Here is a 57,671-nt window from a genome sequence, read left to right on the forward strand (position 1 = left end):
ATTTATGGATCTGGTAATGGGTGAAGTGATGAAGGCGGCAGGTAATGATATGGCAGTCATCGTCAAAATGAATATGCGGGATGGATTTAAGGGAGGAATGGAATTGGAGGAAACGATTCCGGTAGCTAAGCGTTTATTAGAATTGGGTGCTCATGCTTTGGTTCTGAGTGGAGGTTTTGTTAGTAAGGCACCGATGTATGTTATGCGAGGAGCAATGCCGATTCGTTCTATGTCTTATTATATGGATTGTTGGTGGTTAAAATATGGCGTTCGAATGTTTGGTAAATGGATGATACCTACTGTTCCTTTTAAAGAAGCTTATTTTCTTGAAGATGCTTTGAAGTTTCGTGAAGCATTGCCGGATGCTTCATTAATTTATGTGGGTGGTCTGGTTTCCAGGGAAAAGATAGAAGAAGTACTGGATTTAGGATTTGATGCAGTACAAATGGCACGTGCATTATTGAATGAACCGGGATTTGTAAATAGGATGAGGCAAGAAGGGTTAGCACGTTGTACTTGTGGACACAGTAACTATTGTATCGGACGGATGTACACTATCGAAATGGCTTGTCATCAACATTTGAAAGAAAAACTGCCCCTTTGTTTACAAAAGGAGATCGAAAAATTAGAGAAACAATGAATGAAGTAAGATGGGCAATTATTACCGGTGCCGATGGAGGAATGGGGACGGAAATTACGCGTGCTGTTGCTGAAGCTGGTTATCATGTATTGATGGCTTGTTATCAGCCTAAGAAGGCTGAAGGTGTCCGGCAACAACTAATTAAGGAAACGGGAAATCCATATTTAGAAGTATTAGCTATTGATTTGTCTTCTATGGACTCGGTCGTTTCTTTTGCTAATGAAGTGATAAAACGCAATTTGTCTGTTTCATTGTTGATGAATAATGCAGGTACAATGGAAACGGGGCTTCATATTACTACTGATGGTTTCGAACGTACAGTTAGCGTTAATTATTTAGGTCCCTTCCTGCTCACGCATAAACTGTTACCTATATTGGTTCCTGGTGCGCGTATTGTCAATATGGTTTCTTGTACATATGCTATCGGACATCTTGATTTTCCGGATTTCTATTTGAGGGGTAAGAAAGGACGTTTTTTCAGAATTCCTGTTTACAGTAACACAAAGCTGGCTTTGATGTTATTTACTCTTGAGCTTTCCGAACGTCTGAAAGATAAAGAGATTACCGTGAATGCAGCTGATCCTGGAATTGTCTCTACGGATATTATAACCATGCATCAATGGTTTGACCCTTTAACGGATATTTTATTCCGACCGTTTATTCGTACACCTCGACAAGGAGCAGATACAGCTATTGGATTGTTGCTGAATGCGAAGGAAGCAGGGGTGACTGGACAACTCTATGCTAGCAGTCATCAAAAAGTGCTGTCTGAGAAATATATCCGGCATAAACAGAAAAAACAGCTTTGGGAGGAAACGGAACATCTATTGCAACGTTGGCTGAACAAGTATTAATCTATTCCTTATTATATATAGATTTATACTGATTGTTCATTCTGCCTACTAAAAGAAAAATAGCAAGGGGGGAAATGATAATAACGAACGGCAAACAATCTGTTTTGACAGATGCTTGCCGTTCGTTATATATTTTTGTTTCTCGTTTAGATAGAGAGTTCTTTTAATACATTGACAAGATCTCTTTTAATTGGCTTGTCGTTTTTGATAGCTTTGCTGAAGGGTACGTAGACGATTTCATCATGTTCGATACCAATCATAACATTACGTTGATCTTCCATGATAGCATCAATGGCAGCCGCACCTAAGCGACTTGCTAAAATACGGTCGTGTGCTGTTGGGCTACCCCCCCGTTGCAAGTGACCTAAAATAGTTACACGTACGTCGTATTGAGGATATTCGTTCTTCACGCGTTCTGCGAAATGCATGGCACCTCCGGTGAGTTCACTTTCTGCCACCAACACGATACTACTATTCTTTGATTTACGGAATCCGTTTTTAATGAATTCTTCCAATTGGTCTACTTCTGTACTGAATTCCGGGATAATAGCAGCTTCTGCTCCTGATGCGATTGCACCATTTAATGCAAGAAAACCGGCATCACGTCCCATAACTTCAACGAAAAACAGACGTTCATGTGAAGTAGCAGTATCACGAATTTTGTCTACGGCATCTAATATTGTATTCAGGGCCGTATCATATCCGATCGTAGTATCAGTACCATAAAGGTCATTGTCAATTGTTCCGGGTAATCCGATACAAGGCACATCAAATTCCTGTGCAAAAATACGTGCACCTGTCAAAGAACCATCGCCGCCGATAACAACCAATGCGTCGATTCCTTCTCTTTTCATGTTGTCATAAGCAAGTTGTCGCCCTTCAGGTGTAGTGAACTCTTGACAACGTGCAGTTTTCAGGATAGTTCCGCCAAGTTGGATGATGTTACTGACATTCTGACTTTTAAACTCTTTGATCTCACCTGTAACTAGCCCTTTGTAGCCTCTGTATATACCTTTAACTTGTAAACCATTATAAATAGCTGCGCGTGTTACCGCACGAATAGCAGCATTCATTCCGGGAGCATCCCCCCCAGAGGTCAATATACCTATACACTTAATTGTTCCCATAACAATCTTTTTATTTAATTTGGTGCGACAAAAGTACAATAAAAAGTTGAAAACGTTATTTCAGAACTTCGTTTTCATGTGAAGAAAATATTAAAATTGTTCAAATCACACTCTTATTCAATCAATTTTTTCTTTGTTGTTGAGTTACCTATTCTTTAATTTGCGTTTGAATATAGCGTGATATCTTTTCCATTAGCCATTTCGGGGTGGAAGTCGCTCCGCACACACCGATAGATGTTACATCTTGAAACAAAGAAGCATCAATTTCTTCCTGACTATCTATTAAATGGGAGTTTGGATTCACTTTTAAGCATTCTTCGAACAGCATTTTTCCATTCGAACTTTTTTTCCCACTTACAAAGAATATTAAGTCATGTGAAGCTGCGAACTCCCGAAGTTTGGGCATCCGGTTTGCCACTTGGCGGCAAATGGTATCATAATATTCGAAAGTGGCTTTTGGAGATATATGTTGTTTGATGTATTCTACAATTTCCTGGAATTCATCCAGTGACTTTGTTGTCTGTGAAAAGAGGCGGATGCTCTTACTAAAATCCAGCTTTTTGACTTCTTCTGCTTTCTCAATAACAATAGCCTGCCCATCGGTTTGTCCCACTAATCCCAATACTTCAGCGTGTCCGTTTTTTCCATAAATGACGATTTGCTTCTCTTTCTGGTTGTCTTCCAGAAAACCTTGTTTGATACGTTTTTGCAGGCGTAAAACTACCGGGCAGGTGGCGTCAATAATTTCTATATTATTTTCGCGGGCGATCATATATGTTTCAGGTGGCTCTCCATGTGCACGAAGTAATACTTTTGCATTTTGTAATTGCTTGAATTCATCATGATTGATGGTGATTAGTCCCATTTCTTTGAGACGTTCCACCTCCTTACTATTATGTACAATATCTCCCAGGCAATAGAGAGTTTCGCCTTTGGCTAGCTCTTCCTCTGCTTTATTAATGGCTGTAACCACACCAAAGCAGAAGCCGGAACCTTCATCGATTTCTACTTTTATCATATATTTAATGTATAAGCTATCCGGTGACTTTGTTGAACTGTTCAAACAACCATTTTTTCTGTTGCTCTATGGTCAGATTTGTGTTGTCCAATAATAACGCATCCTCTGCTTTACGTAACGGACTCACTTCACGATGTTGGTCAATGTAATCCCGTTGCTTGACGTTTTCCAGAATTTCATCGAAACCGGTTTCTTGTCCTTTGGCTTTCAACTCATCGTAACGTCGTTGTGCACGGACTTCTGCTGAAGCTGTAACAAAGATTTTCAGTTCAGCGTCAGGAAATACAGTAGTACCAATATCACGTCCATCCATTACAATACCTTTTTCTTTCCCCATAGCTTGTTGTTGAGCCACCATTGCTTCTCGTACAAAGTCGAGAGCACTGATTAGGCTAACTTTAGATGAAACTTCCATTGAACGGATTTTGCTTTCTACATTTACTCCGTTGAGATGAGTATCCGGACGTCCTGTTTCGGAATTCAGCTTAAAAGAAATCCGGATATTTTTGATCTCTTGTTTCAGTCTCTTTGTATCAATGGTATTTTCATTAAAGATTCCATTTTCGATGCTATATAGAGTGACTGCACGATACATCGCACCGCTGTCAATGTAAATATAGCCCACTTCTTTGGCAAGGTCTTTGGCCATCGTACTTTTTCCGCAAGAGGAAAATCCGTCAATTGCGATAGTTATCTTTTTCATCTTGATAAATTCTTCTAATTTAGTTCGCCAAAGATACAGGTAATTTTGAATAATAACCTAACAATTGCTTATAAAAGCATTGAAGTAGGAGGCTGGAAAAATTAAAAAAGTTAAAAAGCTGGATAAAAAGATATGAAGAGAGGGATGGTTATTTGAAAATGTGCTATATTTGCCCAGAGACACTTTAAAAGACACTTTTTTTTAATCAATTATATTAATTAAACTTATGGAAGTTAAAAAATCACCCAAAGCAGACCTGGAAGGCAAGAAGTCTACCTGGTTGCTCATCGGTTACGTGATTGTATTGGCTTTCATGTTCGTGGCGTTCGAATGGACTAAACGTGACGTGAAAATCGATGTCTCTCAAACTGTAACTGAGGTCGTATTTGAGGAGGAAATTATTCCTATTACTGAAACCCCTCCAGAACCGAACACTCCACCACCCGCTGAAGCTCCGAAGGTTGCTGAGACGTTGGAAATTGTTGATGACAATTCAGATGTTGAAGAATCAACAGATATTCTTACCGAAGATAATTTGCCTACTCAACAAACAAAGGCAAATGTGACTTATGTGCCAGTACAAGTTGTTGAAACCGAACCGGAAGAACAGACTATTTTTGAAGTTGTAGAACAAATGCCGGAGTTTCCGGGTGGAAATGCTGCTTTGATGCAATATCTGAATAAAAACATCAAGTATCCGGTTATTGCACAAGAACAAGGTGTACAAGGACGTGTTATTGTACAGTTCGTGGTAAATAAGGATGGTAGTATTGTAGATGCACAAGTTGTACGTAGTGTAGATCCATATTTGGATAAGGAAGCTATTCGTGTGATCAATACTATGCCAAAATGGACACCAGGTAAGCAGCGTGGTAAACCAGTTCGCGTAAAGTTTACTGTTCCTGTAGCGTTTAGATTGACATAATTTGTATCCTATCATAAAATGAAGAGGCTGCTTTCGGCAGCCTCTTTTTATTCATTAATCTTTGTTACTATCATGTTTACAGCTTCTCAATTACTTGATAAAATAAATAATTGTATTTCTGAGATTCAATTCGTTCGGAGTCCGAAAGGGCTTTACGAACCGGTAGAGTATGTACTATCTCTGGGAGGGAAAAGGATACGTCCCGTATTGATGTTGATGGCATATAATTTATATCGTGAGGATGTTTCTTCAATTTATGATCCGGCTATGGGGATTGAGGTGTATCATAATTATACGCTGTTGCATGATGACGTAATGGATCGTGCAGATGTACGTAGAGGTAAACCCACTGTACATAAAGTTTGGAATGATAATACAGCAATTTTATCGGGAGATGCTATGTTGGTATTGGCTTATCAATATATGGCTGCTTCTGCACCTTCGTATTTAAAAGAAGTAATGGATTTGTTTAGTCAGACTGCACTTGAGATTTGTGAAGGACAACAGTTGGATATGGAATTCGAATCGAGAAGTGATGTTGCAGAAAGTGAGTATATAGAAATGATCCGGTTGAAAACGGCCGTATTGCTTGCTGCTAGTCTTAAGATTGGTGCTGTTTTGGCTGGAGCATCTGCAGAAGATGCTACAAATTTATATAATTTTGGAATGCATATAGGAGTAGCGTTTCAATTACAGGATGATTTATTGGACGTATATGGAGATCCGGAAGTGTTCGGGAAAAAAATAGGTGGGGATATTCTTTGTAACAAGAAAACTTATATGCTAATAAAAGCGTTGGAACGTGCTGGTGAAAGACAGCGTAAAGAGTTGAAGCAATGGTTGGATGCTGAAGCTTATAAGCCTGATGAGAAAATTAATGCGGTAACTACGCTCTACAATGAACTTAATATCCGTGGGGTATGTGAAAACAAAATGCGCGAATATTATACGCTTGCAATGGAAAGTTTGAAAGCTGTTACAGTTGCTGAGGAAAAGAAGAAAGAATTAAAAAATTTAGTGAAATTACTGATGTATCGTGAAATGTAACTAAGTTTTGAGATATGCCTTATAGACGATTACCAAATACCGATCAAGCTAGAGTTCGGGCGCTGAAGGCAGCGGTCGTAAAGGGTGATATATATAATGTACATGAGTTGGCTATTTCTTTGAAAACTTTATTTGATGCTCGTAATTTTCTGCAGAAATTTGAAGCCGCTCAAAATTATTATATGCAATGTTATGAGAATCAGTCTAGGTCTAGTCGTAAACATCTGGGAAATGTGAAAATGGCACGAATCTATATTTCTCATTTTATTCAAGTACTAAACTTAGCTGTGCTTCGTGATGAAATAAAACTGGGACATAAAAAATTATACGAGTTGCCTGAAGCTAATGTTGTACCGGACTTGTTGAGTGAGGTCGCATTGGTGGAGTGGGGACGAAAAGTTATAGATGGTGAACAACGAAGGGTATCTCAGGGGGGAATACCTATTTATAATCCGACGATTGCTCGTGTTAAAGTACATTATGATATCTTTTTAGAGAGTTATGAACGTCAAAAAGCTTATCAGGCATTAACAAGCCGTAGCTTAGAAGAACTTGCTTCTATGAGGGGGCGTGCCGATGAACTGATTCTTGATATATGGAATCAGGTAGAAAATAAGTTTCAGGAAGTAATACCTAATGAAGATCGTTTAGAGAAATGCCGTGATTATGGATTAGTGTATTATTACCGTTCTAGTGAAAAAGTAAAGTTAGGAAAAAACGATTGAATATGTTGATAGATACTCATTCTCATCTTTTTTTAGAAGAATTCTCCGAAGATTTGCCACAAGTGATGGAACGTGCTCGACAGGCTGGTGTTTCGTCTATATTTATGCCTAATATTGATAGCACAACTATTAAGCCTATGTTGTCGGTTTGTGCTGATTATCCGGATTTTTGTTTCCCTATGATCGGATTACATCCAACTTCAGTGAATGAGTCGTATGAAGAAGAATTGGCGGTTATTCATAAATATCTGTCAGCTCCTAATAACTTTATAGCGATAGGAGAGATAGGACTCGATTTATATTGGGATAAAACGTTTCTGAAGGAACAGTTGTTGGTATTTGAAAAGCAGATCAAATGGGCACTTGAATTTGACTTGCCTATCGTGATTCATGCTCGGGAAGCTCACGAATATATATATAAGGTAATGAAGCCATATAAAGATACTGCTTTACGAGGAGTCTTTCATAGTTTTACCGGAACATTGGAGGAAGCTATGAAATGTTTGGAATTTGAGAAATTTATGTTAGGTATTAATGGAGTAGTCACTTTTAAGAAGTCATTGTTGGCAGAGACTTTGATGTCTTCGGTTCCGTTACAACGCTTGGTACTTGAGACTGATTCTCCTTATCTGACGCCAGTTCCGAATCGTGGGAAACGAAATGAAAGTGCGAATATAAAGGATACTCTTCTGAAAGTAGCGGAATTATATCAGGTAAGTCCGGAACGTGTATCACAAGTCACTTCGGAAAACGCATTAAAAGTGTTTGGATTTTCCAAATAAGGTCGGAAAGGTTTTAAATTTTATTAATTTGCAGTATTTATTCGAGATAAAAAAGGGATAATGCTTCATGAAAAGAAAAAAAAGGATACATTTGTAGCTGAAAATTCGAAAAAACCGTAGGGAGAGATGCTCGAGTGGTTGAAGAGGCACGCCTGGAAAGCGTGTATACGCCAAAAGTGTATCGGGGGTTCGAATCCCCCTCTCTCCGCAAGATGAAAAAGAACGTAAAGTAAATACAATAAATAATAATTAATTAATTAATCTTAAAAATTAGACACACAATGAAAAAGTTATTTGCAATTGTTGCTGTGATTGGGGCCTTAGCATTCGGCTCAACTCAACTTGCTCAGGCTCAAGATGCTCCTGCGGCAGAACAAACTGAACAACAGGCTGCTCCAGCTGTTGCACCGGCTGCTGCTCAAGCTCCTGCTCCTGCTGCAGAAGAAACAGGTCTTCACAAAGAACTCAAAATCAAGTTTATTGAAGGTACTGCATCCTTCATGAGTTTGGTAGCTATCGCTTTGGTAATTGGTTTGGCTTTCTGTATCGAACGTATCATTTATCTGAGCTTGGCTGAAATTAACACAAAGAAATTTATGGCATCTATTGAAGCTGCTTTGGAAAAAGGTGACGTTGAAGCTGCTAAAGACATCGCACGTAACACTAGAGGTCCAGTCGCTTCTATTTATTATCAAGGTTTGATGAGAATCGACCAAGGTATTGATGTGGTTGAGAAGTCTGTTGTATCTTATGGAGGTGTACAAGCTGGTTACCTTGAAAAAGGATGCTCATGGATCACTCTGTTTATCGCAATGGCTCCGTCACTCGGATTCTTGGGTACTGTAATCGGTATGGTGCAGGCATTTGATAAAATTCAGATTGTAGGTGATATCTCTCCGACAGTTGTAGCTGGTGGTATGAAAGTGGCTTTGATTACAACTATCTTCGGTTTGATCGTTGCTTTGATTCTTCAGGTATTCTATAATTACGTACTTTCTAAAATTGAGGCTCTTACAAGTGAAATGGAAGATTCTTCTATCACTTTGCTTGATATGGTTATCAAATATAATTTGAAATACAAAAAATAATTCGAAATGAGTAAACTTACATATAAAGCATCGTATTATGCATTGTATGCGATGTTTGCCGTTATCCTAATCGTTATGGTGCTGTTCTTCTTAGGAGGAAGTGCTACAGGCGATGCGGCGATTCCGGGAATAGATCCCGAAATGTGGCAACCGGCTCAAACAGATGCTTTACTTTATTTAATATACGCATTGTTTGGTATGGCTATTGCAGCTACTGTAGTTGCTGCAGTATTACAATTTGGTGCAGCTTTGAAAGATAATCCGGCTAATGCTGTTAAGTCTTTGCTTGGATTAGTACTTATGGTTGTTGTTCTTTTTGTAACTTGGGCTATAGGTGATGGAACTCCGATGAATATCCGTGGTTATGAAGGTGCAGACAATGTTACTTTCTGGCTGAAGATAACTGATATGTTCCTTTATACTATTTACATTCTGTTGTTTGTAACAATTGTTGCAATCATCACGAGTGGCATAAAGAAAAAAATATCATAATCAATTGATAAGCTCAATTTAATAAAGTAATTAAAATGGCTAGAGGAAAAAGAAAAGTTCCTGATATTAACTCCAGTTCTACGGCAGATATAGCTTTCTTATTGCTTATCTTCTTCTTGATTACTACATCAATGGACACGGACCAAGGTTTAGCAAGACTTTTGCCGCCTCCCCCTGATGAAGAAAATAAGGAAACTGATAAAATTAAAGAACGCAATATTCTCATGGTGCATCTAAATATGAATGATGAATTGATGTGCGGTGGTGATTATATTGCTGTTGGAGAACTAAGAGCTAAAGCCAAAGAATTTATAGCTAATTATAATAATGAAGCAAATAAACCGGAGAAGACACAAAAGAATGTGGAATTCTTAGGTACGACTCTTGTTAATGATAAGCATGTAATTTCTTTGCAGAATGACCGTGGGTCTTCATATCAGGCGTATATAAGTGTGCAGAACGAATTAGTTGCTGCATACAACGAATTGAGAGATGAATTAGCTAAAGAAAAATGGCAGAGACCATATGCGGAACTGAATGATAAACAACAAAAAGCTATTCGTGAAGTTTATCCGCAGAGAATTTCTGAGGCAGAACCTAAAAAATATGGAGATAAGAAGTAAGTATGGGAAAATTTAATAAGACTGGTAAACGTGAAATGCCGGCATTGAATACTTCTTCGTTGCCTGACCTTATCTTTACCTTGTTGTTCTTCTTTATGATTGTAACAACTATGCGTGAGGTTACATTGAAGGTTCAGATTAACCTTCCCGTAGGTACTGAACTGGAGAAATTAGAGAAGAAGTCGCTGGTAACATTCATTTATATAGGTGAACCTAATAAGGAATATCGTGGAAAAATGGGTACTGAAAGTCGTATTCAGTTAAATGATAGCTATGCTGAGGTAGATCAAATAGGAGATTTTGTCTTCCAGGAACGTTCGAATATGAATGAGAGTGATCGGGGTAAAATGACAGTATCTCTGAAAGTAGATGAAAAAACTAAGATGGGTATTGTTACCGATGTGAAAAATGCTCTTAGAAAAGCTTCTGCTTTGAAAATTAACTATTCTTCAAGGAAACAAGGTAATAAATAGTTGATTTTGACATATAAGGAAAAAGGGTATTCAAATTTTTGGATACCTTTTTCTTTTGGGGTTTCTTTGAAATGAGTTTGTTCTTCTCTTATTATATATAATTGCTTTATATGATTTTATAGCAAAAATGTATTATATAAAAATAGAAAGCTATCGTCTTTTTACTTTAGTTACTTTATTCTTTAACTTTATAGACTTCAGTATAGAGCCTATGTTTTACTTCTTCAAAGTCTTTTTGGGCGTTTAATTCACCATGTACCATGAGGTACATTGGAAGATAATCATCTCCAGGTTTATACGGCGGTTGGTAATAATCATTTTCCCATAATGTAAATCCATGTCGTTGATAGAAGTTTATACGCCGTTTAGCCATTTCTTCTAGAGGTCGTTCAACTTCCAAAACGATGGGAAGTTTTAGATAGTCACATAAATACTCTAAAGTACGTTTTCCATAACCACCGTTACGTAGAGCTGGGTTAGTTGCAAAATGCTCTACATAATAGAAATGCTCAAAATCCCAGTATGTAATGAATCCAATAGGCAGTTCATTATCAAAAATGATGTTATTATGAAAGTTCCCTTTTCGGTCAGTGAATTCACGTAACTCTTCCAATTGCCGGTATTCTTCTGTAGGAAAAGAGTCTATTAGGAGTTCCTCCATAAATTTGTAATGTTGAATGTCCGATGTATTAATCGGTTGAAGTCTGATCATAAAACCTGTTTTTTGAGTTTAACAATATATTGTTCTTTTAGTTTATCTGTATGATAAATTAAGGGATATAAAAGTCGATAACTCGGCGAATAGCTCGTTGGCAGACAGGACAAAATTCCGGATGTTCATTGGTCTTCATCCGGCAATTGAAGGCTGGGCGGTAGATACCTTTGGCAGAATATCCGCCACCTTCATATACTCCTACCGAATATTTTTCTTTTTGAGAAACAGGAGTTGGGATTGGAGTATCAGAAGGGAGCATATCCTTCCATTTCGATGAGAAGTCAACACGGGTAGTAATATTTTGTTCCCATGGCTCTACATTTAAGGGATAGGTATCAGTCATAACATCGTCCTCGTAGAAATATTCGTCAGCCAATCCTCCAAAGCTATGTCCGAATTCATGTACTACAACAGGTTTGAACATTGGATGGTGTGCAGTAGTCAGTGTGTATGAGTTATAAATACCTCCTCCACCATATACATCGGTATTGGCAAGTATGATGATATGTTCATATGGAATGCCTGCCAAAGCATTATGAATTGACTTCACTCGACTAGTTGTTAAGTAACGATCCGAATAGAAAGTATCGAAATGAGACTGCAAAGCTGTGTGTTTCCATGTATTTTCACGAGGGACGCTGACACCGCTATCTATTGAAGGACTGGCTACTGCTACAATATTAAACTTGTTTTTTGTTGAACGGAACGGCTCATGTGAAAATAGACTTTCACAAGCTTTTTCAGCATCCTGATAGAAGATATCCATTTCTTTATCCGTATACCCTTCGGCGAGAATAGCAACGTCTATACAATCTTTTTCATTTCCACTCTGAAGTAAGTATCGATGTGGAGTAATGTGTGATGTTCCTCTTTTATGAATTAGAATATCGTCTGGACGAACAATGTGTTTGAAACTGGTCATTACCTCTTTACGTGGGTTTAATAAAATGATTTCAACTTCTACAGGTTGTTTAGGATAGGGAAGGAGGAAACTATTCTCGAATCCTTTGGTTGTTTCTTTAGCTTCATAGGTTGATAACCATTCTTGAAATAAAGAAGAAAAAGAGGTTTTATAGATACATTGTTTAGTAGATAGATCTTTTATGGTAATTTGTCCGTTACCTTCTAAGGGCAGTTCAGACAAATGATGACGGCGACCTGCCCAAGTAGGGAGTTCAGATAGTTCATCCAAAACAATGGATTGTTGTTTAACATCTCCGGTAAAGATATAATCTACCCGGAGTGTTTTATCCAGGAAATGATCGGAAAAATTCTGTCCATAGCTTCCTGTTGTAATGAGTAAGAAAAGGAGTACGCAGTAAAAAGGTTTCATATATATTGTATATTTATGTTTTAGACAAAGGTACAAACAATTGATGACTTATCCGATATTTGGAAATAAAAGTAATAATTCATAGTATTTGTTGTCGGAAAATCGCTAACTTTGCATAAAAGATTCACTGATTAAAACAATTTGATTTAATATGGGACATCATCAATTAGATGCTTTAGATGAGCAGATTCTGAAACTGATAGCTGCAAATGCACGTATTCCTTTTTTGGAAGTGGCGAGAGCATGTGATGTTTCTGGTGCGGCGATTCACCAGCGCATCCAGAAATTGACTAACTTAGGAATATTGAAAGGATCTGAATATATCATTGATCCTGAGAAAATCGGATACGAGACTTGTGCTTATATTGGTATTTATCTGAAAGACCCTGAATCATTTGATTCAGTAACGAAAGCTTTGGAGGCTATTCCGGAAGTAGTCGAGTGTCATTTTACTACTGGTAAATATGATATGTTTATCAAAATTTATGCGAAGAATAATCACCATTTGCTGAGTATTATTCATGATAAGTTGCAGCCATTAGGTTTGGCACGTACAGAGACTCTGATTTCCTTCCACGAAGCTATTAAACGGCAAATGCCGATTATGGTAGATGTAGACGAAGAATAAATTGGGAACTTCAAATTACTTTCTCACATATGTGACAAAAGCATACGGGCAGAGATGTTTTTCATCCGCAGGATGAACCTCTCTGCTTTTTTCATGCCATATTGTTGGCGATACTTCCGGAAAGAATGCATCTGCTTGTGGAGCGACACTGTCTATTTCTGTCAAGCAGAGTTCATCAGCCAAAGGAAGTGCCTGATGATAAATACTTGCTCCTCCTATAATAAATACGTGTTCATTCTCTTGACAACTTTTCAAAGCAGAGTCGAGAGATGTAAATATTTCTGCACCCGACCAATGCAAATCCGGATTAGAAGATAATACGACGTTTCTTCGATTGGGAAGTGCACCTTTGGGAAGTGATTCAAAAGTTTTTCGTCCCATGATAATCGTATTGCCTGTGGTTAATGCCTTGAAACGTTTCAGGTCGTTCGGCAACCAAAATAATAACTTGTTTTCGAAACCGATTGCCATATGGCTGTCTACAGCAGCAATAATAGATATTTTACTCATAATTTATACAGCTACTGCTCCGGCAATATGTGGATGTGGATCATAATTAACTAATTCGAAATCTTCAAACTTAAAATCGAAGATACTCTTCACGTCTGGATTTATTTTTATTTGTGGTAACGGACGTGGATCACGACTTAATTGCAATTTAACCTGTTCCAGATGATTCAGGTAAATGTGAGAATCTCCGAGAGTATGGACAAAATCTCCTGCTTTAAGTCCGGTAACTTGCGCCATCATTTGTAATAATAAAGCATACGATGCAATATTAAAAGGTACTCCGAGGAATATATCAGCACTGCGTTGATAAAGTTGCAAACTTAAACGTCCGTTGGCTACATAAAACTGGAAGAAAGCATGACAAGGAGGTAGATTCATGTTATTCAGGTCAGCTACGTTCCAGGCACTTACTATGATTCGGCGTGAATCCGGATTGTGTTTGATTGTTTCGACTGCTTCGCTAATTTGGTCGATGAATCCGCCGTTGTAGTCAGGCCATGAACGCCATTGATATCCGTAAATATGTCCTAAGTCGCCATTTTCGTCTGCCCATTCATTCCAGATACGTACACCATGTTCTTGCAAATATTTCACATTAGTATCACCCTGTAGAAACCAAAGCAATTCATAGATGATTGATTTCAGGTGTAATTTTTTGGTGGTCAGACATGGAAAACCTTCATCGAGGTTAAAACGCATTTGATGACCAAATATGCTGATTGTTCCTGTGCCAGTACGGTCACTTTTTTCAGTGCCTTCAGTCAATACACGGTTGAGTAGATCTAAATATTGTTTCATTGTCCTATGGTTATCACTATTTGATAGATGTTGCAAAGGTAGTGAAATGAATGAATAATGAATAATGAAGAATGAAGAATTTACTCTGCATCGTGTGCTGCATAGAATTCTCCATTCCTGAAATTTAATTTTTCATTTCTCCTAAAGGAATGGGGTGAATAGGTTTGCAAACCACCCTACGAATTTCTTCCATGGAGAACGTTTCTTCCAGAACTTAGGTGTTAGTTTGGTACAATGTTCAATGTCATTGTGGAACATATCATTCAATTCTCCTGTAATTTTTTGATCAAATATGAACGCATTTGTTTCATAATCATATCTTAGGCTACGGCTGTTTAAGTTAGCTGTACCGACTGTACAAAACAGATCGTCTACCATCATGATTTTAGAATGATGAAATCCGCCATTGTACATATATACCGTAGCTCCCCTTTTCACTAATCTATGCAGTTTATATAGTGCAGCATCAGGGGTAAAAGGGATATCAGAGGCAGAGGATACCATAATAGTGACATCCACTCCCCGGTCAATCGTTCTTTGCAATGCTTTTTTGATAGAAGAAGTTGGAACGAAATAAGGATTGACAATATGCACATTTTTTTGGGCTGAATAAATAGACATAGCATAGGCGTGGCTTAGCATACGGCTATTTTTCTTCGGAGTGCGGTCTACAATGGCAATAACAATATCACTACTGTCAGTAACTTCCTTATGTTGTGGAAAGTACGCATCTCCACCGATATTTTGTTTTGTTTCCTTATTCCAGATAGTTAGAAAGATTTCTTGAAGATCGTTTACTGCATCTCCTTCAATACGCATGTGCATATCACGCCAAGTACCGATTTTAGGGAGTCCATTGATATAATAATCTGCAATGTTCATTCCACCTGTGTATGCAACCTTTCCATCGATGACAGCAATTTTCCTATGATCTCGATGCGCAGCATGATTAATATATGGGAAAGTGAACGGATCAAATTTAACGATTTCTATTCCTTGCTCACGAATCTTTTTAAGATGTTTCTTTTTTAGTGGTTTATTGTTTGACCAATTTCCAAAAGCATCAAACATAGCTCTTACTTCCACTCCCTCTTTTACTTTATCGGCTAACAAATTGAACAATGCATTAGCAATGGAATCATTACGGAAGTTGAAGTATTCTAAATGAATATGATGTTTCGCTTCTCGGATGGCTTCAAATAAATCAATAAACTTTTCGTGTCCACTTTTCAGTAGTTTCACTTTATTATTGTTAGAAATAGGAAGACCTTCTTCTGAAAAAAAACGAAGTACAAGGGAATCACTTGTCAATTTGACTGAATCCCTATGTTGTATCTTTAGGCTATCGACAATGTCTGCCTGTGCATGGAGCAAAGATAAGAACAGAAATAAAATAAATATACGTAGCTTCAAAACTCTCTTTTCTCTTTTAGTTTACAAAGGAACAAAGATAGTATATCTATGTTTTGAGCTACTTGAAGTGAAGGGGATATTTATCATGTTTTAACATATTCCTTGCTTTTAAACATTGTTTGGAAACTTCCTTATGCCAATGAGCAGATTTTCTTCACACCTAAGCATAGCAATACTATAGTTATGATTATAAGAGATTTTTGGTCTATGTTAGCAGTTGCTTCCTGCATATTTCTCAAAGTTGCTTCCACTCCACCTAACCATACAAAAAGTATAGTTCCGATGATTACAATGAGAGCTGTCCGAATACATGTAAGCCAATTGCTTTGGCTAGGCAAATGATGCATAACACGTTGGCTGAATCCGTTATCAGCTATTTCCTGCTTGTTTTCAGCAAAGAAATCATGCAAGAGTTTATCATTATCTATTTCTTCCATAACCATTTTGTTTTAAAAATACAGCTAATTTTTCTTTTCCACGTGACAGATGGCTTTTGACGGTCCCCGTCGGAATTTCCATAATACCTGCTATCTTATCGATACTTACATCCTCCATATAAAATAGGATGATACAAGTGCGTTCCATTTCTTTAAGTGTTTTGAGTGCCTGATAAATATCCATTTTCTGCCCAATGTTTTCTTGTATGGTGCAATGAATAGTGTCTACTTCTCTAGTATCCAGATCAGCCGTCTCTTTATGGCTGCGAATATAATCGTAAAATACATTATTAGCAATGCGATATAACCACGTAGAGAAACTAGACAGATTTTGGAAAGAAGCAAGATTAGTATATGCTTTGATAAATGTATCTTGTGCCAAATCATCGCTCAAATTACTATCTCCGCAAGTTAAGTGCAGAAAAAAACGCCGGATGGACGACTGGTATTTTTGCACTAACTGGTCAAAGGCTTTGGTGTTTTTTAATACCACAACCTGTGCGACTAGTGAGATTTCATTGAGTTGGCTCATTTGTTTTCAGAGTTCTTTTTTTGCTGTTTATATCCGGTAATCCATTGACCAATACCCATAAACATAACGAGTAGTCCGATAGCTCCGATACTAAATTTACCAGTGAGTATCCAGAGGAAGATGAATAAGCCGATTCCGGTAAAAGTGTTTCTAATACCTTGTGCCTGCTGGTCAGTTGTCTTTTTTTCTTTGATAAGATTATCTGGTAGAGGTTGTCCTGCTGCTAATGCTTGTTCGGCAAGATGATAACGTGCTTTCCTGTTTTTATAGCGAAAGAAAAAGATAATAAACAATATAAAAACCGGACATGCAAATACGACAATCGTATTAATGATAGCGACTATAATACCTTTTTCAATGACATCATTAAGCTCGAAAGGGAGTGAAATGTTTCCATTCGAATTTTGAATTAGTAAAGTCTGTGTACTGATATTATTCTTCGCAGCATTTAGAGCTGTGGTAGTGCTGTTTATCAAAAAATCTTGTGCATATATTGAAGTGCATAAAGATAATACAGCGAAGAGGGCTATGATAAATTGTTTCATATGGTTATTTATTATTTGTTTCTTTATTGGTTAGACGTAGTTAATATCTGAGAAAGTTGCAAAGAGAAGAAATATTTTTGATATTTGCAGGAATTAATAAATGAAAAATGAATTTACCTGTCTCTTTTATCGATTATACACGTGCCTTACTTGGCAACGAAGAATATGAAAAGTTAGCTGTTGCTTTACAACAGGAGCCTCCCGTCAGTATCCGTATAAATAATAGAAAATGGATGATGAATCATGATGATTATTCATTGGAAAAAGTGCTTTGGGCTTCTGAAGGATATTATCTTGATGAACGTTTGACTTTTACATTTGATCCGTTGTTTCATGCAGGGTGCTATTATGTGCAAGAGGCATCTTCTATGTTTGTGGAACAGATACTTCGGCAATATGCCGAAGAACCTGTAATCATGTTAGACCTTTGTGCAGCTCCCGGTGGAAAATCCACACATCTTCGGAGTATACTTCCCGAAGGTAGTCTGTTGGTGGCAAATGAAGTGATTCGGAACCGTTCGCAAATTCTGGCAGAGAATCTGACGAAATGGGGACATCCGGATGTGGTAGTAACTAATAATGATCCATCCGATTACTTACAGTTACCTTCATTTTTCGATATCATTCTGACTGATGTTCCTTGTTCCGGTGAAGGAATGTTCCGAAAAGATCCGGTAGCAATTGAAGAATGGAGTCCTGAGAATGTCGAAATCTGTTGGCAGCGTCAGCGACGAATTATTTCGGATATTTGGGCTTGTCTGAAACCTGGTGGGATTCTTATATATAGCACATGTACCTATAACACAAAAGAGGACGAAGAAAATGTTCGTTGGATACAGGAAGAGTTCGGGGCAGAGATGTTATCATTAGATATTCCGGTCGAATGGAAAATTACCGGAGATCTTCTGGGAGAAAAAAAATTACCTGTTTATCATTTTTTGCCTCATAAGACGAAAGGAGAAGGATTCTTTTTGGCTGCTTTGCGTAAACCGATGTCAGATGATGAGTCTATTCTTAATCATGATATTGTTAAGAGTAAAAATCAGAAAAAGAAAGATAAAAGAGGAGGAACTACTTCTGCCCCACCTGTGTCTAGGGAATATCTGAAAATGGCTGAAAACTGGCTGAAAAAAGATGCCTTGGATAAGTATGTCCTAACTACGGAAGATACTGCAATTTGTGCATTTTCTCGACAATATCAGAACGAACTTGCCATTTTGAAGCAGAATCTTCGTGTCATTCAGGCGGGAACTGCTGTGGGAGAAGTAAAAGGTAAAGATTTGATTCCGGCTCATGCGTTGGCAATGAGTACTTCTGTCCTTCGTCAAGGAGCTTTTGTTACCGAAGAGGTTACTTATGAGCAAGCTATTGCTTATTTAAGAAAAGAGGCTGTTACTTTACCAGTAACAGCCCCTCGTGGTTATATTTTACTTACTTACCGGAATATACCTTTGGGATTTGTGAAGAATATTGGTAATCGTGCCAATAATCTATATCCTCAGGAGTGGCGTATCCGGAGCGGATACTTGCCGGAAGAAGTGAAAACACTGTAGTTTCTTGGCAGAATTCTTCTCTAGTAAATAGAATTCGTTTATCTATTAGGAGGTCTTATCAATCGCATAGAAGAAGCAATTTGTGCCACCCTATTGGCAAAGCTGTGCCAATGTGATGGCACTGTTGTGCCAATAGGGTGGCACTGTTGTGCCAATAGGGTGGCACAGTTGTGCCAATACTATGGCACAAACAAAGATATAAAGTAAATGAAAGAATCTGTATACTCTATGTAATCCGTACCTTTTATAAAGTTATTTTGCAGAGGTACTTATTATAATTTGCTTTTATAAATTCGTGCCATGGCCTTCTGATATTGATTTTCTAACTGGAGATAATTCAGGTGGCTTTGGTACAGTACTGAGACTTCGACAAAATACTCAATCATACTGATCTGACCTCCGGTTAATGCCTGTTTCAATAGCTCAAGATCTTGTTGTGACTGGAATGTTTTCTGATATTCTTCCATTGAGGCATGTAAAGATTTAGCTTCTCTATAAAGCTGTGTTAATTCAGATTCCACCTGAAGAGTAGCATTTTGTTTTTGCAAATCAATATTCAATGCTTGGGCTTTGGCCACTTTCACTTTGTTCCGGTTTTCAAAGAGTGGAAAGGAAAAGCCTACTACTACCCCATTGAAGGGAGTTCCCGTTTCAGTATTCCGACGATATCCTAATTCCAATTTGGGTAACCATTGCGATTTATTGACCGAGATTTGTTTACGGGCAACCAAGCTTTCATTGCCTAGAACCATTAGGGTACGATCAGAAGCCAAAACTTCCGATTTGAGAATTTGGTAATCAGCGGGGAGAGGTGTTGCTGGGTATTTTGTCTCTTCGAAAACCACTGGAATATTACCATTGAGGGCGTTTAGTTCCTGTAATCTGTTACGTAGCGTTGTCTCATTTAAAGACGCTTCTGTACGGACATTCAGTAATTCCAGATTAATCTTGTTCGTTTCAAGTGCATTCGCATCCCCTGTTTGCAGACGTTTGGCGTACATCTTGGATAACTCTTCCGCATTGCGAAGCCGTTCTTCCAGAATTTGTTTTTGTTGGCGTAACATGATGATATCCAAACATATCTCTTTAGCTTGTAACAGCATATCTTGTCGAAAAATATCAGCTTGACTATCGAATGCTCCTGATTTCAGGCGATTCAGTTTATTACGTGTTACGTATAGACTTGGAAAGTCAAAACTTTGTGAGATTACGAGTTCACCAATTGTTTCGTTCTTGTCTTTCGCTCCCCATAGATGAGCATATGACAGTGTTGGATCAGCTAGATTATTCTCCGTTTTAGCTTCCAGTTTTTGAGAAGCGATAAGTTGTGCGTTTGCCTGTAACCCTTTATTGTTAGTTTCAATATTACGCAATACCTGATCGATTCCGTTTTGAGCTTGTACTCCGCCTGTTAAGGCAAGGAGTACAGAGCTTATGATAATGATTCGTTTCATATTTTTCTTTTATTAATTCGTTCTATTGATTTATTAATTTATTAATTTGTTCAATAGGATGATAATAAGTTTTTCTTGTTAAGGACCAATTTCCATCCTTTCATTTAACCGATGGAGTGTGAGGATTATCTTTCCGGTGCATCATCAAGTAAACAATCGGAACGATGAAACCGTTCAAGAAAGTCGAAGTTAATAATCCACCCAAAATTACTTTAGCCATCGGACTTTGAATCTCATTACCCGGAAGATCGCCTCCCAAGGCCAGTGGAATCAAAGCTAAAGCTGAAGATAATGCTGTCATCAAAATAGGATTCAAACGATCGAGTGAGCCTCGAATCACACTTTCGTATACTCCTAGACCTTCTTCTTTTTGTAGATGGTTGTAATGACTGATGAGCAACATTCCATTACGTGTAGCAATACCGAATAGCGAAATGAACCCGATAATGGCAGGAATACTAACTTCACCTGTAGTGATAATCAGTGCAAATACACCACCGATCAATGCAAGGGGCAAGTTTAGTAAGATGACTCCGGATTCTTTGACACTGCGGAACTCATGATAAAGTAACAGGAAAATTACGACAATACTAATGAAAGAAGTCAATGCCAGCGTCCGGCTTGCAGCTTGTTCACTTTCAAACTGGCCACCATATTCGATGTGGTATCCTTCAGGTAGTTGAATGGAAGTATCAATCTGTTTCTGGATATCATTAACTACGCTGCGAAGATCACGATCGGCAACATTGGCAGAAATCACTATTTTACGTTTCACATTTTCACGGTTGATAGTATTCGGACCCATAGCAGATACGACATCAGCTACATAGTTTAAAGGCACTTTTTTCCCATCACTTGTATCTACCATCAGATTACGTATTTTTTCCATCTCGTCACGAGCATTATCTTTCACTTTTACGATAAGGTCGAAACTCTTTCCCTGTTCGTATACTTGAGAGATCACTTTTCCGGCAAGTGCTACATTTACGTATTCTGAAAATTCTGGTAATGTGATACCGTATTTGGCTAATACCTCCCGTTTGGGCTGAATCTTCAACTGTGGACGTTCTATTTGTTGTTCTACATTGAGGTCGGCAATACCGGGAATATCGCTGATTGCATTTTTTATCTGATTGCCGAGTGAGAACATTTTATTCAGATCGTCGCCAAATAACTTAATGGCAATATTTGCCTTAGTTCCTGATAACATTGCATCAATACGGTGACTAATCGGTTGTCCGATTTCGATATTCGCACCATTCAAAGTATTTAATTTCTCACGTACTTCGGCTACCATTTCACTTCGAGAGCGATCTTTCAATTCAAATGGTGCTTCGATTTCTGATACGTTCACGCCAAGTGCATGTTCGTCCAATTCAGCACGTCCCGTTTTACGGGCAACCGTTTGAATTTCCGGTATGCTTAACAATAATTCTTCAGCACGATGCCCCATTTTATCACTTTCCTCCAGTGAAATACCAGGTAAAGAACTGATATTGATTGTAAATGAACCTTCGTTGAAAGAAGGGAGGAAACTGCGTCCCAGTGTGAAGAACATTCCTAGGGCGACCAGGAAGAGAGCAATTGTACTTCCTAATGTGATCCGCTTGTGCTTTAGCACCCATGTTAATGCTTTTTCATAAACACCTTTCATCCAGCGGGCTACAAAAGATTCTTTCAGTTCCTTATTTGTCTTTTTGCTGCCTAAGAGATACGAACAAAGTACCGGAGTCAGTGTCAAGGCAACCACAGTAGAAGCAAATAATGCCACAATGAAAGCGATTCCCAGTGGAACCAACATGCGGCCTTCCATTCCACTAAGGAAGAATAACGGAACGAAACTTACTACAATAATAAGAGTTGAGTTCAGAATAGGCATACGTACTTCTTTGGAAGCATTAAATACCACTTCAAGAGTACTAAGCCGTTCCGCTTCTGGTTTCTGCCGGTTTTCTCGCAGGCGTTTGTAAACGTTTTCCACATCGACGATAGCATCGTCTACCAGTGAACCGATTGCAATAGCCATACCTCCCAAACTCATAGTATTGATCGTCATTCCCATATAGTGTAATGTCAGGATAGAAACGAGTAGAGAGAGTGGTAGTGTTACCAATGAAATAATAGTTGTACGTACATTTGCCAGGAATAGGAACAATACAATGACAACAAAAATACCTCCTTCAAAAAGTGATTTCTTCACGTTTCCGATTGAGCTTTCGATGAACCGGCTTTGACGGAAAATATCTGTCGATACTTTCACATCAGGAGGTAGGTTCTTTTGTAAATCCTTCAGCGAAGTTTCCAATTTGTCTGTTAACTCCAATGTACTGGTGGCAGGCTGTTTAGTTACAGTCATTAGTACAGCTGGTTTGCCACGTTCCGAAGCTGTTCCTAATTTCGGAGCTTTCGGACCAATAACTACATCAGCAATACTCTCTAAAGTAACAGGGAAGCCGTTTACAGTTTTTACTACTGCTTTTCCCAACTGTTCTGTTTGGGTTGTTGAAAGTACTCCACGTACGATATATTCATTACCGAATTCATAAAGTACTCCACCATTGGCGTTCAAGTTCATATCCTGGGTTACGGTCATTATTTCACCCATGGAGATTCCATAGTGCCGCATCCGTTCAGGATCAAGTTGTATTTGATACTCTTTGATGTCTCCACCCAATACGGCTACCTGTGCCACACCTCCTGTAGACAAAAGTCTTGGACGAATCGTCCAATCGGCAATTGTACGTAGATCGAGCATGGAAGTTGAATCGGCAGTCAGACCGACAATCAGCATTTCTCCTAAGATAGAAGATTGCGGACCAAGAGTTGGTTTACCAACATTGACCGGAAGAGATTCGCTGACTATTGCCAATTTTTCACTTACAATCTGACGTGCCAGATAGATGTCTGTTCCCCAGTCAAATTCTACCCAGACTACAGAGAAACCATTAGTAGAAGATGAGCGCACGCGGCGTACACCGGTAGCTCCATTTACAGCTGTTTCAACAGGGAAAGTAACGAGTTGTTCCACTTCCTCGGCTGCCATACCATTGGCTTCGGTCATGATGACCACCGTTGGTGCATTAAGGTCGGGGAATACGTCTACTTCCGTATTCATGGCGGTATATGTTCCTGCAATGAGCAGAAGGATAGCCGCACAGAGCACAACCAGACGATTATGCAGGGAGTAATGTATTATTTTATTTAGCATATTATATAAGCTTCACCTTACTATAGAAGGGAAAGGATGATTTTATTAATGAATGATTATGATTTAATTTCTCATTGATTGGTAGAATCAAATACAATTACTCTTAATGCTCGTGGCTATGAGCTGGTATTGCATTGCTTGCACTTGCCAGGCGTACTTGATAAGCTCCTTCAGTGACTACACGGTCACCTGCTTTCACTCCGGTCAGGATTTGTACACTTTTGCCATTATCGGCTCCTAGGGTGACTTCCTGTTTCTTATAGCCTTCTTCGTCCAACTGCAGATAAACAAAGAATATTCCTTGTTCTTCGGTGAGTGCCGTACGAGGGACAGAAATAACATTTTCCATTGGAGAGGAAAGCAAGAACACTTCAATAAATGCTCCGGGAATGATATCCCCTTTGTTGTCAAATTCGAAAGTAACAGGCACATAATATGAATTGTCTCCTGAAGCTTTGCCAAAGGAAAGGAGTTTTCCGTCCAACTCTTGTAACTCATATACTTGGTTATTGTAAGGAGTCTGGAAATTGGCAGAAGTGATAGTACGTAAATATGGATAATATTTCTCTGAGACTTCTGCACGAAGGAAGAGGCGACGGTTTTGCGTTACACTTACCAAAGGCTGTCCAATCGTTACATAATCCCCTTCTTTCACTAAAACACTCTTCACATATCCGGAAATAGGTGAAGGTATATTCTGGCCACCAGCTGAATGGTTTTTAGCTAATGCTTCATAACTGATACGGGCATTTTCATAGTTCTGCTCTGCTTGTGCAAATTCTTTGTCTGATACAATCTTGTTTTTGATCAGTTCTTTCATACGCTTGTATTCCTTTTTGGATACTTCGTATGCGATACGTGCCCGTTGAACCGGATCACCATCTGCTATATTGCTGGAAGAGATGGTAATCAATGGTTTTCCCTGACCAACAGCCATGCCTTCCGTTACTTTTCCACGGAATGAAACCACGCCGGCAACAGTAGCTACAGCAACAGATTCGTCTCCTTGGGCAGCTAATACTTGTCCGCTGGTTTTGATAACTTGTTGGAAGGGAGCCGGTTGGATAATAGTTGATTTGACCCCGGCAGCGTCTGCTTTTGCTTTTGGAAGAATGATTTCGTCACCATGTCCTTCGGCAGCTTTACCGTGTTCGTGCTCGTCAGTGGCTTTGTTGTGATTATGGTCTTCACTACATTCACCTTCATGATCATGTGCTTCCGCTTCGTGATCATGTCCTTCTGTTTCATGGTTATGTGTAGTAGTTTCGTGGTCATGTCCTTCATGACCTTTACTGTTGCATGAACCCAAGGCGAACAACCCTAGGATTCCTATAAAAATAAGTTTCTTCATAAATGTTATTTTCCTACTAAAATTCTGTTTTAAATCTTCGCAAAGATAATTCGATGGGGTATGCAACTTGATTGCATACTTTTAGATTATGCAAAAACAGAGTAGGGAGGGGCACGAAGAGAGAAGGTACGAGGTATATTCGTACCGTGCAGAGATTCCCGAAAGTCATAATTATTTCTGGCTCGTTTTTCCAACGGCCGAAGTAAGTGTTCGATAATATCATCCGTGAATAAGGTAACGATCAGAATATAATCCGGTCCACTATGAGATTGCAAAGATGGAGTGGGGGACTGGAAATGTGTCATGCATTCGCTATGGCAACAAGAATCGTTTCCCGGGTGATGATGGTGATGCATGGGGCATTGTTGCTCGGTTGGCAAGTCTTGCTTCATGCAAATCATCCCGTCGGGATGATGATGATGGGGAAAAACGGCTGCTATCAACATGACAATGTTGATAAAAAGCAGCAGCGTTACTATGAACTTCTTCTTCCCTTTCATCCTTTTATTGAAGACTTTATCGGTTTTTATCTATCTGAATTGGATTTCGCAAATATACAAATATATTTCTTTTTTGGAACAGGTAGACGTTAACTTTTTATTATTTATTATTTCTTTTCCAATTCTTGCAATGAAGCCATTTTCTTCTTTTCAAGGAATTCGTAGATACCACACAAGTGCTCTGTCACCTTCTTATTTCCGAATTCATAAACCTTTGTTACCAATCCGTCCAAGAAGTCACGATCGTGCGAAACGACAATCAGAGTACCGTCAAAATCGGCTAATGCTTGCTTTAGAATATCTTTCGTCTTCATGTCCAAATGATTCGTCGGTTCATCCAGAATCAACAGATTGACAGGTTCCAGCAACAACTTGATCATGGCAAGACGAGTACGTTCTCCTCCCGAAAGTACCTTTACTTTCTTCATCGATTCTTCCGGTCCGCCGAACATGAAAGCTCCCAATAGATCACGTATCTTATTCCGGATATCACCTTTTGCCACATCGTCAATCGTTTGGAATACAGTGAGGTTTTCATCCATTAGTGAAGCTTGATTTTGAGCAAAATATCCAATTTGGACATTGTGCCCAAGTGTTAGGGTACCATCATGATCAATTTCTTTCATGATACATTTCACAAGTGTGGATTTACCTTCACCATTTTTTCCGACAAAAGCCACTTTATCACCGCGCTCAATAGTCAGAGATGCATTCTTGAATACCACATGGTCACCGTATGTTTTCCCAACTCCTTCCATAATAACCGGATAATTCCCGGAACGGGGAGAAGGAGGGAATTTCAGACGCAAAGCGGATGTATCTTCTTCGTCTACTTCCAGCAATTCCAATTTCTCTAGCATTTTGACACGGCTTTGTACTTGCAGAGTTTTGGAATATGTTCCTTTGAAGCGTTCGATGAACTCTTTTGTTTCAGCAATAAACTTCTGCTGTTCATCGTAAGCTTTCTGTTGCTGTTCACGACGTTCTTTGCGTAGTTGCAGATATTGAGAGTAGTTTACTTTATAGTCATAGATACGTCCCATGGTTACCTCAATGGTACGAGTCGTGATGTTGTCTACAAATTTACGGTCATGGCTGATAACGATTACGGCTTTTCCGTTGTTAATTAGAAAATCTTCCAGCCATTGGATAGATTCGATATCGAGATGATTGGTCGGCTCGTCAAGTAACAGTACGTCCGGTTTTTGTAGTAATAGCTTGGCAAGTTCGATACGCATACGCCACCCACCACTAAAATCACTCGTCTGACGATTGAAATCTTCGCGGGCAAACCCAAGGCCAAGCAATGCTTTTTCTACATTTTCTTCGTAATTAGTCGCATCAATAGAATAAAACTTTTCGCTCAAAACAGACACTTCTTCGATAAGAGCCATGTAACTGTCACTTTCGTAATCAGTACGTGTTTCGAGTTCTTTATTCAGTTTCTCTATTTGATTTTCCATTTCGTGCAAATGCGCAAAAGCCTGTGCCGTTTCTTCGAATACAGTCCGTCCGTCTTCTGTCATTAAATGCTGTGGAAGATAAGCTATTACACTATCTTTGGGAGTTGAAACTTTTCCGCGTGTCGGTGGTCTTACTCCTGCCAAAATTTTGAGCAAAGTGCTTTTTCCCGCTCCGTTTTTTCCCATCAGGGCGATTCGGTCTTTTTCGTTAATGACAAAGGAAATATCGCTAAATAAGGTGGTGCCGCCAAATTCTACGGCTAGTCCGTCTATAGAAATCATACAATTCTTAAATTTTGAGGCGCAAAGATAGCGAAATATATCAATCTTTTTTATAACTTGCGGGCTGAAATGAATTATCAAAGTGAAATATAAAATTAAAACAATATATAAACACTATGGAAAGTGAACAAATAAAAGAGTTCAGACCCCTCATTTTAGTGGCAGAGGACGATGATAGCAACTTTAAGTTAATTAAAGCAATTATAGGTAAGAAATGTGATATACAGTGGGCTAAGAATGGAGAAGAAATAGTAGGACTTTTCAAACAATATCGTCATGAGGCAAAAGCTATTTTGATGGATATCAAGATGCCGGTGATGAATGGACTGGAGGCTACCAAGATTATTCGTGAAGAAGATAAAGAAATCCCTATCATTATGCAGACTGCGTATGCTTTCAGTTCGGACAGAGAGAATGCAATGAATGCAGGGGCTAGTGAAGTTCTGGTCAAACCTATTACATTAGGTGTTCTTCGTAATGCGTTGAGTGGATATTTCCCGGCATTACAATGGTAAGATATAATTAGTTTTTTTCCTGTATATACAGGAAAGAAATACTATGAAAATATAGAGAAGATACTACAACTATCAATTTATTATTGAGAGCCGTAGTATCTTTTTTCGTTTCTCATCATATTTATATGAGATAACTGTCTTGCATTGCTGTTTATACCATATAATATAAATAGGAAAATAGTATAAAGTTACTCCCGGTTCTCGGTATGTACCGATATTCGGGGGTAGTAATCTAGGTTTAGTTATTAATCTGTGGAGCACTCCAAGTCTCGTCTGCATCCCAACCAGTGCGTCGGAAACCTGTTACCGTGTAAGTTTTTCCATTCAATGTATATTTTACTTCGATACCATCAGATTTTCCATTCGTAGGTGTAGTTACACTTTTCAATGTCAGTATACCGGAATTTACAGTGAACGTTCCGTTTACAGTTGCTCCGTCTGCCTCCATGTTACCAGCTGTACCGCTGAAAGTGAGATCTTTCACATTGCAATTAATTTTTCCTAATATGCCGGTACTGAATAACTCATCACTTGGTAGCTTGATCCATAATTTGTCTTTATCGTTATCTGTCGTATTATACAGATACATATATGTACCGAATACATCAGTCTTTTGTCCATCCGAATCTGTAATAGTGTGCATTACAATCTCTTTTCCAGCTTCATCAATCACTTTTACATAATACTGTCCGCTCAGCGGATAAACAGGTGAGAACTCCTGTTCATAGTCTCCATACGTGTCGCATGAGATTAATCCAACCATAGCGAATATCAAGAAAAATAAATATTTAATAGGTTTCATAGATATATCCTTTCTTTATGTTATAAATTCAACTTTTATTTCTTGTGCCACCAAAGCGGTTCCGTAATTCCCGGTATGACAGTTGGTGCACTTGTGTTGTAATCTAATGACTCTTTGGAGTAGATAAAACGACTTGGGAAGGCACCTTTTGCCAATGAACTGTTTGGGTTATAAGCCAGCTCACCTGTTACATAATTATCGTTAGTCGTTTCTACATTTCCTAAAGCCGGAATTCTAGTACGATTGATGTCAAACCAAGTGTCCCATGCCTGGCAACGAGTGCTGGCTACCCATTTCTGAGTAAGGATACATTTCAACATTGTATTTTCACTTGTGTCGTCGAAAGCATATTTACCTCCGTCAGCAATGAAATCTGTTGCATCGTGACTCCATCTTTCAAATGATAAATTAACAGCATTCTCGTAATGAGTTTTGGCATTGCCTTTATCACCAAGTCGTGCGTAGCATTCGGATAGCAGGTATTCTGTTTCAGCAGCCGACATATAGTAAACAGGGTCGAGTGCACCGATGACAGCCCGGGAGGTTTCTCTAATGGAGTAAAGCTTAGAATCTCTACTTCCGTAAGGAATAGCTTTATACGCTGAGTAGTCAGATCCGGCTGTTGTCTCATAAAAGTCTTTGATACGTGGATCGTCATTCTCATTCAAATATTGGTAGAGAGTAGTGCAGGCACGTACATTGTTCGTTGTATTTAACTGGCGACGGTCATTCTCATAGAACGGATTCGATTTGTTTACTACATCTTCAAAACAATGGACCGTTGCATCATCTTTCAAGAAATCACCCGCAGCAAGCATTGTTTGAATTTCAGTTTTGTTTGCTTCGAAGTCTCTCATGAGCAGTTTTAGTTTTAACGTTTTGGCAAACCGAATCCATTTCGTCATATCACCATCATAAATATAATCTTCCACACTCATAGCGAGCAACCCTTTTGCAGATGCATCGTCAGCTTTATCGATAGCATCATTCAACATTTGGATGATCCCTGGATAAACTACGGTTTTGCTATCGTCATATTTGCAGTTCTTACCTTTCAATGCTTCGGTGAAAGGAATATCTCCATAAGCGTCAGTTAGTACGTGATAGGTGAAGGCAGTCATTACTTTACCTACTACCCAGTAATTCCAAGCACCTTCGGCTTCTGACTTCTGGATTACAAGATCAAGGTCGGGCAGCACGTCGGCATAAGGGATTCTCCATAAACGCAAGTCACTGGAAGAGGTCATCGCATAATTGACAAGTGTGATATACTGGCTTGATGATGGATTCTGAGTGTAGTGCTGTGCCCACATAGAGCCGTAGAGTTGATATAGATATCCCATGACTCCCGCCGAACCTGTGAATGCAGATGGCAGTAGGGCTGATACAGTTACTTGTGATTCTCCCGGATAGTTCGGGTTCTCATTGATGTTCAGATAATTTTCGCATGAAACAAATGTTCCGAACAATAGAGTGCTAAGTACACCTATATATATTTTTTTTAATCTTTTCATATTCAGTCATTTTTTTAGAATACAATTTTGATACCTCCTCCTATGTTACGTGTAGAAGGAAGTGAAGCGAATTCACCGATTTCCGACAGGATATCGTTACCGAAGTTGGTGATTTCCGGATCGACATAGTTGTTAGCTTTCGGAGTCCACATAAAAAGGTTACGTCCAATGAAGCTCAAGTCGAGTTGTTGAATACCCAGTTTAGAAATCAATACTTTGGGGAATGAGTATGATAGTACTAATTCTCTCAGTTTCACATAGCCTTTCGGGATAACAAAATTCTCGAACTGACTTCTGGAATAAGCGTCACTATAAAAGTTACTCATGTTGTCGCTGGTTACCGGATTATTATTTTCGGCATATCCGCCATTGGGTAAGGCCATTACAGAGTTCGGAACAACAAACGGTTCACGGTTATTGAACACTGAACGTGTGGTGTTACCGACGAAGTGCATCAACTGCGCTGTGTAAGAATACATATATCCTCCTTTGCGCCAATCGGCTACAGCCGAGAGAGTGAAACCTTTGTACGTGATACGTGTATTGAATCCCATGTTGAAATCAGGAGCTGAAGAACCGATAGTTTTCATTTCACTGTTACTCGTTGTCGGAATGCCGTTTGCATCTACGATCACTTTTCCGTAATAAGGACTATTTGGGTCCTGTACAGTAGCAATGGCTGGGACTTGGAATATACCGAGAGGTTCGCCCACCTTGGCTACGAAGTTGGCGCTGTACGCTGTTTGCAGTACATATTCCGTTACAGGAGTATCACCTTCATTCCAGAGTTCTTTTACTTTACTCCAGTTCTTACTGAATGTGACACCGAGATCCCATTGGATATCCTTGTTACGAATTGGTGTCAGGTTTACTGACAACTCGATACCTTTATTGGAAATCTTCCCCACATTACGAGTTGCCGTAGTGTAACGAGTTTCCGGAGCGACGTTTGCTGCTATAATTTGGTCTTTGGTCAGCTTATTGTAGTAAGCAAAGTCGATGTTGATTCGGTTGTCAATAAAATTAGTTGTTATTCCCAATTCCCATTCGGAAGTCTTTTCCGGTTTCAGATGGTTGTTTGCCTGACGGTTATATTCTGTTAGGCCCAATGCACCATTCAATGGAGTATAGATATATCCGAAACCTGTTGATATCTGAGTCGGTACGAAATAAGGCATTGTCCGGTAGACATTGGCATCATTACCAGTTTGTCCCCAGGCTGCACGTACTTTCAGGTAGTTCACAATGTTATTTTTCAGAGAAGGAATCATATCCGTCAGAATCACTGAAGTGTTGATGCCACCGTAGAAAAAGCTGTTTGCATGAATCGGCAATGTAGACGACCAGTCGTTACGTCCTGAAAGATTGACAAACCAGAAGTTTTTGTATCCGAACTCCACCTGACCAAATGCTCCGATTGTTCTGCGTAATTCACGATAGTTAGTGCTGAGTGGTTTGTCGATACCATTTTCAAGGTTGTACCAACCAGCCATGAATAAACCATCAAGGTAAGATTTCAGGTAAGAAGATTTCCGCTGGTTGAGGTTCCAACCAAGAGTACCTCCTAAAGTGATATCTTCACCGATGTTGTAGTTGGCATTCATGAAGAGGGTAGCGTCTAATTGGTCGTAGTTGTCAGAACGTTCTGTATACGTACCTCTTTCATCTGATTTACCTCCATCTGCACTGTAAGAGTTTTCCGCATAAGTCAATTTGGCTGTACGTAGTTTCTGGCGGGAGTTGGTAAAGTCGCCACCGAGACGGCCTACTGCTTTAAGACCGGGCATTACTTCATAAGCAAGTTCCAGTTTACCATAGATACGGTCATCTTGGTAGTTATTCTTGTTGTTAGCAAGTACCCAATAAGGATTTTGTGCATACCAAGTGTAATAGTTATTACCATCATAACGAATGTCATTGAAATCTTTCATGACTGAGTAGTCAATGTCTACCGGATGTTGAATTAGTTCCTGTTGCATGGTAGCACCGGCTTTCCCTTGCCCTGCGGCGGCTTTGGTCATATCCTTACGAATATAGCTGACATTAACGTCTGCACTGAACTTATCGAATTTCATGTTACCACGAAGGGAGAACGTGTTACGCTCATATTTATCGGCATTATTCGGCAGGATACCATTTGAGGTGGTGTTTCCATAAGAAAGGAATAAACCTACTTTTTCAGTACCGGTCCGAATGCTTATATTATTGTTCATTTCGAATCCTGTAGTGTAAAAGTTACGTAAGTTGTCTTTTATGAATGAATAATGTTTTTTCATCTGAGGATCGAGGTTGTACGAACCCCATTCATTCATTCTTCCATCGAGTGCAGGTCCCCATGAACCGTTTTCACTTCTGTCCCAAGTGCCCCAACCTTGACCGAACTTATCCTGATCTTGTGGAACACGTAATACGTTGGAGGCCATGAACGATCCATCATACGAAACGGTCAACTTCTCTTGTTTCGCACGTTTAGTTGTAATCATAATAACTCCATTAGCAGCACGTGAACCATAAAGTGCAGTTGCCGAGGCACCTTTTAGTATGGTTACTGATTCTACATCCTCCGGATTAATATCATTTGCACCGTTACCAAAGTCTACAGCGTCATTTGCCTCGATCACTCCGTTGCCTTTATCATTAGACAAGCTGGTATTGTTGGATATCGGAACTCCGTCGATTACATACAATGGTTGATTGTTGGCGAAAGAAGAGTAGCCACGAACGATTACTTTCTGTGAACTACCAGCTGTACCGGAATTAGAAATATTAAGTCCGGCTACTTTTCCTGAAAGCCCTGCCATTACCGAACCGGATTTAGCTGCGATCAAGTCATCGTTCTTCACAGTAGAAGAAGCATATCCCAAAATCTTTTCACTTCTCTTGATACCCATAGCAGTTACTACCACTTCGTCCAATGCCTTTGCATCCGATTTAAGTACGATTTTCAATACTCCATCTTTGATGGTAACATCTTGTGGGGCCATCCCCACGTAAGACACATGAAGGGTTTTGGCTGTGGCGGGAACTCCTGAGATAGTAAACTTGCCGTCAATATCGGTGATTGTTCCTTGTGTAGTTCCAGCTACCAATATTGATGCACCTACAACGGGTAATCCGTCTTCCGCAGAAGTAACAACTCCTGTTACTTTCGACGTTTGCGCTGTCATTATACCTACACTTACAAAAAGGCAGGCCAACGTTAATAATAATTTCTCTTTCATAAAACTCTCTCTCTTTAATTTAACTTATAAAAACTGTTGTTTGCTTTCTAACTAAGTATTAATTCTCATTGATAACTAAACTCTGTGCTGACCTTTATGCTGAGACAACATCTTTTATGTTAGAATTGTTTGCTTACAATGAATAAATTTAAAGTAGAGTGGTTATTTTTATAATATTTTGAATGCAGGCTTAATATTTATGCAATTTAATAAATAAAAAATAATAGTTTAAAAAAGTATTATTGGCTGGTTTGTCCACATCTCTTTATCAAGGAAGGTATAAAAAGAGAGGCTGTATCTTTTTCTTATGGCATCTCCGTTTCCATCTGGAATTTGCGACTTACCTTCATTAGGTTGATAGTGTAAGTTACCACGTTTTGTGCTTCCTGAACCATAGTGAGATAAACCATGCTTACACGTATACTACCTGTCTGGCTTTGGATACGTTGTAACTCCTGACGTTTCAGATGAGAAAGTTGGCCGTTCAGGTCGTTGGCACGACGAATTACTTCTTCCATACCGTTATAGTCATTGTTTTCCAATCTCTTGCGGCATTGTTGAATCAAATAGGTGATATCTTCTGCTACGTCGCTGAATTCACCTTTCTGAATAGCATCCAGCGGGTTGAAATTATTATCGATATGTTCCAAACAAGGTTCGCTGAGACGGGCGATACTGTAAACCAGTTCACTGGCAAAGTCATTTCCTTGATAATAATAAAGTCCTTTTTCAAGAACAGTCGTGTTGTCAAGGCGACACATGGCAACTGTTCCCATACGTTTCATCTGTTTGATGAGTTGTTTTTCGAATTTGGTAGCTCCCATAGAACGCCGTAGCCCTCTCAGGTTTTCGTGGATAAATGAATTCACAGTTAATTCGAAGTTGGTTTCTGCATATTCTAATACCTTGGCTAGTTCCTCACGGGTATGTTGGCGCATTAATTGCAAAGCTTCTTCGTTGTCGGTAGTTTGCATCAGTTGTTTTAATGTCTCGTTAGCTTGTTCTTTTGCTTTACGTTTCTTATACATTATTTGGCTACGTATTAGAATAAAGACAGCAATACCAATCAGGACAATGATAGATATATTTCCTCCATAATGTAATACCATCGTTACAAAGAAACAAATGGTAAAGGCTGCTCCGGCTGTGATGAACCATCCTCCGATAACACTTAATACGCCGGTAATACGGTAAACGGCTGAGTCACGTCCCCAGGCACGGTCGGCGAGCGAGGTACCCATGGCAACCATGAAGGTCACGTAAGTAGTAGAAAGCGGCAATTTCAAGGAGGTTCCCAAGGCAATAAGTAAACCAGCAAGTACTAAGTTTACGGAGGCCCGGACTAGGTCGAAAGCTGCTCCATCAGCAATGATAGCTTCATCTTTGCGGAAACGGGTATCGAGCCATTTCTTAGTACCTTCTGGTGTGATGCGTGATATTGTGTTAGCAAGGGTCATACTTATACGGACCATGGTACGGGCGATTGGTGTACTTCCGAAGTTCTCTTCTCCTTCATCCTGACGGGAGAGATCGACAGAGGTTTTTATAACGGCATGTGCTTTTTTGGAGGTGCATAAGGCATATACCATAATGGCCCCGGCACCGATCAGGAAATACCAGGGTGTTTTTGCCGGACCGAGTAAGGATGTCATCAGGAAGCTGTCGGGAGTAACGCCGTTTCCGTTCGTTGTAAAATCAAGAAATGAAGAGTATCCTGCCAAAGGCACACCGATAAAGTTTACCAGGTCATTACCGGCAAAAGCAAGGGCGAGGGCAAAAGTTCCCATCAGTACTACTATTTTAAATACATTGACTTTCAGCCAATGAAGTACTTGCATCAGGATAGTGAAAAACACGAATAGTATGAAGATTAGTATCAGAGTATTCTCTTGTATCCACAATTTATTTTCGGGTGTCATGAAGGAACTGTCCTTCAAACCTTTAATAAGCATAAAGTAGATGATGGAAGTAGCGGCGATACCTCCGAACAGCCCGATGCTATATTTGATTTTTTGGGTGTAATTGAAAGTAAAGACTACGCGGGCAATCCATTGTACCACCATACCAAAAAAGAAAGCGATTGCAACAGATACGAAGATTGCCATGATGACGGAGAGTGCTTTGTCAGTATTGATAAGTTGCCCCAGACTGAGTGTGCTGTCGGCATTTACTTTAATCAATGAAAGTGCAAAGGTTCCTCCAAGAAGTTCAAATACCAGGGATACGGTGGTAGAGGTAGGCATTCCCATTGAATTGAATACATCCAGCAGTACGACGTCGGTTAGCATAACGGCAAGCAATATGCACATAATTTCCGCAAAATAGAAATGTTCCGGTTGGTAGATACCGTGTCGGGCAATGTCCATCATTCCATTAGATAGTGAAGCTCCGATGAAAATACCTATACCGGCAATGAATAAGATAGTTTTGAATGAAGCGGCTTTTGCTCCTACTGCTGAATTTAGAAAGTTTACCGCATCGTTACTCACACCGACGATCAGGTCGAAGACTGCAAGTACGAAGAGGAAAATGATAATGCATAAGTAAATTGTCTCCATAAAAATGTGTATGTTATTTCTGAGTGCAAAAGTCTGATTTTGACGTTGCAGTGAAATGTCATATGTGTTACATTTGTGTTACAAGCTGAAAGTGTCCGGTAAAGGTATTATACAGGACGAATGGAAGGAGAGACTTGTGAGAGATTTCTTTCGGATGGGATATATAAATGAAAGATGAAGATGTTCTGTCTTTAAGAATATAAGAGGGAGTAGTAGGATATAAAAGATGATTATGGAGCGAATTATGTATATTTTGTTGCAAGAATACCAATTTTTCTGTATTTGTTTGCAAATAATATACTGTTTTATCCAACTTAAATGGTTGATGGATCATTCGAATCTCTCGCATTTTTCGCCCTAAACACTAAGAAAAGCTGAGAAATAATAGGCAGAAGAGCCAGAGTGTGCCGTTTTTAAGATTGGCACCCTCTAGCTCCTGCTTGTTATTTGGCTTTTCTACATTTTGTTTTACTTATCCGCCTGAAATCTCATTAAACCGTTGTCTGCTTGTTCAGCCAGTCATAAAAGTAATATTGTGCTCTGATAGCAGCTTTCCCGGCAGGTCTCTTTTTGAAAACATTGTTCAATTGACCGTCCACCCAACAGGCCTTTTGATTGTCTGCCAGCTGGATGCGGAGTAATTCTATTAAATCACTTTTTAAATCAGGATCAAGAATGGGGGTGACAGCTTCAATTCGGCGGTATAAGTTACGTCTCATCCAGTCAGGAGAACCCATGAAGAGATCGGGATTATCATTGTTTCCAAAATACCAGATACGGGCATGTTCCAGAAAACTATCAACAATGCGTGTTACACGAATGTTACGACTGTAAGGCAGTCCCGGGATGAGGCAGCAAATACCTCGAACAATCAGGTCGATTTTTACCCCCCGTTCAGAGGCTTCATAAAGTCGGTCGATCATAGTTGGGTCTTGAAGTGCGTTCATTTTCAAAATGATTCGTCCTTCTTTTCCTTGTTCGGCAAGAGAGATTTCCCGGTCAATGAGCCGGTTTAGTTCCGGAATCAGGTTAAAACGGGCAACTAACAATGTATTGAATTTCGGATTTTCTTTTCCTTGTAGCGTGCGGAAGAGGTTATACAGGTCATTCACGATTTCTTTCCGACAAGTGAACAGCCCGCAGTCTGCATAAAGCGTGGCAGTTTTCTCATTGAAGTTACCCGTACTGATGTATGCGTAACTGGGAACCTTTTCCCCATTAAACCCGCGGCGTCGTACAAGAGCTACTTTGGCGTGCACCTTCAGTCCGGGAATACTATAAATAATCTTGATGCCTGCTGCTTGCATCATTTCAGCAGTTGCCAGGTTGTTTTCTTCATCAAAACGGGCTTTCAGTTCTACAAAAACAGTTACTTTCTTACCGTTCTGCGCGGCAGCTATCAGTGTGTTAATGACAGCGGAGTTTTCTGCTACCCGATATTGGGTAACCATGATTTCCCGTGTTTCAGGATTGTGCACTGCTTCGTAAAGAAAATGAATGAAATGGTCGAAAGAATGGTAAGGATAGTATAATAACAAGTCCTTCTTAGCAACATAATTGAAGATTGACTCTTTCTCGTCAAGACAAGTTAGCCTCATCGGCTTCGGCTTCTCAATAGGACGGAGCGACTTGTTCGGATTAGGCAGATGACGCAAGTCTTCCAGGTTCAAGTGCTTGTCTCCGGGGACAAGCTCGTCACGATGGATATGGAAAGCATCCATCAGGAATTCGAGAAAGTCTTGTGGCATAGAACGGTCATAAACAAATCGGCATACATCTCCAATCTTACGCTTTTTCACTTTCTGCTTTAATTGTTTTACGAGGTCGGCACCGTTGGTCGCGTCGTCAATGAGAATATCGGCATCACGGGAAATCTTGATGCTATAACTGGAATCTACTTCATAACCGGGGAAAATAAGTCCGAGATTTGCCTTGATGATGTCTTCAACAAATATCAGATAATGGTTTCCTTCGTGTGCCGGAAGTTCGATAAACCGGGGGACCTTAGCATAGGGTTGCTTCATTACGAAATAAAGCGGCTTTCCTCCCTCCTTGGGGTATAACCGTATGGCGAGATAAAGCCGGTTATCCCGCAAAAAAGAGATAATCTTATCTTTTGAGACGGGGACAGGTTGCAGGTACGGAAAGATTTCTTCCCGGAAGAAGTCTATGATAAACTTCTCGTGGAACGGTTCCACATGTCTGCTCTGGTAAAAAATGATATGATTCTTTTTTAGGGCCGGCAGTATCATTTCTTCGTAGATACGCACACGATCGTCCAACTGGCGGGTAACTTCCCGGTTTATTTCTTCCACTAGTTCTCGTGCCGACTGCACACTTTCTTCATCACTTTCCGTTGCGCCGGATGCCACTGCTTTGTGGTCCGCCACACGAATTTTATAGAACTCTTCCAAATTGGCAGAGTAGATAGAGATAAAATTTATTCGTTCGTACAGTGGCAGATGTTCGTCGCGGGCTTCCAGTAATACCCGGTAATTGAACGATAGCCAACTAATGTCCCGTTTAAAATAATTATACTTGTTTTCCATGCGCTTCAAAGTCAAGATTTCCTCCAAATATACTATCTTTGTGGAATTAAACAAAAGATTTTATGACAAGAATAGGATTATTATCAGATACTCACGCTTATTGGGATGAAAAATATTTGGAGTATTTCGAACCCTGTGACGAAATCTGGCATGCGGGAGATATCGGTTCTCTGGAAGTAGCGGAGAAACTTACCGAGTTTCGTCCGTTTCGTGCCGTTTATGGAAACATTGATGGTCAGGAGATTAGGAAACTATTTCCGCAAGTAAACCGCTTTACCGTAGATGGGGCGGAAATACTGATGAAGCATATTGGAGGTTATCCGGGAAAATATGATCCCTCTATCATTGGGAGTCTGATGACGCGTCCACCAAAATTGTTTATTAGCGGACATTCCCATATATTAAAGGTAAAATATGATAAAACATTAAATATGTTACATATTAATCCGGGGGCTGCCGGGATGTCCGGTTTTCATAAAGTACGGACATTGGTGCGCTTTGTCATTGATCAGGGAGCCTTCACAGACTTGGAAGTTATTGAACTGGCCGGGTGAAAAATGATTTTAAAATTTTGCCACGTCAGATTTCTTTCCGACCTTTGCACGCACTAACGAATAACTCAGACGAAGATGAAAGGAATTATTCTGGCAGGAGGGAGTGCTACGCGTCTCTATCCGCTTTCTAAAGCGATTTCCAAGCAAATAATGCCTGTGTATGACAAGCCGATGATTTATTATCCGCTATCTACACTGATGTTGGCTGGAATACGTGAAGTATTGATTATCTCTACCCCGCGTGATCTTCCTATGTTCCGCGACTTGTTGGGGACAGGTGAAGAACTAGGAATGTCGTTTTCTTATAAAATTCAGGAGAAACCTAACGGCTTGGCGCAGGCTTTTGTACTTGGTGCCGATTTTCTGAATGGAGAACCGGGTTGCCTTATCTTGGGCGATAATATGTTTTACGGTCAGGGATTCTCTGCTATGCTTCGTCGTGCTGCCAGCATAACAAAAGGTGCTTGTATTTTCGGCTATTATGTGAAAGATCCTCGCGCTTATGGTGTGGTGGAATTTGACGAACAGGGAAAAGTGATGTCTCTGGAAGAGAAACCGCTACACCCGAAAAGTAACTATGCTGTTCCCGGACTTTACTTCTACGACGCTACTGTAACCGCAAAAGCTGCTGCACTCCGACCTTCGGCGCGTGGAGAATATGAGATAACGGATCTGAACCGTCTCTATCTGGAAGAGGGCACATTGAAGGTAGAACTATTTGGACGTGGATTTGCATGGCTTGATACAGGAAACTGTGACAGCTTATTGGAAGCTTCCAATTTTGTGGCAACCATTCAGAATCGTCAGGGTTTCTATGTCAGCTGTATCGAAGAAATAGCTTGGCGTCAGGGATGGATTTCATCAGAGCAACTACTTGTGTTAGGACAACAACTTGAAAAGACGGAATACGGTAAGTACCTTATAGAACTGGCAAAACAATCCTAAAATCAACATAAAGAATTATATATGAAAACTTATTTAGTGACCGGTGCTGCTGGATTTATTGGCGCCAATTATATAAAGTATATTCTAGCTAAACACAGTGACATAAAAGTGATTGTCCTGGATGCTTTGACATATGCAGGTAATCTGGGTACTATTGCAAAAGATATTGATAACGAACGTTGTTTTTTTATAAAAGGCGATATCTGTAATCGCGAAGTGGTAGATCGTCTTTTTGCTGAATACCGTTTTGATTATGTAGTGAATTTCGCTGCTGAAAGTCATGTAGACCGTAGCATTGAAAATCCTCAATTGTTCTTGATAACTAATATTCTCGGTACTCAAAATCTGTTGGATTGCGCTCGTCGTGCATGGGTGATGGGTAAGGATGAACAAGGATATCCTACCTGGAGAAAAGGCGTACGTTATCATCAGGTATCTACCGACGAAGTATATGGTTCTCTCGGAGCAGAAGGTTACTTTACTGAAACAACTCCGCTTTGTCCTCACAGCCCTTACAGTGCATCCAAAACAAGTGCCGATATGGTAGTGATGGCTTATCACGATACTTATAAAATGCCGGTAACAATTACCCGTTGTTCTAATAACTACGGTCCTTATCACTTCCCGGAGAAACTGATTCCACTAATTATCAAGAATATTCTTGAAGGTAAACATTTGCCTGTTTACGGTGATGGCAGCAATGTGCGTGACTGGCTTTACGTAGAGGATCATTGTAAGGCAATTGACCTCGTGGTACGTGAAGGTAAAGAAGGTGAAGCATACAACGTGGGCGGACATAACGAAAAAACAAATCTTGAAATCGTGAAGCTGACCATTGCAACGATCCGCCGATTGATGGAAGAACATTCCGAATATCGCCAGGTCTTGAAGAAAAAAGTAAAAGACGAAAAGGGAGAAATTGCAATCGATTGGATAAACGAAGATTTGATTACCTTTGTTAAGGATCGTTTGGGACACGACCAACGTTACGCTATTGATCCAACTAAAATCACGAATGCTTTGGGCTGGTATCCGGAAACGAAATTTGAGGTTGGTATTGTAAAGACTATCGAATGGTATCTGAATAATCAGGCTTGGGTCGATGAAGTGACCAGTGGCGATTATCAGGGATACTACGAAAAAATGTACGGGAAATAATTCCGGAGATTACTTGGAATATTCAGCCTAACCCTAACAAATTTAGGCTGAATCAAATTAAATAATGTGATCTTGTACTTCAAGCATCGCTTAATAGAAGTACAAGAACCTCCCGAAAGATGTACTTGAATGGACAGACTGATGTACAAGAGTAGTCTGAATGAAGTACAAGACTACGGTGAATGAAGTACAAGATTGCTATGAAAGAAGTACTAGAGTTGGATAAATGGTGTATTTGATTTAGTTTATCAGCATTCCTATTGATAAAAGAATACCGAGTAACAGCATATTACGAGAAGTTTCTCCTAATATGCTGTTTAATTTTTTACCACTATGAATTTGTTTCATTCGTTTCCAGGTGATGATATGAGGAATTAGATAGAGCTGTGGTAGAAGGGCAGCAAACATATGCCCCTCGATAAGAAACCAAAAGCAGAGAAGGGAGGCAGACAATCCTAATATAAAGTAAAGGTATTGTCCAAAATGCTCTCCAAAGCGAACAATGACAGTTCGTTTCCCGCTTCGTGCGTCCGCTTCGCGGTCGCGATAATTGTTCACTACCAGTAATGTGTCGATCAGTAATCCGCAAATCAGAGAAGCAATGGTGACATCCGGTGTCCACGTTAATGTTTGTACGTAATAAGTTCCGCCTACAGGTACGAAACCGAAAAAGACGATGACTGGAACATCTCCCCAGCCATTATAAGATAAGGGATAAGGACCGGTAGTGTAGAGAAAAGCAAAAAGTACACAGAGCAATCCTACGAGTATCAATTCCCATCCGGCATAGAATAGCAGTACGCTGCCGATAAGACAGGCAAGCACTACGGTGATAATGATTCCTGTCCGCATGGCTCCTGCTGAAATCCACCCTTGTGCACAGGCACGTTCCGGACCAAGCCGGTCTTCTCGGTCAGTGCCTTTGAGATAATCGAAAAGGTCATTGATGAAATTGGCCGCAATCTGCATGAAGCTTGCGAACAAACAACATATGAGGGCAGGAAGCCATTGAAAATGTCCGTCCATTGCAGCAAGTGCTGTACCTACCATGACAGGGGTAATGGCTCCTGTCAGTGTCTTGGGACGTGCTGCCAATATCCAAGCATGTAGCGAGTTCCGTTTAACTTTTTCCATCCTGTTATTGTTTATCTCTGTATAATTAGATGATTTGACGGACAAAGGTACATGAAATTTATTTATCTTTGTATTTTCATTATACTAAAAGATTATGAAGAAGAAGTTTTATCCTTTCATATTATTGGTGGTGGTGTTTGCCTTCGTCTCTTGTAAGTCGAAGAAAAATATGATAGCGAGTTCATCAGGTTCCATTTTGACTATAGATACGGTTACCTCATTAAAGAAAGATACCGATGCTCCTACCAAACAGTCGGATATCAATGATCTGGGTGAAGAATTTAAAAAGGACCGCAAAGCAAAAATCCTTTCTGATGAAACGGTACCTGGAATAAAAATATCCTATTCTGCATTAAGCTTGGGTGCAGATTATTCCGGTATAGAGCGTGTGATGTATTATGATTTCACAAACAATGATATTCCTGAAGCATTTGACGGATTTCGTATCGCTTTTATTTCTGACTTGCATTATAAAAGTTTGTTTAGGCAGACTGCATTGCGTAATCTGGTCCGTTTGTTGAATAAGCAAAAAGCAGATGTGTTGTTGATGGGAGGGGATTATCAGGAAGGATGCGAACATGTGGAACCCTTGTTCGCTGCACTCTCGGAGGTGAAAACTCCGATGGGAACATACGGTGTGATGGGAAATAATGATTATGAGCGTTGTCATGACGAGATCATCCGTACGATGGAACATTATGGAATGCATGTATTGGAGCATAAAGTAGATACTATACGCAAAGGCGGTCAGCAGATACTGATTGCTGGTGTGCATGATCCCTTTAATAGGACAAAGAATGGGGTGTCTCCAACATTGGCACTTTCACCTAAAGACTTTGTTATTCTTCTGGTGCATACTCCGGACTATGTGGAAGATGTGTCGGTAGCTAATACGGATCTTGCTTTGGCGGGACATACCCATGGCGGACAAGTACGCATATTCGGTAAAGCTCCGATACAGAACTCTCATTATGGTATGCGTTTTCTTACAGGATTGGCTTATAACTCAGCTCAGATACCACTGATCGTAACAAATGGCATCGGAACTTCACAGTTACCTATCCGTATGGGTGCTCCTGCAGAGATAATAATGATAACCCTTCACAGTACACAGAAGAAATAGTCAATTGATGAAAAAAGGAGTGATGGATAACGCAGTAGAGTAAGCAATCTTATGACTGCCGTAATTCATCTTGTGTATGCTTAGCCAAGTAATTCCAAACTCTTGGATGAACGAAGTAACGGACATCTTTCCCCTCGGAAAGTGCCTGGCGGATAAAGGTGGAACTGATCTCAAATACAGGTGAATGAACGAGACGTACAGTTTTCGGAAGTTCCCTTTTCTCTATAGGGTAACCTGGGCGTGGATAAATGAGCAGTTGATTTTCTTTGATGATCCGTTCGGATTGATACCAACGATCGAAACGTGCCCAATTATCGGCACCGATAATGAAATAGAACTCCCGTTCGGGATAAGTGGCATGCAACTTATCTAATGTGTGAACACTGTATGATGGACGAGGCAAATGAAATTCGAAATCAGAAGCATGAAAACGTGGATAATCTTCAACAGCCAGTTCTACTAATTTAAGGCGTAGTTCGTCACTCCATAGTTCTGAATGTGCCTTTAGAGGGTTTTGTGGGCTTACTAAAAACCATATTTCATCCAGTCCCTCATATTCGCAAAGGTAATTAGCTATAGCCAAGTGCCCGATATGAATCGGATTGAATGACCCGCTGAAGATTCCGGTTTTTATTTTAGTAACTTTATCCATTTAGGGAAAACAATGGCTTGTCTGAGAGTTATTAACAGTAGGATAACGGCAGAGATCCACTTCTCATAAAAGAAGAAAAATATACCAGAACTCAGGCTTACAATACCTGTGGCAGCACATAGAATCGTCATGTTTACAATTGTCTTTCTAGGATACTTCTTTGCCATTTTCCTTTATTTTTTATCTATTTCTCCAAAAACTCTATGATTACTTTCAGAGCTTCCGCTTTTGCTGTTTCCAAATCGTCATTGATAATGACTTTATCGAATTTGGGAGCAAAACCCAACTCAAATTCAGCTTTAGCTATGCGACTTTCAATTACTTCCGGGTTATCCGTACCTCTACCTTCCAGTCGGCAACGTAACTCTTCAACAGAAGGCGGCTGGATAAAAACAGACAGAGCCCGGTCACCATAGAATTTCTTGATATTGCATCCACCCACTACATCCACGTCAAAAATAACGTTTTGTCCTTCTTCCAATTGCTTTTCTACCTGAGACTTCAATGTCCCATAATAGCGGTCTGTATATACTTCTTCGTATTCCAGAAACTCATTATTCTCTATACGATGACGAAACTCTTCAGGAGTAAGAAAGAAATATTCAACCCCATGTTTCTCTGTTCCGCGCGGAGCGCGGCTAGTGGCAGAAATAGAGAAAGCAAGATTCAAATCCTGCGTTAATAGATAATTGATGATAGTAGATTTTCCTGAACCTGACGGGGCGGAAAAGATGATTAATTTACCATTCATAATAAAAATAAAGAATTAAGAATGAAGAATTGCTGTGCTATTTATAACGTTACATAGTAATTCTTCATTCTTTATTTTTACATAACGTTCAATACTTGTTCTTTGATTTGCTCCAATTCATCTTTCATTTGCACGACGATCTTTTGCATTTCGGCATGGTTGGATTTGCTACCAAGTGTGTTGATTTCACGTCCCATTTCCTGAGCGATGAATCCTAGTTTCTTGCCCTGGCCGTTACCATTTTCCATGGTGCTGATAAAGTATTTCAAGTGGTTGTTGAGGCGTTGCTTCTCTTCATTGACATCGAGTTTTTCGATGTAGTAGATTAATTCTTGTTCCAATCGGTTCTTGTCGTAATCCACACTTAAGGTTTTTTCAAGTGCATCGGTGATACGTTCTTTCACTCTTTCTACACGTTCTTTCTCGTAAGGAGTCACTGTTTCGAGCAAATGAGTGATATTAGTGATTTTCTCGCGGAATTTCTTTTCCAATGCAGCACCTTCCTGCTTACGGAACTCTACAAGATTATTGATCGCTTCCAATACAGCCGTATGTACCATTTCCCATTCCTCTTCCGTCAGCTCCTGAATCTCTGTTTTTGTCATGACATCCGGTAGGCGGAGCAATGTCTGAAACCAGTCTGTCGGAACAGGGATACCAAGATTTTCAGAAATGTTCTGGATTTGTTTGTAGTAACCTTCTAACAACGTTTGATTGATAGGAGTCGCTCCTTCCGTACCTTCCTTTTTCTCTATCCACAGGCTGAAATCAACCTTTCCACGCTCCAGTATTTTGGATATTTCATTGCGGATTTCAATCTCTTTTTCACGATAAATAGGGGCTATGCGGGTGAAAAGGTCCATAGCTTTGCTATTGAGCGACTTGATTTCTACGTTTATCTTTTTATCAGGAAGTTCGGCGGTAGCTTTGCCATATCCTGTCATTGACTGTATCATAATCTTAAAGTTTTGTGCAAAAGTACACGATTATTTTAAGAATTGGAAATAATCATGTAAATTTGCCACAATTTAATAAGCTGATTTTTATGTCGTGTATACTGAATATTGAAACCTCTACCTCTGTTTGCTCGGTAGCGGCCAGTCAAGACGGACAGACGATTTTTGTGAAAGAAGACTTGAAAGGCCCTTCACACGCCGTGTCTTTGGGAGTGTTTGTAGACGAAGCGTTATCATTTATCGATAACCATGCCATACCATTGGATGCAGTTGCAGTCAGTTGCGGACCGGGTTCTTATACCGGACTTCGTATCGGGGTTTCGATGGCAAAAGGTATTTGCTACGGTCGTAACATTCCATTGATTGGCATTCCTACTCTGGAGGTTCTCTGTGTACCTATACTGTTACAGCATGATCTGCCGGAAGATGCACTGCTTTGCCCAATGATCGACGCTCGCCGTATGGAAGTATACGCAGCTATCTATGATCGTGCTTTGAATGTGAAACGTGAGATTGCCGCCGACATCGTAGATGAGAGTTCATATCTTAAATTTCTAAACGAACATCCGGTTTACTTCTTTGGTAACGGAGCAGAGAAATGTCGTGAGAAAATCACTCATCCGCATGCACATTTCATTGAAAATATTCATCCGCTGGCAAAAGCGATGTACCCATTGGCTGAGAAAGCAGTAGCATTGGAAGATTATAAGGATGTTGCTTATTTTGAACCTTTCTATTTGAAAGAGTTTGTTGCCTCATTACCCAAAAAACTTCTTTAATTGTTTTCTTATGTCATTATCTATAATTAATAATTCCTTATCTACTGAAGATATGCAATACAATACCCAACAAAAGAGAATGCCGCTTCCCGAATACGGACGTAGCATCCAAAATATGGTGGATTATGCGCTGACTATCCAGGATCGTGCCGAACGTCAACGTTGTGCCAACACAATTATCAACATTATGGGGAATATGTTTCCTCATCTGCGTGATGTTCCTGATTTCAAGCATAAACTGTGGGACCATTTGGCTATTATGTCCGGTTTTGAGTTGGATATCGATTATCCCTACGAAATAATCAAGAAAGACAATCTGGTGACTAAGCCGGAACCGATACCTTACCCACACGTTCGTATGCACTACCGTCATTATGGGCATACCTTGGAAGTCTTGATAAAGAAAGCCTGTGAATTTCCGGAAGGAAATGAAAAAAGAAACCTGGTAGCAATGATTTGCAACCATATGAAGAAAGACTACATGGCTTGGAACAAAGACACGGTGGACGAACGTAAGATCGCAGAAGACCTGAATGAACTTTCGGATGGAAAGCTTCAACTGACAGATGATATTATTCGTCTGATGGCAGAACGTCTGAGTCAGAACTATCGTCCGAAAGTAAATTATAACAATAACAGAAATAATAATCAACGCAGAAGATATTAATCAGAATTATATGGCTTCATTTGTAATCGAAGGAGGACATCGGCTCAGTGGGGAAATCTATCCTCAGGGTGCTAAAAACGAAGTTTTGCAGATTATCTGTGCCACGTTGCTGACTGCAGAGGAAGTAACTGTGAACAATATACCTGACATTTTGGATGTCAATAACCTGATCCAGCTTGTGCGGGAAATGGGAGTAACGGTTGCAAAGAATAGCATTGATTCTTATACCTTCAAAGCAGAGAACGTCGATTTGGCGTATCTGGAGAGTGATGAATTCCTGAAAAAGTGCTCAAGCCTTCGCGGGTCGGTTATGCTGATCGGTCCGATGGTAGCGCGTTTTGGCAAAGCACTGATTTCAAAGCCGGGGGGAGATAAGATTGGTCGTAGACGTCTGGATACTCACTTTGTTGGCATTCAGAACTTGGGAGCAGATTTCCGTTATGATGAAGAACGTGGTATTTACGTAATAACGGCAGAACGACTTCAAGGCAATTATATGCTGTTGGACGAAGCTTCCGTTACCGGAACTGCCAATATTGTGATGGCTGCTGTGCTTGCTAAAGGTACGACTACTATCTACAATGCAGCTTGTGAACCTTATTTGCAACAACTCTGCCACATGCTCAACCGAATGGGAGCAAAAATCAGCGGCATTGCTTCTAATCTACTTACGATCGAAGGTGTAGAAGAATTGCATGGTACGCAACATACCGTATTGCCTGATATGATCGAAGTGGGCAGTTTCATCGGTATGGCAGCCATGACCAAAAGTGAGATTACCATTAAAAATGTTTCCAATGAGAATCTGGGGATTATCCCGGAAAGTTTTCGTCGTTTGGGTATCAAACTGGAGCAAAAGGGAGATGATATCTATATCCCGGCTCAGGAAACATATCAGATAGAATCTTTTATAGATGGCTCAATCATGACCATAGCCGATGCACCTTGGCCGGGTTTGACACCTGACTTGCTGAGCGTATTGTTGGTAGTAGCTACCCAAGCTAAAGGAAGTGTATTGATACATCAGAAAATGTTTGAAAGCCGTTTGTTCTTTGTGGACAAGCTAATAGATATGGGAGCACAGATTATCTTGTGTGATCCGCACCGGGCTGTTGTCATTGGGCATAATCATGGTTTTACCCTGCGTGGTGCCCGTCTTACTTCTCCGGATATTCGTGCTGGTATCGCCCTGTTGATTGCCGCCATGAGTGCGGAAGGAACAAGCACTATCAGTAACATCGAACAGATAGACCGCGGATATCAGAATATTGAAGGACGTCTGAATGCAATCGGAGCAAGAATAACTCGTATATGATAAAGAAAGAAGAAGTATATAAGATCGGTATATTTAATAAACCGCATGGCATACATGGTGAATTGCAATTTACTTTCACAGATGATATTTTCGATCGTGCAGGTTGCGATTATTTGGTATGTCAGCTCGATGGAATCTTCGTGCCTTTCTTTATCGAAGAATACCGTTTCCGCTCAGATTCTACCGCTTTGGTGAAGCTGGAAGGAGTAGATACTGCCGAACGGGCCCGGATGTTTACCAATGTTGATGTTTATTTTCCGGTGGAACATGTAGATGAGGCAGAAGCCGGAGAATTGTCGTGGAACTTTTTTATCGGTTTCCGAATGGAAGATGTTCACCATGGACTACTAGGGGAAGTTGTGGATGTAGATACCACTACAGTGAACACTCTTTTTGTTGTCGAACAGGAGGGAGAAGAACTTCTGGTTCCTGCGCAGGAAGAGTTTATTTTAGGCATTGATCAGGAGAAGAAGCTTATTACAGTGGAGCTTCCTGAAGGATTGCTGGATTTAGATGATTTGGAAGAAGATTAAAATAGATTGTAGTAACTAATTAGAAATTTGTAATTAACCGAGGAATGCCAAATAGAAGACGAAGCAAAGCTTTCTGGAATAATTTCAAGTTCAAGTACAAACTCACAATAACCAATGAGAACACACTTGAAGAGATAGTAGGGCTTCATGTATCCAAGCTTAACGGCCTCTCTGTTTTGCTGAGTGTACTGGCAGTGCTCTTTCTAATAGCTGCTGGTATCATTGCTTTTACTCCTTTGCGTAATTACCTTCCCGGTTATATGAATAGTGAAGTTCGTAGTCAGATTGTGAATAATGCACTACGGGTGGATTCTCTCCGGCAGGTATTGGACAAGCAGAATCTTTATATCATGAATATTCAGGATATATTTAGCGGAAAGGTACAGATCGACAGTGTACAAACGTTGGATTCACTGACGGAAGCCCGGCATGATACTTTGATGGAGCGTACTAAGCGTGAAGAGGAATTCCGCCGCCAATATGAAGAAAATGAAAAATATAATTTGACATCGAGTGCTTCTCAACCGGATGTAAACGGATTAATTTTCTATCGTCCGGCACGTGGTATGGTTTCCGACCATTTCGATGCGGAGAAGAAACATTTCGGAACAGACATTGCGGCTAACCCTAATGAAAGTGTGTTGGCAACAATGGACGGAACGGTTATTTTGAGCACTTATACAGCTGAAACAGGTTACCTGATAGCTGTACAGCATAATCAGGATTTTGTTTCGGTCTACAAACATTGCGGTTCGCTGCTAAAGAAAGAAGGCGAACGGGTAAAAGGAGGAGAAGCTATTGCCTTGGTAGGGAATAGCGGGACACTCAGCACAGGTCCTCACTTACACTTTGAACTCTGGTATAAAGGTCGTCCCGTTAATTCGGAGAAATATATCGTGTATTAAGTGGAGAGGATGATGGAAAGAAAATGAAGGAACTAGATCATAATGAATATAGAGAACAATAAAAAGAAAAAACAAATAGTAATTTTAGGCTCTACCGGTTCGATCGGTACACAGGCGTTACAGGTAATTGAGGAACATCCAGATTTGTACGAAGCCTATGCACTGACAGCTAATAACCGGGTGGAACTATTGATTGATCAGGCAAGGAAGTTTCAACCGGAAGTGGTAGTGATAGCCAACGAAGAGAAATATCTTCAGTTAAAAGAAGCATTGAGTGATCTTCCCATCAAAGTATATGCGGGTACGGATGCTATTTGCCAGATTGTAGAGGCAGGACCTGTTGATATGGTGCTGACTGCTATGGTAGGATTTGCAGGACTCAAACCAACGATCAATGCGATCCGGGCAAGAAAAGCCATCGCATTGGCCAATAAAGAGACATTGGTTGTAGCCGGAGAGTTGATTAATCAGTTGGCACAGCAATATCATACTCCTATTTTGCCGGTTGATTCCGAACACTCCGCTGTCTTTCAGTGTTTAGCAGGAGAGGTAGGCAATCCGATTGAGAAAGTAATACTGACAGCTTCGGGGGGGCCTTTCCGTACTTGCACATTGGAACAACTGAAATCTGTGACGAAGGCACAAGCTTTGAAACACCCAAACTGGGAAATGGGAGCTAAGATCACAATCGACTCAGCATCTATGATGAACAAAGGTTTTGAGGTTATCGAAGCCAAATGGTTGTTTGGTGTGCAGCCCAGCCAAATAGAAGTGGTGGTACATCCACAATCCGTTATTCACTCGATGGTACAGTTCGAAGACGGTGCGGTGAAGGCACAACTTGGTATGCCGGACATGCGTCTGCCTATTCAGTATGCGTTCTCTTATCCGGATCGTATTCTATCTTCTTTCGACAGGCTCGACTTTACTAAATGTACGAATCTGACGTTTGAACAACCCGATACGAAACGTTTCCGTAACTTGTCGTTGGCCTATGAAGCGATGTATCGTGGAGGAAATATGCCTTGCATCGTGAATGCTGCTAATGAAGTAGTCGTTGCTTCCTTCTTAAGGGATGGTATCAGTTTCCTCGGTATGAGTGATGTGATAGAGAAAACAATGGAACGTACAGCTTTTGTATCTACGCCAACGTATGATGATTATGTAGCGACTGATGCAGAGGCCCGGAGGATTGCGGAAAGCTTGATAAAAGATATATTTTTAGAGAAATAGATTAGTATTAATATAAATTGAAAGTAGCCTCAGGTTCTTCCTTTTTAGGGAGATAGGATGAAAGAGGCTTTAAATTGTGATTATATGGAAATATTTTTGATTCGTGCCCTGCAATTGATTATGAGCCTTTCGTTGCTCGTCATCATTCACGAAGGTGGGCATTTCCTTTTTGCCCGTTTGTTTAAGGTGCGTGTAGAAAAATTCTGCTTATTTTTTGACCCTTGGTTTACCCTCTTCAAGTTCAAACCCAAGAAGAGTGAGACTGAATATGCAATAGGATGGCTGCCCTTGGGTGGTTATGTAAAGATTGCCGGTATGATAGATGAGTCTATGGATACCGAACAGATGAAGCAACCCGAAAAGCCATGGGAATTTCGTGCTAAACCGGCTTGGCAACGTTTGTTGATCATGGTAGGCGGTGTGCTGTTCAATTTCTTATTGGCACTGTTTATCTATTCAATGATCCTGTTTGCGTGGGGTGACCAATATATTAAGGTACAGGATGTTCCCCTTGGTATGGATTTCAATGAAACAGCTAAATCTGTAGGCTTTAAAGACGGAGACATCCTATTGTCTGCCGACGGTGTTCCTTTTGTACGTTATGATGGCGACATGTTGAGCCAGATTGCCGATGCCCGTGAAGTTAGTGTGCTTCGTGGCGGCAAGCAGGCTTCTGTATACATTCCCGAAGATATGATGCAACGTTTGATGACGGATAGTATCCGTTTCGCTTCTTATCGTTTTCCGTATGTAGTAGATAGTGTAAGAGTAAATTCTCCGGCCGCACTCGCCGGTGTTCAACCGGGAGATAGTATTATTGCTCTGGATGGAAAACCGATTTCTTATTCGGACTTTAAAGAAGCAATGGCAGATCGTAAAAAGAATGAAGCTGCCCTTCGTAAAGACAGCATTGATCCTCGCGTGATCACATTGACTTATGTACGTGGCGGTGTGACAGATAATCTGACGATGAAAGTGGATACGGCTTACCTCATGGGCGTAAATGCTTGTATCGAGACTGAACGTCTGCTGCCAATGGTGAAGAAAGAATATGGTTTCTTTGAGTCTTTCCCTGCGGGGGTTGCTTTGGGGGTAAAAACACTGAAAGGTTATGTAGGAAACATGAAGTACCTCTTCTCAAAAGAAGGAGCGAAACAGTTGGGAGGTTTCGGAACGATCGGTAGCATTTTCCCTGCTACATGGGATTGGCACCAGTTCTGGTATATGACGGCTTTCTTATCTATTATCCTTGCATTTATGAATATCCTTCCGATCCCTGCATTGGACGGAGGACATGTACTCTTCCTTTTCTATGAGATCATAGCACGCCGTAAACCAAGTGATAAGTTTATGGAGTATGCTCAGATGACTGGAATGATCCTGCTCTTCGGACTGTTGATATGGGCGAACTTTAACGATATATTGAGGTTCTTCTTCTAGCTTTTGAAGTAGCAATTGTTCTGTGTGTCTATTTACTATAAACAAACTATAGCTATATAGGTTTATTGGGGTGTCTGTTAGTCGTTTTTATAATGAAGATGAAGCAGGCACCCCAATAGATTAGTGAGTATCACAGATGTTTCCGTTCCGTTCCACATGTGTTTCCGTTTCGTTCCATAATTGTGGAACGAATAGACTTTGGTTACGGATATCAATAATTTTTGTAGTGAAGATAACTGATGAAGTTTACTTACCGTCTCAGTTTTACATGGTTATTATTTCAACTTTATATGGTTGTCTCAGTATTATACTATTTAAGAGTAGATGGTTGTGATAGCCTCAAACTACTGACAATTGCTGCAAGAACAGCAAATACACTTCCCACGACCAGACAAACGGAAGTGCTCTGATCTTGAATAACAAAGCTGAATACCAGTGCCACAATCGTAGTACCGGAAGTCTGTCCCAATAATCGTGCCATCCCAAGCATACCACTTGCTCCCCCGGAACGATTAGTTGGTGCGGAAGAGATAATTGTACTATTATTCGGAGTCTGGAACAGGCCAAATCCTGCTCCACAAAGCATTAAACGTAAGACAATGCTAATATCGGATGAATCGGCAGTCAGGCTTGAAAGCGAGAACAGCCCGATAGCAAACAATGCCATACCAATACTTCCAAGTATTCCCGGATGAATGCGTTCCACCAAATAACCTGCTAACGGAGCAGTAACAAGTGTTGCCAAAGGCCAGGGAGTAAGTAAAAGTCCCGTCATCACTTCACTGTGTCCTAACGTATTTTGCAGGAAAAACGGAAGAGATACCATTGCCGACATTTGAGCGATAAACGAACAAATAGATGTCAGAATAGACAAACGGAAAATAGGAATCTTCAATAAATCCAATGGAAGCAATGGAGTTGTTTGAGTTAATTGCCGACGTACGTAATAAGTTCCGACGACTGCTAGCACAATCAATTGAATAAAGAGAAAATCCATCTTCTCATGATGTGCAAAACCATCCAATGTATAAATAAGTAAACCGAAGGTCAATGCATTTGCTACCGCACTGATTGTATCAAACTTCCGTTTTGTCCGTTCTTCCTGACGAGGAAGATATTTGCTGCCCAAGACTAATGCAGTAATTCCCAAAGGTACGTTAATGGCAAACAGCCAGTGCCAAGAAGCTATCGACAGGATACCACTTGCTACCGAAGGTCCTGCGGCAGCCGATATTGCCACAACCATGGCATTAATCCCCATCCCTTGCCCTATCTTGTTTTTCGGATAGATATAGCGTAACTGTGCCGTATTTACACTCGTAATAGCTGACGCACTGAATCCCTGAAAGATACGGGCAATGGTCAGCGTCCAAAAAGAATCGGACAGCGCACAAATCAGTGAAGTAATGCAAAACAAGCCGATTCCTGAAAGAAAAACCTTTCGGTAACCGATGATTTCTCCAAGCGAGGAAAAAGACAATAGAGATACGACGATGGCCAGCTGATAACCATTGATGATCCATGTCGTCACAGAAGGAGAAGTCCCAAAGTCATGCGAAAGTGTAGGAAGTACGACATTGACTATATTGATATCAAGTACCGACATACAGAGAGCAAAACCGACGGAAACCACTGCCCAGATTCGTCTTGGCATTGGCAATCCGTCAGTTTCGTCTATTGGAGTTGGGTTGATTGTTTGTACCATAAAACTTATTATTCTAACACTAATTGTTGGTGCTATAAAAGTAAACAAAACAACGATATAGCTGTTTCTGCATCCTCTGAAAAATAAGTTTTTTTAGCGCAGAACATATCCCGCTACTTTAGGATTCTCGTGATAAATTATTTCAATCGCAGTATCCGTTGATTGCTACTTCCTCGAAATTCCAGATAAGGAGAGAAGAGAGACTGATCGAAACGACCATCTACCAACACATCTATATAAGGAAGAATTGCATCCAGTTGAGGCTGTGATTTGATTTCCTCATACGTGTATCCTGTATAACACCATACGTTCATTCCGGTTTCCTCCTTTACTCTTTTCACAAGCTGCAGAAATGCTTCCGGATCGTAGAAAGGATCTCCCCCGGAAAAAGTGACTCCATCCAGCAAAGGGTTCTTTTTAATCTCCCGAATGATCTCACCCATACGATCTTCTGTCAAGAACTCACCTGCCGTTGGATTCCAACTCTCCGGATTGTGGCAACCGGGACAGTGGTGAGAGCAACCGGCCAGATAAATAGAATACCGAATGCCTTCACCATCTACAATTGTTTCGGGATAAGTACCTAATAAATACATTTAATTATGTTTTACTCGATCCATTTCCTCTGCCCGTTTAGCTGAATTCCACGAACTTAAATCTCCAGTCAGATAGCCGGTGATACGACGCATACGGAGAATGCTTTCACTTTGGCATACAGGACATTTGTCGAAGATCACACCTTTATATCCACAATTGTGGCAAGTATCTACCGGGTGGTTGATGGAACCGTAGCCAACACCTTCGTCGTGCATCACTTTGACGATCTTGACGATAGCGCGGATATTCTTCTGTGCTTCTCCATCCAGTTCCACATAAGTAATATGTCCGCCACGAGTGATGGCATGGAATGGAGCTTCACGTTTTATTTTCTCTACTATGCTAATCGGTTCTTTCACATCCACATGGAAAGAATTGACATAATAGTCACGATCTGTCACACCTTCAATTTTACCGTATTTGCGTCTGTCCATCTTGGTGAAACGTCCCGAAAGACCTTCGGCAGGTGTGGCAAGTACAGAATAGTTGAGGTTATATTTCGCTTTATATTCGTCAGCCACTTTATTCAGTTCCATGATGGCTTCATATAACGTATCCCATGACTTCTGGCTGTGTCCATGACCTTTTCCGTAAAGTGCAACCATCGCATTGTGCCCGCCGATGAAACCAATACCGAGAGTACCGCTACGAAGAACGTCACCCACCTGTTCGTTAGGATTCAATGCACCACCACCTTTCCAAACATCGTTACCGATCATAAAAGGAAACTGACGTGCCAAAGCAGTACGTTGATATTGATAACGTTCGTAAAGCTGATCTGCTACCAGCGTAGCCATAGAATGAACAGACTCTATAAAAATCTCTTTTGCTTTCTGTTCGATAGCGTCTTTATTACGTTCGTCATCTACCAGACTCTCGGCTTTGATACGCGCCTCAATAGCCAGACGAGGCATATTCAGCGTAGTGAACGAGAGATTACCACGTCCCAGAGACGACTTCTCACCGGCTACATTCTCGAATACCCGGGTACGGCAGCCCATTGTTGCCAATTCATAGATGTAACGTTTCGGATCCTCTGCTTTCCACTTCTCGTTCTGGTTGAATGGTGTATCCAGAAACATAAAGTTCGGGAAGAGTGCTTTTGCAGTAGTTTGGCAAGCCTTCAGTAGTAAGTCAAAGTTAGGAGCCTCATAATGTTCCTTCATTGCTTCCTCGAAGTTCTCCGTTTTCATTACCTTTTCAAAGTCCTTTTCCGAATAAGATACACCATCTTTCACTTTAAAAATCTGAATCGGGAATACGGGAACCTCTCCACGTGTTCCGAGTCCTTCGATGGTTGCTTTCAGTAACTCCTCAATTACCATACGACCTTCGGCAGAAGTATCCGTACCGTAATTGATGGAACTGAACACTACCTGATTACCACCGCGGGAGTGCATCGTATTCAGATTATGGATAAAACCTTCCATTGCCTGATGGGTATCTTTCTGTGTTTGCTGGTAGGCTTTATCGATGATACGGGCAAGGTGTTCCTTGTCTATATTGATTTGCAGCGCAGCCAGTGAAATACGTAACGTTTCACGCTCCAGTTCACTAGACTTGATAGAAGGAAGATATTCTTTAATAAGTGTCCGGATCGATTTTTCGTTTACCTGACTTCCATTCTCCATGTTTACATAGAAACTGATGAGTGACGCCAGATGTTTGCGGAATGATTTAGCCACCCCTTTTGCCATGAAGAAGTCAAAAGCAGGGATAGCCTGGCCGCCATGTTGCTCATTCTGATTGGTCTGGAAGATAATAGTAGCCAACGTTGCATAGCTCTGAATACTTTGTGGCGTACGGATACTGCCGTTCTTAGTGCGGAAACCCCGTTCGAAGAGATCGTCCATATCATATTGGATACAAGTCGTCGTCTTGGTAGGATAGTAATCTAGGTCATGGATATGAATATCTCCCAACTGGTGTGCTTCTGCAAAACGTTTGGGCAATAGATACTTATAGGTATAGTCTTTGGTTACTTCCGAAGCGAATGTCATCATCTGTCCGGCAGGAGTATGACTACTCATATTAGCGTTGCTCAGGTTCACATCGTTCTTATCGATAGACACGATACCATCCATTACCTGCTTCATTTCAGTTTTCTTTTCCCGTTCCGAATTCCGCCATTCGCGATAGATGATATACTTTTTGGCGACTTCCGGACGAACCTTCATCAGTTCCTTTTCCACCAAGTCCTGAATTTCCTCTACAGTGATGGTAGGAGACACAAACTGACTGATTACATTCATTGTGATGTCAGCAATCAAATGCTGTTCATCCCGTACACCCGTTGCACTGAATGCCTTACTAATTGCATTCTTGATCTTACTAATAGAGAAATCTTCTCTTTTACCATCCCGTTTGATGATACAAATTTCCGCGTAGTTCATAACTTTAACTCCCGAAAGTTTTAATTAAACATTGATTGATGAAAAGTAGAAATGAATCGAGAATTTCGTTCTTCATTTCATAGTCCCGGCAGGTCTTCTGACTTATCCCTCCCCCGCAACGCCTTCCCACATCCATTGACGGATACAGTGACATTTATGTGCGGATTCCTAGAGAATTACAGCAGCGGGTACTGTCGCTGATTTGCACAGCGTTCCCTCATGACTAAACCTCTTTTTAGTTCCGAAACCGGATACAAAGATAAAGGATAAAGTGATAGCCCGAATGACTTTTAACATTAAATTTTGGGAAACTTTTCTTTCTCGCTGATACAGAAAGTTTTCCGTTTTGGAAAACTTTTAAGAAATGATTTGGAAGAAAATATTGTATTTCTGACCTTTGTAGGCTTAAAATAGTGGTTTTGAATATAGAACTGTGATACTGAGTGTGTTTTC

The 57,671-nt window shown here is 40.2% G+C and carries 52 protein-coding genes, 1 tRNA gene and 1 riboswitch (1 of these 54 only partly in view); of the genes, 25 read left to right on the plus strand and 28 right to left on the minus strand.

Going from position 1 to position 57,671, the window contains the following annotated elements:
- Nucleotides 1-640, plus strand: partial view of an NADH:flavin oxidoreductase gene (locus CZ225_RS05560; RefSeq protein ID WP_392387494.1) — the 3' portion only. The gene continues 611 nt to the left of window position 1, outside the view; the window shows 640 of its 1,251 coding nt (coding positions 612-1,251); its start codon lies off the left edge, out of view; the stop codon is at nt 638-640.
- On the plus strand, nt 637-1,494 hold the full coding sequence (locus CZ225_RS05565; RefSeq protein WP_077153286.1) for an SDR family oxidoreductase: 858 nt from the start codon (nt 637-639) through the stop codon (nt 1,492-1,494). The genes CZ225_RS05560 and CZ225_RS05565 overlap by 4 nt, the downstream gene beginning before the upstream one ends.
- A gap of 146 nt (nt 1,495-1,640) precedes the next feature.
- On the opposite strand, the gene pfkA is transcribed toward CZ225_RS05565, so the two are convergent.
- The 3 genes from pfkA to cmk form a co-directional block, all read right to left on the minus strand.
- Nucleotides 1,641-2,621 (minus strand): 6-phosphofructokinase, encoded by a 981-nt coding sequence (pfkA, locus tag CZ225_RS05570; RefSeq protein WP_025074523.1) that lies wholly within the window; start codon nt 2,619-2,621, stop codon nt 1,641-1,643.
- 148 nt (nt 2,622-2,769) lie between these two features.
- Nucleotides 2,770-3,639, minus strand: a complete 870-nt coding sequence (locus CZ225_RS05575; RefSeq protein WP_077153287.1) for a 4-hydroxy-3-methylbut-2-enyl diphosphate reductase — start codon at nt 3,637-3,639, stop codon at nt 2,770-2,772.
- A 16-nt stretch (nt 3,640-3,655) separates the two neighbouring features.
- Nucleotides 3,656-4,342, minus strand: a complete 687-nt coding sequence (gene cmk, locus CZ225_RS05580) for a (d)CMP kinase (RefSeq protein WP_077153288.1) — start codon at nt 4,340-4,342, stop codon at nt 3,656-3,658.
- 226 nt (nt 4,343-4,568) lie between these two features.
- Between cmk and CZ225_RS05585 the strand changes: the two genes are divergently transcribed.
- From CZ225_RS05585 to CZ225_RS05625, 9 genes are all read left to right on the plus strand, one after another.
- Nucleotides 4,569-5,267: an energy transducer TonB gene (locus CZ225_RS05585; RefSeq protein ID WP_077153289.1), complete on the plus strand. Its 699-nt coding sequence runs from the start codon at nt 4,569-4,571 to the stop codon at nt 5,265-5,267.
- A gap of 72 nt (nt 5,268-5,339) precedes the next feature.
- Nucleotides 5,340-6,314: a polyprenyl synthetase family protein gene (locus CZ225_RS05590; protein ID WP_077155715.1), complete on the plus strand. Its 975-nt coding sequence runs from the start codon at nt 5,340-5,342 to the stop codon at nt 6,312-6,314.
- Between the two features lie 14 nt (nt 6,315-6,328).
- Nucleotides 6,329-7,039 (plus strand): hypothetical protein, encoded by a 711-nt coding sequence (locus CZ225_RS05595; RefSeq protein ID WP_077153290.1) that lies wholly within the window; start codon nt 6,329-6,331, stop codon nt 7,037-7,039.
- A 2-nt stretch (nt 7,040-7,041) separates the two neighbouring features.
- Nucleotides 7,042-7,821, plus strand: coding sequence for a TatD family hydrolase (locus CZ225_RS05600; RefSeq protein WP_077153291.1), 780 nt, complete (start codon nt 7,042-7,044; stop codon nt 7,819-7,821).
- Nucleotides 7,822-7,941: 120 nt separating this feature from the next.
- Nucleotides 7,942-8,029 (plus strand) — tRNA-Ser (locus CZ225_RS05605).
- Between the two features lie 73 nt (nt 8,030-8,102).
- Nucleotides 8,103-8,909, plus strand: coding sequence for a MotA/TolQ/ExbB proton channel family protein (locus CZ225_RS05610; RefSeq protein WP_077153292.1), 807 nt, complete (start codon nt 8,103-8,105; stop codon nt 8,907-8,909).
- A 6-nt stretch (nt 8,910-8,915) separates the two neighbouring features.
- The gene (locus CZ225_RS05615; RefSeq protein WP_077153293.1) at nt 8,916-9,401 is read left to right on the plus strand and encodes a hypothetical protein; all 486 of its coding nucleotides are present in this window, start codon (nt 8,916-8,918) and stop codon (nt 9,399-9,401) included.
- 35 nt (nt 9,402-9,436) lie between these two features.
- Entirely contained in the window at nt 9,437-10,024 is a 588-nt protein-coding gene (locus CZ225_RS05620) for an ExbD/TolR family protein (protein WP_077153294.1), read from the plus strand.
- A gap of 2 nt (nt 10,025-10,026) precedes the next feature.
- A complete protein-coding gene (locus tag CZ225_RS05625; protein WP_077153295.1) occupies nt 10,027-10,497 on the plus strand; it encodes an ExbD/TolR family protein in 471 nt (156 codons plus the stop codon).
- A 175-nt stretch (nt 10,498-10,672) separates the two neighbouring features.
- Here the strand turns inward: CZ225_RS05625 and CZ225_RS05630 are convergent, their stop codons facing one another.
- Nucleotides 10,673-11,209 (minus strand): GNAT family N-acetyltransferase, encoded by a 537-nt coding sequence (locus CZ225_RS05630; protein ID WP_077153296.1) that lies wholly within the window; start codon nt 11,207-11,209, stop codon nt 10,673-10,675.
- Between the two features lie 58 nt (nt 11,210-11,267).
- Entirely contained in the window at nt 11,268-12,545 is a 1,278-nt protein-coding gene (locus CZ225_RS05635; RefSeq protein ID WP_077153297.1) for an IgA Peptidase M64, read from the minus strand.
- 151 nt (nt 12,546-12,696) lie between these two features.
- On the opposite strand from CZ225_RS05635, the gene CZ225_RS05640 reads away from it, so the two are divergent.
- Nucleotides 12,697-13,173, plus strand: coding sequence for an Lrp/AsnC family transcriptional regulator (locus CZ225_RS05640; RefSeq protein WP_077153298.1), 477 nt, complete (start codon nt 12,697-12,699; stop codon nt 13,171-13,173).
- A 15-nt stretch (nt 13,174-13,188) separates the two neighbouring features.
- Here CZ225_RS05640 and CZ225_RS05645 read toward each other — a convergent pair whose 3' ends face one another.
- The 6 genes from CZ225_RS05645 to CZ225_RS05670 all read right to left on the minus strand — a co-directional run bounded on the left by CZ225_RS05645 (nt 13,189) and on the right by CZ225_RS05670 (nt 17,408).
- Nucleotides 13,189-13,683: a dihydrofolate reductase gene (locus CZ225_RS05645; RefSeq protein WP_077153299.1), complete on the minus strand. Its 495-nt coding sequence runs from the start codon at nt 13,681-13,683 to the stop codon at nt 13,189-13,191.
- A gap of 3 nt (nt 13,684-13,686) precedes the next feature.
- A complete protein-coding gene (locus CZ225_RS05650; RefSeq protein ID WP_077153300.1) occupies nt 13,687-14,481 on the minus strand; it encodes a thymidylate synthase in 795 nt (264 codons plus the stop codon).
- A 141-nt stretch (nt 14,482-14,622) separates the two neighbouring features.
- Entirely contained in the window at nt 14,623-15,894 is a 1,272-nt protein-coding gene (gene cls, locus CZ225_RS05655; RefSeq protein WP_077153301.1) for a cardiolipin synthase, read from the minus strand.
- A 131-nt stretch (nt 15,895-16,025) separates the two neighbouring features.
- Nucleotides 16,026-16,331, minus strand: coding sequence for a DUF5056 domain-containing protein (locus CZ225_RS05660; protein WP_077153302.1), 306 nt, complete (start codon nt 16,329-16,331; stop codon nt 16,026-16,028).
- Nucleotides 16,315-16,863 carry an RNA polymerase sigma factor gene (locus tag CZ225_RS05665; RefSeq protein WP_077153303.1) on the minus strand — a complete coding sequence of 183 codons (549 nt, stop codon included), beginning with the start codon at nt 16,861-16,863 and terminating at the stop codon, nt 16,315-16,317. Before CZ225_RS05665 ends, CZ225_RS05660 begins: the two co-directional genes overlap by 17 nt.
- Nucleotides 16,860-17,408 carry a DUF6249 domain-containing protein gene (locus CZ225_RS05670; RefSeq protein WP_077153304.1) on the minus strand — a complete coding sequence of 183 codons (549 nt, stop codon included), beginning with the start codon at nt 17,406-17,408 and terminating at the stop codon, nt 16,860-16,862. The genes CZ225_RS05665 and CZ225_RS05670 overlap by 4 nt, the downstream gene beginning before the upstream one ends.
- 107 nt (nt 17,409-17,515) lie before the next feature.
- Between CZ225_RS05670 and CZ225_RS05675 the strand changes: the two genes are divergently transcribed.
- On the plus strand, nt 17,516-18,961 hold the full coding sequence (locus CZ225_RS05675) for a methyltransferase RsmF C-terminal domain-like protein (protein WP_077153305.1): 1,446 nt from the start codon (nt 17,516-17,518) through the stop codon (nt 18,959-18,961).
- Nucleotides 18,962-19,233: 272 nt separating this feature from the next.
- On the opposite strand, the gene CZ225_RS05680 is transcribed toward CZ225_RS05675, so the two are convergent.
- The 5 genes from CZ225_RS05680 to CZ225_RS05700 all read right to left on the minus strand — a co-directional run bounded on the left by CZ225_RS05680 (nt 19,234) and on the right by CZ225_RS05700 (nt 27,219).
- On the minus strand, nt 19,234-20,415 hold the full coding sequence (locus CZ225_RS05680) for a TolC family protein (RefSeq protein ID WP_077153306.1): 1,182 nt from the start codon (nt 20,413-20,415) through the stop codon (nt 19,234-19,236).
- Nucleotides 20,416-20,515: 100 nt separating this feature from the next.
- Nucleotides 20,516-23,623 carry an efflux RND transporter permease subunit gene (locus tag CZ225_RS05685; RefSeq protein WP_077153307.1) on the minus strand — a complete coding sequence of 1,036 codons (3,108 nt, stop codon included), beginning with the start codon at nt 23,621-23,623 and terminating at the stop codon, nt 20,516-20,518.
- Between the two features lie 103 nt (nt 23,624-23,726).
- A complete protein-coding gene (locus CZ225_RS05690; protein ID WP_077153308.1) occupies nt 23,727-24,974 on the minus strand; it encodes an efflux RND transporter periplasmic adaptor subunit in 1,248 nt (415 codons plus the stop codon).
- Nucleotides 24,975-25,060: 86 nt separating this feature from the next.
- A complete protein-coding gene (locus tag CZ225_RS05695; protein WP_077153309.1) occupies nt 25,061-25,474 on the minus strand; it encodes a DUF6769 family protein in 414 nt (137 codons plus the stop codon).
- A 107-nt stretch (nt 25,475-25,581) separates the two neighbouring features.
- Complete coding sequence (locus tag CZ225_RS05700; protein ID WP_077153310.1) at nt 25,582-27,219, minus strand: ABC-F family ATP-binding cassette domain-containing protein; 1,638 nt, start codon at nt 27,217-27,219, stop codon at nt 25,582-25,584.
- Nucleotides 27,220-27,335: 116 nt separating this feature from the next.
- Here CZ225_RS05700 and CZ225_RS05705 point away from each other — a divergent pair, with 116 nt between their 5' ends.
- On the plus strand, nt 27,336-27,734 hold the full coding sequence (locus CZ225_RS05705) for a response regulator (protein WP_073349549.1): 399 nt from the start codon (nt 27,336-27,338) through the stop codon (nt 27,732-27,734).
- 238 nt (nt 27,735-27,972) lie between these two features.
- On the opposite strand, the gene CZ225_RS05710 is transcribed toward CZ225_RS05705, so the two are convergent.
- From CZ225_RS05710 to CZ225_RS05735, 5 genes are all read right to left on the minus strand, one after another.
- Entirely contained in the window at nt 27,973-28,536 is a 564-nt protein-coding gene (locus tag CZ225_RS05710; RefSeq protein WP_025074547.1) for a lipid-binding protein, read from the minus strand.
- Between the two features lie 35 nt (nt 28,537-28,571).
- Entirely contained in the window at nt 28,572-30,050 is a 1,479-nt protein-coding gene (locus CZ225_RS05715) for a SusD/RagB family nutrient-binding outer membrane lipoprotein (protein WP_077153311.1), read from the minus strand.
- Between the two features lie 14 nt (nt 30,051-30,064).
- Nucleotides 30,065-33,271, minus strand: coding sequence for a SusC/RagA family TonB-linked outer membrane protein (locus CZ225_RS05720; RefSeq protein WP_083714591.1), 3,207 nt, complete (start codon nt 33,269-33,271; stop codon nt 30,065-30,067).
- 305 nt (nt 33,272-33,576) lie between these two features.
- Complete coding sequence (locus CZ225_RS05725; protein ID WP_077153312.1) at nt 33,577-35,829, minus strand: inorganic phosphate transporter; 2,253 nt, start codon at nt 35,827-35,829, stop codon at nt 33,577-33,579.
- A 491-nt stretch (nt 35,830-36,320) separates the two neighbouring features.
- Nucleotides 36,321-38,378: an RNA degradosome polyphosphate kinase gene (locus CZ225_RS05735; RefSeq protein WP_077155717.1), complete on the minus strand. Its 2,058-nt coding sequence runs from the start codon at nt 38,376-38,378 to the stop codon at nt 36,321-36,323.
- 62 nt (nt 38,379-38,440) lie between these two features.
- On the opposite strand from CZ225_RS05735, the gene CZ225_RS05740 reads away from it, so the two are divergent.
- The 3 genes from CZ225_RS05740 (at nt 38,441) to rfbB (ending at nt 41,035) form a co-directional block, all read left to right on the plus strand.
- A complete protein-coding gene (locus CZ225_RS05740; protein WP_077153314.1) occupies nt 38,441-38,932 on the plus strand; it encodes a metallophosphoesterase family protein in 492 nt (163 codons plus the stop codon).
- A gap of 75 nt (nt 38,933-39,007) precedes the next feature.
- A complete protein-coding gene (gene rfbA / locus CZ225_RS05745; RefSeq protein WP_077153315.1) occupies nt 39,008-39,877 on the plus strand; it encodes a glucose-1-phosphate thymidylyltransferase RfbA in 870 nt (289 codons plus the stop codon).
- 21 nt (nt 39,878-39,898) lie between these two features.
- Complete coding sequence (gene rfbB, locus CZ225_RS05750; RefSeq protein WP_077153316.1) at nt 39,899-41,035, plus strand: dTDP-glucose 4,6-dehydratase; 1,137 nt, start codon at nt 39,899-39,901, stop codon at nt 41,033-41,035.
- Nucleotides 41,036-41,275: 240 nt separating this feature from the next.
- Here rfbB and CZ225_RS05755 read toward each other — a convergent pair whose 3' ends face one another.
- A complete protein-coding gene (locus CZ225_RS05755) occupies nt 41,276-42,169 on the minus strand; it encodes a 1,4-dihydroxy-2-naphthoate polyprenyltransferase (RefSeq protein ID WP_077153317.1) in 894 nt (297 codons plus the stop codon).
- 94 nt (nt 42,170-42,263) lie between these two features.
- Between CZ225_RS05755 and CZ225_RS05760 the strand changes: the two genes are divergently transcribed.
- Nucleotides 42,264-43,292, plus strand: a complete 1,029-nt coding sequence (locus CZ225_RS05760; RefSeq protein WP_077153318.1) for a metallophosphoesterase — start codon at nt 42,264-42,266, stop codon at nt 43,290-43,292.
- A 49-nt stretch (nt 43,293-43,341) separates the two neighbouring features.
- Here CZ225_RS05760 and nadD read toward each other — a convergent pair whose 3' ends face one another.
- From nadD to CZ225_RS05780, 3 genes are all read right to left on the minus strand, one after another.
- A complete protein-coding gene (gene nadD / locus CZ225_RS05765; protein WP_077153319.1) occupies nt 43,342-43,944 on the minus strand; it encodes a nicotinate (nicotinamide) nucleotide adenylyltransferase in 603 nt (200 codons plus the stop codon).
- A 184-nt stretch (nt 43,945-44,128) separates the two neighbouring features.
- On the minus strand, nt 44,129-44,695 hold the full coding sequence (gene gmk, locus CZ225_RS05775) for a guanylate kinase (RefSeq protein ID WP_077153321.1): 567 nt from the start codon (nt 44,693-44,695) through the stop codon (nt 44,129-44,131).
- 77 nt (nt 44,696-44,772) lie between these two features.
- Nucleotides 44,773-45,651 (minus strand): YicC/YloC family endoribonuclease, encoded by an 879-nt coding sequence (locus CZ225_RS05780; protein WP_077153322.1) that lies wholly within the window; start codon nt 45,649-45,651, stop codon nt 44,773-44,775.
- Between the two features lie 89 nt (nt 45,652-45,740).
- On the opposite strand from CZ225_RS05780, the gene tsaB reads away from it, so the two are divergent.
- The 7 genes from tsaB to rseP all read left to right on the plus strand — a co-directional run bounded on the left by tsaB (nt 45,741) and on the right by rseP (nt 52,523).
- Nucleotides 45,741-46,430, plus strand: a complete 690-nt coding sequence (tsaB, locus tag CZ225_RS05785; RefSeq protein WP_077153323.1) for a tRNA (adenosine(37)-N6)-threonylcarbamoyltransferase complex dimerization subunit type 1 TsaB — start codon at nt 45,741-45,743, stop codon at nt 46,428-46,430.
- 52 nt (nt 46,431-46,482) lie between these two features.
- Entirely contained in the window at nt 46,483-47,097 is a 615-nt protein-coding gene (locus CZ225_RS05790) for a DUF4290 domain-containing protein (RefSeq protein WP_077153324.1), read from the plus strand.
- A gap of 10 nt (nt 47,098-47,107) precedes the next feature.
- Nucleotides 47,108-48,412, plus strand: coding sequence for a UDP-N-acetylglucosamine 1-carboxyvinyltransferase (gene murA, locus CZ225_RS05795; RefSeq protein ID WP_077153325.1), 1,305 nt, complete (start codon nt 47,108-47,110; stop codon nt 48,410-48,412).
- Nucleotides 48,409-48,945 carry a ribosome maturation factor RimM gene (gene rimM / locus CZ225_RS05800; protein WP_077153326.1) on the plus strand — a complete coding sequence of 179 codons (537 nt, stop codon included), beginning with the start codon at nt 48,409-48,411 and terminating at the stop codon, nt 48,943-48,945. Before murA ends, rimM begins: the two co-directional genes overlap by 4 nt.
- 44 nt (nt 48,946-48,989) lie before the next feature.
- Nucleotides 48,990-49,850, plus strand: coding sequence for a M23 family metallopeptidase (locus CZ225_RS05805; protein ID WP_077153327.1), 861 nt, complete (start codon nt 48,990-48,992; stop codon nt 49,848-49,850).
- Nucleotides 49,851-49,892: 42 nt separating this feature from the next.
- Entirely contained in the window at nt 49,893-51,083 is a 1,191-nt protein-coding gene (locus tag CZ225_RS05810; protein WP_077153328.1) for a 1-deoxy-D-xylulose-5-phosphate reductoisomerase, read from the plus strand.
- An 84-nt stretch (nt 51,084-51,167) separates the two neighbouring features.
- Entirely contained in the window at nt 51,168-52,523 is a 1,356-nt protein-coding gene (gene rseP, locus CZ225_RS05815; protein ID WP_077155718.1) for an RIP metalloprotease RseP, read from the plus strand.
- A gap of 310 nt (nt 52,524-52,833) precedes the next feature.
- On the opposite strand, the gene CZ225_RS05820 is transcribed toward rseP, so the two are convergent.
- From CZ225_RS05820 to CZ225_RS05830, 3 genes are all read right to left on the minus strand, one after another.
- Nucleotides 52,834-54,228, minus strand: a complete 1,395-nt coding sequence (locus CZ225_RS05820; RefSeq protein ID WP_077153329.1) for an MFS transporter — start codon at nt 54,226-54,228, stop codon at nt 52,834-52,836.
- Nucleotides 54,229-54,365: 137 nt separating this feature from the next.
- Nucleotides 54,366-54,824 (minus strand): anaerobic ribonucleoside-triphosphate reductase activating protein, encoded by a 459-nt coding sequence (gene nrdG, locus CZ225_RS05825; protein WP_077153330.1) that lies wholly within the window; start codon nt 54,822-54,824, stop codon nt 54,366-54,368.
- Nucleotides 54,825-57,218: an anaerobic ribonucleoside triphosphate reductase gene (locus CZ225_RS05830; RefSeq protein ID WP_077153331.1), complete on the minus strand. Its 2,394-nt coding sequence runs from the start codon at nt 57,216-57,218 to the stop codon at nt 54,825-54,827. It abuts the gene before it with no gap.
- Between the two features lie 70 nt (nt 57,219-57,288).
- Nucleotides 57,289-57,479: riboswitch (cobalamin riboswitch) on the minus strand.
- Nucleotides 57,480-57,671: the final 192 nt, after the last annotated feature.

The sequence above is a fragment of the Bacteroides bouchesdurhonensis genome, assembly GCF_900155865.1.
Taxonomy (GTDB): Bacteria; Bacteroidota; Bacteroidia; order Bacteroidales; family Bacteroidaceae; genus Bacteroides; species Bacteroides bouchesdurhonensis.

What these genes read in the sequence shown, in the direction of transcription:
- CZ225_RS05610 (WP_077153292.1), top strand. Translation starts at nt 8,103, where the DNA reads ATGAAAAAGTTATTTGCAATTGTTGCTGTGATTGGGGCCTTAGCATTC.
- CZ225_RS05790 (WP_077153324.1), top strand. Translation starts at nt 46,483, where the DNA reads ATGCAATACAATACCCAACAAAAGAGAATGCCGCTTCCCGAATACGGA.
- CZ225_RS05760 (WP_077153318.1), top strand. Translation starts at nt 42,264, where the DNA reads ATGAAGAAGAAGTTTTATCCTTTCATATTATTGGTGGTGGTGTTTGCC.
- CZ225_RS05660 (WP_077153302.1), bottom strand. Translation starts at nt 16,331, where the DNA reads ATGGAAGAAATAGATAATGATAAACTCTTGCATGATTTCTTTGCTGAA.
- gmk (WP_077153321.1), bottom strand. Translation starts at nt 44,695, where the DNA reads ATGAATGGTAAATTAATCATCTTTTCCGCCCCGTCAGGTTCAGGAAAA.
- nadD (WP_077153319.1), bottom strand. Translation starts at nt 43,944, where the DNA reads ATGGATAAAGTTACTAAAATAAAAACCGGAATCTTCAGCGGGTCATTC.
- CZ225_RS05640 (WP_077153298.1), top strand. Translation starts at nt 12,697, where the DNA reads ATGGGACATCATCAATTAGATGCTTTAGATGAGCAGATTCTGAAACTG.
- CZ225_RS05810 (WP_077153328.1), top strand. Translation starts at nt 49,893, where the DNA reads ATGAATATAGAGAACAATAAAAAGAAAAAACAAATAGTAATTTTAGGC.
- CZ225_RS05675 (WP_077153305.1), top strand. Translation starts at nt 17,516, where the DNA reads ATGAATTTACCTGTCTCTTTTATCGATTATACACGTGCCTTACTTGGC.
- CZ225_RS05680 (WP_077153306.1), bottom strand. Translation starts at nt 20,415, where the DNA reads ATGAAACGAATCATTATCATAAGCTCTGTACTCCTTGCCTTAACAGGC.
- CZ225_RS05720 (WP_083714591.1), bottom strand. Translation starts at nt 33,271, where the DNA reads ATGAAAGAGAAATTATTATTAACGTTGGCCTGCCTTTTTGTAAGTGTA.
- CZ225_RS05705 (WP_073349549.1), top strand. Translation starts at nt 27,336, where the DNA reads ATGGAAAGTGAACAAATAAAAGAGTTCAGACCCCTCATTTTAGTGGCA.
- nrdG (WP_077153330.1), bottom strand. Translation starts at nt 54,824, where the DNA reads ATGTATTTATTAGGTACTTATCCCGAAACAATTGTAGATGGTGAAGGC.
- cmk (WP_077153288.1), bottom strand. Translation starts at nt 4,342, where the DNA reads ATGAAAAAGATAACTATCGCAATTGACGGATTTTCCTCTTGCGGAAAA.
- CZ225_RS05710 (WP_025074547.1), bottom strand. Translation starts at nt 28,536, where the DNA reads ATGAAACCTATTAAATATTTATTTTTCTTGATATTCGCTATGGTTGGA.
- CZ225_RS05620 (WP_077153294.1), top strand. Translation starts at nt 9,437, where the DNA reads ATGGCTAGAGGAAAAAGAAAAGTTCCTGATATTAACTCCAGTTCTACG.
- rfbA (WP_077153315.1), top strand. Translation starts at nt 39,008, where the DNA reads ATGAAAGGAATTATTCTGGCAGGAGGGAGTGCTACGCGTCTCTATCCG.
- CZ225_RS05820 (WP_077153329.1), bottom strand. Translation starts at nt 54,228, where the DNA reads ATGGTACAAACAATCAACCCAACTCCAATAGACGAAACTGACGGATTG.
- CZ225_RS05585 (WP_077153289.1), top strand. Translation starts at nt 4,569, where the DNA reads ATGGAAGTTAAAAAATCACCCAAAGCAGACCTGGAAGGCAAGAAGTCT.
- CZ225_RS05645 (WP_077153299.1), bottom strand. Translation starts at nt 13,683, where the DNA reads ATGAGTAAAATATCTATTATTGCTGCTGTAGACAGCCATATGGCAATC.
- CZ225_RS05665 (WP_077153303.1), bottom strand. Translation starts at nt 16,863, where the DNA reads ATGAGCCAACTCAATGAAATCTCACTAGTCGCACAGGTTGTGGTATTA.
- CZ225_RS05595 (WP_077153290.1), top strand. Translation starts at nt 6,329, where the DNA reads ATGCCTTATAGACGATTACCAAATACCGATCAAGCTAGAGTTCGGGCG.
- CZ225_RS05755 (WP_077153317.1), bottom strand. Translation starts at nt 42,169, where the DNA reads ATGGAAAAAGTTAAACGGAACTCGCTACATGCTTGGATATTGGCAGCA.
- CZ225_RS05630 (WP_077153296.1), bottom strand. Translation starts at nt 11,209, where the DNA reads ATGATCAGACTTCAACCGATTAATACATCGGACATTCAACATTACAAA.
- CZ225_RS05740 (WP_077153314.1), top strand. Translation starts at nt 38,441, where the DNA reads ATGACAAGAATAGGATTATTATCAGATACTCACGCTTATTGGGATGAA.
- CZ225_RS05625 (WP_077153295.1), top strand. Translation starts at nt 10,027, where the DNA reads ATGGGAAAATTTAATAAGACTGGTAAACGTGAAATGCCGGCATTGAAT.
- pfkA (WP_025074523.1), bottom strand. Translation starts at nt 2,621, where the DNA reads ATGGGAACAATTAAGTGTATAGGTATATTGACCTCTGGGGGGGATGCT.
- tsaB (WP_077153323.1), top strand. Translation starts at nt 45,741, where the DNA reads ATGTCGTGTATACTGAATATTGAAACCTCTACCTCTGTTTGCTCGGTA.
- CZ225_RS05735 (WP_077155717.1), bottom strand. Translation starts at nt 38,378, where the DNA reads ATGGAAAACAAGTATAATTATTTTAAACGGGACATTAGTTGGCTATCG.
- CZ225_RS05670 (WP_077153304.1), bottom strand. Translation starts at nt 17,408, where the DNA reads ATGAAACAATTTATCATAGCCCTCTTCGCTGTATTATCTTTATGCACT.
- rfbB (WP_077153316.1), top strand. Translation starts at nt 39,899, where the DNA reads ATGAAAACTTATTTAGTGACCGGTGCTGCTGGATTTATTGGCGCCAAT.
- murA (WP_077153325.1), top strand. Translation starts at nt 47,108, where the DNA reads ATGGCTTCATTTGTAATCGAAGGAGGACATCGGCTCAGTGGGGAAATC.
- CZ225_RS05635 (WP_077153297.1), bottom strand. Translation starts at nt 12,545, where the DNA reads ATGAAACCTTTTTACTGCGTACTCCTTTTCTTACTCATTACAACAGGA.
- CZ225_RS05715 (WP_077153311.1), bottom strand. Translation starts at nt 30,050, where the DNA reads ATGAAAAGATTAAAAAAAATATATATAGGTGTACTTAGCACTCTATTG.
- CZ225_RS05650 (WP_077153300.1), bottom strand. Translation starts at nt 14,481, where the DNA reads ATGAAACAATATTTAGATCTACTCAACCGTGTATTGACTGAAGGCACT.
- CZ225_RS05690 (WP_077153308.1), bottom strand. Translation starts at nt 24,974, where the DNA reads ATGAAGAAACTTATTTTTATAGGAATCCTAGGGTTGTTCGCCTTGGGT.
- CZ225_RS05830 (WP_077153331.1), bottom strand. Translation starts at nt 57,218, where the DNA reads ATGAACTACGCGGAAATTTGTATCATCAAACGGGATGGTAAAAGAGAA.
- CZ225_RS05725 (WP_077153312.1), bottom strand. Translation starts at nt 35,829, where the DNA reads ATGGAGACAATTTACTTATGCATTATCATTTTCCTCTTCGTACTTGCA.
- CZ225_RS05590 (WP_077155715.1), top strand. Translation starts at nt 5,340, where the DNA reads ATGTTTACAGCTTCTCAATTACTTGATAAAATAAATAATTGTATTTCT.
- CZ225_RS05700 (WP_077153310.1), bottom strand. Translation starts at nt 27,219, where the DNA reads ATGATTTCTATAGACGGACTAGCCGTAGAATTTGGCGGCACCACCTTA.
- rimM (WP_077153326.1), top strand. Translation starts at nt 48,409, where the DNA reads ATGATAAAGAAAGAAGAAGTATATAAGATCGGTATATTTAATAAACCG.
- CZ225_RS05805 (WP_077153327.1), top strand. Translation starts at nt 48,990, where the DNA reads ATGCCAAATAGAAGACGAAGCAAAGCTTTCTGGAATAATTTCAAGTTC.
- CZ225_RS05685 (WP_077153307.1), bottom strand. Translation starts at nt 23,623, where the DNA reads ATGCTAAATAAAATAATACATTACTCCCTGCATAATCGTCTGGTTGTG.
- CZ225_RS05695 (WP_077153309.1), bottom strand. Translation starts at nt 25,474, where the DNA reads ATGAAAGGGAAGAAGAAGTTCATAGTAACGCTGCTGCTTTTTATCAAC.
- CZ225_RS05565 (WP_077153286.1), top strand. Translation starts at nt 637, where the DNA reads ATGAATGAAGTAAGATGGGCAATTATTACCGGTGCCGATGGAGGAATG.
- rseP (WP_077155718.1), top strand. Translation starts at nt 51,168, where the DNA reads ATGGAAATATTTTTGATTCGTGCCCTGCAATTGATTATGAGCCTTTCG.
- CZ225_RS05615 (WP_077153293.1), top strand. Translation starts at nt 8,916, where the DNA reads ATGAGTAAACTTACATATAAAGCATCGTATTATGCATTGTATGCGATG.
- CZ225_RS05575 (WP_077153287.1), bottom strand. Translation starts at nt 3,639, where the DNA reads ATGATAAAAGTAGAAATCGATGAAGGTTCCGGCTTCTGCTTTGGTGTG.
- CZ225_RS05600 (WP_077153291.1), top strand. Translation starts at nt 7,042, where the DNA reads ATGTTGATAGATACTCATTCTCATCTTTTTTTAGAAGAATTCTCCGAA.
- CZ225_RS05780 (WP_077153322.1), bottom strand. Translation starts at nt 45,651, where the DNA reads ATGATACAGTCAATGACAGGATATGGCAAAGCTACCGCCGAACTTCCT.